This window comes from Pelatocladus sp. (assembly GCF_059505505.1).
The window spans coordinates 1-57301 of record NZ_JCACKS010000191.1; the positions used below are offsets into that span (position 1 = coordinate 1).

At 40.0% G+C, this 57301-nt stretch carries 49 protein-coding genes and 1 pseudogene; 35 read left to right on the plus strand and 15 right to left on the minus strand.

All coding sequences use genetic code 11. The annotated features are described in order from the left end of the window. Positions 1 to 55 precede the first annotated feature (55 nt). From AC5JMK_RS14255 to AC5JMK_RS14290, 8 genes and pseudogenes are all read left to right on the plus strand, one after another. Positions 56 to 1354, plus strand: a pseudogene (locus AC5JMK_RS14255) (IS1634 family transposase); the annotation flags it as partial. A gap of 549 nt (positions 1355 to 1903) precedes the next feature. Next, positions 1904 to 2062 (plus strand): hypothetical protein, encoded by a 159-nt coding sequence (locus AC5JMK_RS14260; RefSeq protein ID WP_495910405.1) that lies wholly within the window; start codon positions 1904 to 1906, stop codon positions 2060 to 2062. Between the two features lie 61 nt (positions 2063 to 2123). Continuing rightward, the gene (locus AC5JMK_RS14265) at positions 2124 to 2318 is read left to right on the plus strand and encodes a hypothetical protein (RefSeq protein WP_096677173.1); all 195 of its coding nucleotides are present in this window, start codon (positions 2124 to 2126) and stop codon (positions 2316 to 2318) included. 50 nt (positions 2319 to 2368) lie between these two features. After that, positions 2369 to 2785 carry a hypothetical protein gene (locus tag AC5JMK_RS14270; protein ID WP_096677174.1) on the plus strand — a complete coding sequence of 139 codons (417 nt, stop codon included), beginning with the start codon at positions 2369 to 2371 and terminating at the stop codon, positions 2783 to 2785. A gap of 9 nt (positions 2786 to 2794) precedes the next feature. Further along, complete coding sequence (locus tag AC5JMK_RS14275; protein WP_096677175.1) at positions 2795 to 3064, plus strand: hypothetical protein; 270 nt, start codon at positions 2795 to 2797, stop codon at positions 3062 to 3064. Between the two features lie 40 nt (positions 3065 to 3104). Continuing rightward, entirely contained in the window at positions 3105 to 3260 is a 156-nt protein-coding gene (locus AC5JMK_RS14280) for a hypothetical protein (RefSeq protein ID WP_495910406.1), read from the plus strand. A gap of 175 nt (positions 3261 to 3435) precedes the next feature. Further along, positions 3436 to 4641: an IS110 family transposase gene (locus AC5JMK_RS14285; protein ID WP_096677176.1), complete on the plus strand. Its 1206-nt coding sequence runs from the start codon at positions 3436 to 3438 to the stop codon at positions 4639 to 4641. 10 nt (positions 4642 to 4651) lie between these two features. Further along, positions 4652 to 6100: a serine/threonine-protein kinase gene (locus AC5JMK_RS14290; protein ID WP_096677177.1), complete on the plus strand. Its 1449-nt coding sequence runs from the start codon at positions 4652 to 4654 to the stop codon at positions 6098 to 6100. Here AC5JMK_RS14290 and AC5JMK_RS14295 read toward each other — a convergent pair. The 7 genes from AC5JMK_RS14295 to lgt form a co-directional block, all read right to left on the minus strand. Next, positions 6057 to 6890: a S1 family peptidase gene (locus AC5JMK_RS14295; RefSeq protein ID WP_096677178.1), complete on the minus strand. Its 834-nt coding sequence runs from the start codon at positions 6888 to 6890 to the stop codon at positions 6057 to 6059. The two genes, AC5JMK_RS14290 and AC5JMK_RS14295, sit on opposite strands and share 44 nt — an antisense overlap. Positions 6891 to 6896: 6 nt before the next feature. Continuing rightward, positions 6897 to 7040: a hypothetical protein gene (locus AC5JMK_RS14300; protein ID WP_495910407.1), complete on the minus strand. Its 144-nt coding sequence runs from the start codon at positions 7038 to 7040 to the stop codon at positions 6897 to 6899. 152 nt (positions 7041 to 7192) lie between these two features. Next, the gene (gene rlmN / locus AC5JMK_RS14305; RefSeq protein ID WP_096677179.1) at positions 7193 to 8257 is read right to left on the minus strand and encodes a dual-specificity RNA methyltransferase RlmN; all 1065 of its coding nucleotides are present in this window, start codon (positions 8255 to 8257) and stop codon (positions 7193 to 7195) included. Between the two features lie 412 nt (positions 8258 to 8669). Then, complete coding sequence (locus AC5JMK_RS14310; protein ID WP_096677180.1) at positions 8670 to 9023, minus strand: phenylpyruvate tautomerase MIF-related protein; 354 nt, start codon at positions 9021 to 9023, stop codon at positions 8670 to 8672. Between the two features lie 119 nt (positions 9024 to 9142). Further along, positions 9143 to 9622, minus strand: coding sequence for a flavin reductase family protein (locus AC5JMK_RS14315; protein WP_096677181.1), 480 nt, complete (start codon positions 9620 to 9622; stop codon positions 9143 to 9145). A gap of 200 nt (positions 9623 to 9822) precedes the next feature. Next, positions 9823 to 10614, minus strand: a complete 792-nt coding sequence (gene cobM / locus AC5JMK_RS14320; RefSeq protein ID WP_096677182.1) for a precorrin-4 C(11)-methyltransferase — start codon at positions 10612 to 10614, stop codon at positions 9823 to 9825. 236 nt (positions 10615 to 10850) lie between these two features. After that, positions 10851 to 11708: a prolipoprotein diacylglyceryl transferase gene (lgt, locus tag AC5JMK_RS14325; protein ID WP_096677183.1), complete on the minus strand. Its 858-nt coding sequence runs from the start codon at positions 11706 to 11708 to the stop codon at positions 10851 to 10853. A 391-nt stretch (positions 11709 to 12099) separates the two neighbouring features. Here lgt and coaD point away from each other — a divergent pair, with 391 nt between their 5' ends. After that, positions 12100 to 12615, plus strand: coding sequence for a pantetheine-phosphate adenylyltransferase (gene coaD / locus AC5JMK_RS14330; RefSeq protein WP_096677184.1), 516 nt, complete (start codon positions 12100 to 12102; stop codon positions 12613 to 12615). Between the two features lie 65 nt (positions 12616 to 12680). Continuing rightward, positions 12681 to 13250 (plus strand): hypothetical protein, encoded by a 570-nt coding sequence (locus tag AC5JMK_RS14335; protein ID WP_096679149.1) that lies wholly within the window; start codon positions 12681 to 12683, stop codon positions 13248 to 13250. Positions 13251 to 13684: 434 nt separating this feature from the next. Here the strand turns inward: AC5JMK_RS14335 and AC5JMK_RS14340 are convergent, their stop codons facing one another. From AC5JMK_RS14340 to AC5JMK_RS14350, 3 genes are all read right to left on the minus strand, one after another. After that, positions 13685 to 14497: a carbon-nitrogen hydrolase family protein gene (locus AC5JMK_RS14340; RefSeq protein ID WP_096677186.1), complete on the minus strand. Its 813-nt coding sequence runs from the start codon at positions 14495 to 14497 to the stop codon at positions 13685 to 13687. Between the two features lie 250 nt (positions 14498 to 14747). Continuing rightward, positions 14748 to 16634: an ATP-dependent zinc metalloprotease FtsH2 gene (gene ftsH2, locus AC5JMK_RS14345; RefSeq protein WP_096677187.1), complete on the minus strand. Its 1887-nt coding sequence runs from the start codon at positions 16632 to 16634 to the stop codon at positions 14748 to 14750. A gap of 376 nt (positions 16635 to 17010) precedes the next feature. After that, positions 17011 to 17508, minus strand: a complete 498-nt coding sequence (locus AC5JMK_RS14350; RefSeq protein WP_096679151.1) for a hypothetical protein — start codon at positions 17506 to 17508, stop codon at positions 17011 to 17013. Positions 17509 to 17960: 452 nt separating this feature from the next. Between AC5JMK_RS14350 and AC5JMK_RS14355 the strand changes: the two genes are divergently transcribed. Then, positions 17961 to 18776: a DUF1838 domain-containing protein gene (locus AC5JMK_RS14355; protein WP_096677188.1), complete on the plus strand. Its 816-nt coding sequence runs from the start codon at positions 17961 to 17963 to the stop codon at positions 18774 to 18776. A gap of 59 nt (positions 18777 to 18835) precedes the next feature. On the opposite strand, the gene AC5JMK_RS14360 is transcribed toward AC5JMK_RS14355, so the two are convergent. The 4 genes from AC5JMK_RS14360 to AC5JMK_RS14375 all read right to left on the minus strand — a co-directional run bounded on the left by AC5JMK_RS14360 (position 18836) and on the right by AC5JMK_RS14375 (position 24165). Further along, positions 18836 to 19252 (minus strand): hypothetical protein, encoded by a 417-nt coding sequence (locus tag AC5JMK_RS14360; protein WP_096677189.1) that lies wholly within the window; start codon positions 19250 to 19252, stop codon positions 18836 to 18838. A gap of 206 nt (positions 19253 to 19458) precedes the next feature. Then, complete coding sequence (locus AC5JMK_RS14365) at positions 19459 to 19728, minus strand: YciI family protein (RefSeq protein ID WP_096677190.1); 270 nt, start codon at positions 19726 to 19728, stop codon at positions 19459 to 19461. A gap of 81 nt (positions 19729 to 19809) precedes the next feature. Further along, positions 19810 to 22245 (minus strand): phenylalanine--tRNA ligase subunit beta, encoded by a 2436-nt coding sequence (gene pheT, locus AC5JMK_RS14370; RefSeq protein ID WP_495910408.1) that lies wholly within the window; start codon positions 22243 to 22245, stop codon positions 19810 to 19812. 528 nt (positions 22246 to 22773) lie between these two features. Beyond that, positions 22774 to 24165, minus strand: a complete 1392-nt coding sequence (locus AC5JMK_RS14375; RefSeq protein WP_096677192.1) for a response regulator — start codon at positions 24163 to 24165, stop codon at positions 22774 to 22776. Positions 24166 to 24766: 601 nt separating this feature from the next. Between AC5JMK_RS14375 and AC5JMK_RS14380 the strand changes: the two genes are divergently transcribed. The 22 genes from AC5JMK_RS14380 (at position 24767) to AC5JMK_RS14485 (ending at position 53933) form a co-directional block, all read left to right on the plus strand. Then, positions 24767 to 25441 carry a vWA domain-containing protein gene (locus AC5JMK_RS14380; RefSeq protein ID WP_096677193.1) on the plus strand — a complete coding sequence of 225 codons (675 nt, stop codon included), beginning with the start codon at positions 24767 to 24769 and terminating at the stop codon, positions 25439 to 25441. A 51-nt stretch (positions 25442 to 25492) separates the two neighbouring features. Further along, positions 25493 to 26275 carry a PP2C family serine/threonine-protein phosphatase gene (locus tag AC5JMK_RS14385; RefSeq protein ID WP_096677194.1) on the plus strand — a complete coding sequence of 261 codons (783 nt, stop codon included), beginning with the start codon at positions 25493 to 25495 and terminating at the stop codon, positions 26273 to 26275. Between the two features lie 63 nt (positions 26276 to 26338). Then, a complete protein-coding gene (locus AC5JMK_RS14390; protein WP_096677195.1) occupies positions 26339 to 28519 on the plus strand; it encodes a tetratricopeptide repeat protein in 2181 nt (726 codons plus the stop codon). Between the two features lie 485 nt (positions 28520 to 29004). Beyond that, complete coding sequence (gene rfbF, locus AC5JMK_RS14395; protein ID WP_096677196.1) at positions 29005 to 29778, plus strand: glucose-1-phosphate cytidylyltransferase; 774 nt, start codon at positions 29005 to 29007, stop codon at positions 29776 to 29778. A 70-nt stretch (positions 29779 to 29848) separates the two neighbouring features. Beyond that, the gene (gene lhgO / locus AC5JMK_RS14400; RefSeq protein WP_495910409.1) at positions 29849 to 31060 is read left to right on the plus strand and encodes an L-2-hydroxyglutarate oxidase; all 1212 of its coding nucleotides are present in this window, start codon (positions 29849 to 29851) and stop codon (positions 31058 to 31060) included. Positions 31061 to 31362: 302 nt separating this feature from the next. Next, positions 31363 to 32391 carry an NAD-dependent epimerase/dehydratase family protein gene (locus tag AC5JMK_RS14405; RefSeq protein ID WP_096677198.1) on the plus strand — a complete coding sequence of 343 codons (1029 nt, stop codon included), beginning with the start codon at positions 31363 to 31365 and terminating at the stop codon, positions 32389 to 32391. Between the two features lie 162 nt (positions 32392 to 32553). Continuing rightward, positions 32554 to 33528: a glycosyltransferase family 2 protein gene (locus AC5JMK_RS14410; RefSeq protein WP_096677199.1), complete on the plus strand. Its 975-nt coding sequence runs from the start codon at positions 32554 to 32556 to the stop codon at positions 33526 to 33528. Positions 33529 to 33789: 261 nt separating this feature from the next. Continuing rightward, complete coding sequence (locus AC5JMK_RS14415) at positions 33790 to 35073, plus strand: glycosyltransferase family 4 protein (RefSeq protein WP_495910410.1); 1284 nt, start codon at positions 33790 to 33792, stop codon at positions 35071 to 35073. Positions 35074 to 35131: 58 nt separating this feature from the next. Then, positions 35132 to 35683: a dTDP-4-dehydrorhamnose 3,5-epimerase gene (gene rfbC, locus AC5JMK_RS14420; RefSeq protein ID WP_096677202.1), complete on the plus strand. Its 552-nt coding sequence runs from the start codon at positions 35132 to 35134 to the stop codon at positions 35681 to 35683. A gap of 135 nt (positions 35684 to 35818) precedes the next feature. Continuing rightward, positions 35819 to 37132, plus strand: coding sequence for an NAD(P)H-dependent oxidoreductase (locus AC5JMK_RS14425; RefSeq protein WP_096677203.1), 1314 nt, complete (start codon positions 35819 to 35821; stop codon positions 37130 to 37132). 1092 nt (positions 37133 to 38224) lie between these two features. Beyond that, positions 38225 to 39325 (plus strand): glycosyltransferase, encoded by a 1101-nt coding sequence (locus AC5JMK_RS14430; RefSeq protein WP_096677204.1) that lies wholly within the window; start codon positions 38225 to 38227, stop codon positions 39323 to 39325. Positions 39326 to 39349: 24 nt separating this feature from the next. Then, positions 39350 to 41578: a GumC family protein gene (locus AC5JMK_RS14435; protein WP_096677205.1), complete on the plus strand. Its 2229-nt coding sequence runs from the start codon at positions 39350 to 39352 to the stop codon at positions 41576 to 41578. Between the two features lie 138 nt (positions 41579 to 41716). After that, positions 41717 to 41917: a hypothetical protein gene (locus AC5JMK_RS14440; protein ID WP_495910411.1), complete on the plus strand. Its 201-nt coding sequence runs from the start codon at positions 41717 to 41719 to the stop codon at positions 41915 to 41917. A 533-nt stretch (positions 41918 to 42450) separates the two neighbouring features. Continuing rightward, on the plus strand, positions 42451 to 43200 hold the full coding sequence (gene hepC, locus AC5JMK_RS14445; RefSeq protein ID WP_495910412.1) for a heterocyst development glycosyltransferase HepC: 750 nt from the start codon (positions 42451 to 42453) through the stop codon (positions 43198 to 43200). Positions 43201 to 43502: 302 nt separating this feature from the next. Then, positions 43503 to 45350, plus strand: a complete 1848-nt coding sequence (hepA, locus tag AC5JMK_RS14450) for a heterocyst formation ABC transporter subunit HepA (protein ID WP_096677207.1) — start codon at positions 43503 to 43505, stop codon at positions 45348 to 45350. A 141-nt stretch (positions 45351 to 45491) separates the two neighbouring features. Further along, a complete protein-coding gene (locus AC5JMK_RS14455) occupies positions 45492 to 46466 on the plus strand; it encodes a glycosyltransferase family 2 protein (RefSeq protein WP_096677208.1) in 975 nt (324 codons plus the stop codon). Between the two features lie 293 nt (positions 46467 to 46759). After that, complete coding sequence (locus AC5JMK_RS14460; protein ID WP_096677209.1) at positions 46760 to 47734, plus strand: glycosyltransferase family 2 protein; 975 nt, start codon at positions 46760 to 46762, stop codon at positions 47732 to 47734. 281 nt (positions 47735 to 48015) lie between these two features. Then, complete coding sequence (locus tag AC5JMK_RS14465) at positions 48016 to 48900, plus strand: glycosyltransferase family 2 protein (RefSeq protein WP_096677210.1); 885 nt, start codon at positions 48016 to 48018, stop codon at positions 48898 to 48900. A 41-nt stretch (positions 48901 to 48941) separates the two neighbouring features. After that, positions 48942 to 50096: a glycosyltransferase family 4 protein gene (locus AC5JMK_RS14470; RefSeq protein ID WP_096677211.1), complete on the plus strand. Its 1155-nt coding sequence runs from the start codon at positions 48942 to 48944 to the stop codon at positions 50094 to 50096. A 210-nt stretch (positions 50097 to 50306) separates the two neighbouring features. After that, positions 50307 to 51341 (plus strand): glycosyltransferase family 2 protein, encoded by a 1035-nt coding sequence (locus AC5JMK_RS14475; RefSeq protein ID WP_096677212.1) that lies wholly within the window; start codon positions 50307 to 50309, stop codon positions 51339 to 51341. After that, positions 51338 to 52306 carry a glycosyltransferase gene (locus AC5JMK_RS14480; RefSeq protein ID WP_096677213.1) on the plus strand — a complete coding sequence of 323 codons (969 nt, stop codon included), beginning with the start codon at positions 51338 to 51340 and terminating at the stop codon, positions 52304 to 52306. The genes AC5JMK_RS14475 and AC5JMK_RS14480 overlap by 4 nt, the downstream gene beginning before the upstream one ends. A 196-nt stretch (positions 52307 to 52502) precedes the next feature. Further along, positions 52503 to 53933 carry a glucose-6-phosphate isomerase gene (locus tag AC5JMK_RS14485; RefSeq protein WP_096677214.1) on the plus strand — a complete coding sequence of 477 codons (1431 nt, stop codon included), beginning with the start codon at positions 52503 to 52505 and terminating at the stop codon, positions 53931 to 53933. Positions 53934 to 54076: 143 nt separating this feature from the next. On the opposite strand, the gene AC5JMK_RS14490 is transcribed toward AC5JMK_RS14485, so the two are convergent. Beyond that, on the minus strand, positions 54077 to 55459 hold the full coding sequence (locus AC5JMK_RS14490) for a cytochrome P450 (RefSeq protein ID WP_495910413.1): 1383 nt from the start codon (positions 55457 to 55459) through the stop codon (positions 54077 to 54079). Positions 55460 to 55680: 221 nt separating this feature from the next. Here AC5JMK_RS14490 and AC5JMK_RS14495 point away from each other — a divergent pair, with 221 nt between their 5' ends. Further along, positions 55681 to 56016 (plus strand): type II toxin-antitoxin system RelE/ParE family toxin, encoded by a 336-nt coding sequence (locus AC5JMK_RS14495; RefSeq protein WP_096677216.1) that lies wholly within the window; start codon positions 55681 to 55683, stop codon positions 56014 to 56016. Beyond that, on the plus strand, positions 56009 to 57124 hold the full coding sequence (locus AC5JMK_RS14500; RefSeq protein ID WP_495910414.1) for a HigA family addiction module antitoxin: 1116 nt from the start codon (positions 56009 to 56011) through the stop codon (positions 57122 to 57124). The genes AC5JMK_RS14495 and AC5JMK_RS14500 overlap by 8 nt, the downstream gene beginning before the upstream one ends. Positions 57125 to 57301 lie beyond the last annotated feature (177 nt).

Below are 57301 nucleotides of genomic sequence, written 5' to 3' on the forward strand. Positions count from 1 at the left end.
TCTATACTAAACCGTTTAGTTTGCACTTCGTGACAGCTTCCCGATATTTACCCCTTTTAGTGTCAATCATCAACAAGGAGAATCGCCAGAAGAAAGTCTACTACGTCATGGGTATTCCAAAGACTTTCGCCCAGACTTGCTGCAATACCGTCAGATGTTGGCAACCCTCGACCCAATGGGAATGCCATTGGTCAGCGCTACCCTTGAAGGTAATGGAGCTGATGACCCATTGTATTTCCCCACTTGGCAAAAAATGGCGCAAGTCATTGGGCACAAAAAATTTGTCTTGATTGCTGATTGTAAAGCAGGCTCGATAGCAACCCGCGCTCAAATCGCAGCAAATGGGGGTATTTACTGTGTTCCTGTACCCATGAGTGGGCAACATCCCCAATATCTTAAGCAATGGGTACTTGATCCACCAGCAGAGACGGTGTCCATTCGTTTACCGCGACAAAATGAAGAAGAACCTGCTGTGGGAAAGGGCTTTGAAGTGGAGTTAGGCAAGTTTTGGTTAAATGAAGAAACCAACAAGTGGGTACTTTGGCATGAACGATACTTAGTAGTTTATTCCCAAAGCCTTGCAGCATCTACTATCCGTGGTCAACAGCAACGCATTCAGAGAGCGCTTTCTGCTCTGGATAAATTAGCAGCCAAACCAGGAGAGGATCGGGGGGAACTTACCCAGAAAGTCGAAAACATTCTCCAGCGCTATCGTGTCAACGATTTTTTCTCAACCACTATTATAGAAGAAATCATCAAAGAAACTCGCCATATCGGACGGGGACGACCCTCAAAAAACTCGACCACTGAGGAAGTTACGAAGATCTGTCTTCAACTTCATATCCAGCAGGTTGATACTGCCATTAAGCTTTCAGAAACCCTGGCTGGATGGCGATTGTATGTCACCAACGCCCTGACCACTCGACTGACCCTACCACAAACTGTCATGTATTACCGGGATGAATGGCTCTTGGAGCGTGGGTTTCACCGTTTTAAAAGAGGTTCTTTGCCCGCCTTACCTATTTACTTCCAAAATGAAGACCGAATCACTGGCTTGATGTTCGTGTTGAACATAGCTTTGCGCGTATTTACCTTGATGGAGTTTGTGGTACGGCTGGCTCTTGAGGAAACTCAACAATCTTTAGCTGGTTTTTATGATGGCAATCCAAAGCGAAAAACCAATCGCCCATCTACCGAACGAATACTTAAGGCTTTTTGCAATTTAACTCTTTATTTTCTTCCTGACTCTACCATCTTCATCACTCCCTTGTCCACGCTACAAACACAAATTCTTTCCTTAATGAACATGCCTGAGTCCCTTTATCAGGTAGATTCAGAGTACTGCAAGACATAATTACGTCTTACCCCGATAAAATCAGCCCTCCTTGACAATAAGACACGGAATTGAATGTCCCATTTCAACATCAACTTTAACTGTGTATTACACCGCAAGCTGAACTAGAAATCATGCTTCTCATCCATGTATTACACCGATGCACCGGGACTCTTACAGTCTTTGGGTCTGAATCTCGACTCTCCATGTATTATATGGAAAAATTTACCTTTGTTTATCCGTGTAATACATCGTTAAGCTGACAAATCCTGACCCAAGTATTACATGGTATCACCACTATCAGATCCACAATCACGTTGAAACCTTACACAGTAAGGCATTAATTCCTTTTACCTTTAAAAATGAGCGAACGTACAGTGCTAGGGGTTAATGGTCAGTTATTGGTTATCAGTCATTAGTCAACGGGCCGCATCGATGCCCGTCAGAATCTTGCGTCGTTTCGTGAGGAGGGATTGATCAAAGGACTGCTTGAATGTTTTCTATTCAAAACGTGCCAGCAGTGGCACGGGATAGACACTGTTGGCATTTTTTCAAAACCAAATCATAAATATGGAACACTACGCCAAAGCTTGTTGGCGTCGCTGGTATGCGGCGTTTCGCATTACCAGACGGCACAAAGCCAACTACATTATCTCTTGGCCAGAGTACTGGCAGCTCAAAAAACAGGACTTAGCTTTTTATCGAGGTAGCGGGAGGGGGAAAAATTAAGCGACCGCACATCAAGAGCAAATGCGATCGCAACTTTTAAGAATGCTAGTTGTAATTTACCATGACCCTCATTGCTTGCCAAACCCCAAGCGCCGGATGGGTCAACCTTGCCCACGTTAGGCAACTCAAATATAAGCGCGATCGACAAGGGAACCTAATTTTAGCTGTTGTATGGAGCAACGGCGATAAACAGGTTTTCACACGTGATAACGCTGCAACCATCATCCAGGCTTGGCGTCAGGCTATTCGGACATAGCGCTCTAGCTGCATCTAAAGCGTCACCTTTCTAAAACAGGAAACTTAACAATGAGAAAATCCAAATGGTTAGCTTTAGGCGTCGCTTTTGCTTTCGCCGGAGTTAATTTTACCAAACTAGAACCAGTCAAAGCAAATCCAGCATTACTTGCCCCCGCAGCGCCCCTATGTGCAACAGGAGTTGGAACCGTCGTCTGTGCTGTTGTGGGAGCAGTAACGATTGGAGGAATTGTTTATTACGTCGTCAACCAAGGAGGGAAAAAGAAAGTAATTGATCATCAGGGTAATACTCTGATGAATATTGAAGATTTTGTGGTGAAACGCGATGAAGACGACGGTAGAGAATATGTGGAGGTTAACACAATCGAAGAATGTAAATTGGTCAAACCAGCTATTGGTAGAGACGTTCAGAACTGGAAGCTAAAAAACGGCAAAGTCAGATGTATGCTTTTCGGTGTTGATAAATAAGGAGATTAAATGACTACAGATTTAAAGTTTTTCTACAGCAAGTTTTACCTAAATGGTAAACAGATCAAAACTTCAGAAATTGAAGGCTACACAAGCAATTGTGAACCATCACAACTGATAGGTGAAACCAAATTTAACGACTACACTATTGAGTCGATTGATCGTGTTTTGCCAAATGATGCCAATGCTGCTGAGTTTGATGAATGCTCCAAAATCATCAAGTATTCGCCCGATGAAATCTGGAGAATTCATCTCAAAGAGAAGCAGATAGCCGCATAGATTTGGGTGCGTTGGCGAAGCCTCCCGGAGGGAAGATCGCGTGGGTGCATTTACGCGATCGCACAAGCATAATTTAACAACAACTATCATAAACCGCTTGATGAGCCGGTTGACTCACCGGCGAAACGACGGGCCACCACCCGCTCGTCGCGGTCTGAGTCCAAATCAGTTCGCCAGCACTACAGCAGCAGTTTAGGGCTTTTAAGGTGAAACAAGCTTTGTATAGCTTTCTTACATTCTTAAGCTCGACTGCTGTAAGTAGATGCTAGTTCCATCCCTGTGGGCAAAGCCCTTGAGAGTGAAGCAGGCTAATTGCGCCTTCGGGTGATTCAAAGGCTACACAGGGATTTATCAACCAACGAACCACCCAGATGGAACAAAATAACTTGAGAGTACTGGGACTTGATGTTAGCAAGTCCTCAGTTTCGGCTTGCTTGTTAACAAGCAAACCTGATGATCCACGTCAATTTTATTATGAGTGTCCGTTTTATCGCTTTAGTGCCAATGCAAAAGGTATAAAAGCATTGCTAGCACTCAAGCCGGACATAGCTGTTATGGAACCAACTGGTGTAAATTATGCCAAGTTGTGGGGAACACACTTAGCCCGTGCTGGCGTTGAAGTGCGTTTGGTTGGTCACAAGGAGCTAAAAAATTATCGAGCTTATCAACTAGCATTGCCTGATAAAGATGATGATGCTGACGCCCTAGCCCTTGCCTGCTATTGCTTTGATTATTTAGGTGAGCCGCGAAGATTTGTACAAATCCGTGATCAGGTTGTTACCAGAATCCGAGAATTAATTCTACGCTTGGCACACCTTAACCGAGTTCAATCACCAATTATCAATCGCATTCGTCAAGATTTGACTTGGCAATTTCCAGAAGTTGCATCAACGCAATCACAACGCTCAAAAAGTGGACAAGTCCCCTTACTTTGGGGTTGGCTATCGGGTGAACGTACTTCGGTTCGCTACGACAATTTATACTCTCAAAGTGTGGGATTGGGGATTACTGAAACTGTTCGCTATCATGCAAAACGCTTGTGTGACCTTCAACGAGAGGAGCAAGCTATTGAGGATGAATTAAACCAATTGCTGACTGACTCTCGGTTTCAACCATATCGACAGGTTTTTCAAAAGTTTGGTTTTGGCTCACGCTTGTCTGCTGTTTTGCTCTCCCAGATTTACCCAATTGAAAATTACCTCGATGCTGACGGTCAACCAGAAGTTAAAATCTGCAAAGGCAGAGTTTCCAAAAAACCAACCAAGCGTCATTTATCAGAGCGTCGATTTCAAAAAGCTTTGGGCTACGCTCCCTCGTTAAATTCTTCTGGTGATAGCCACCGTATTAAAATTGTCGGTGGTTCCGACTTATGCCGTATAGCGCTTTGGCAATGGGTTTTCACTCGCATTGAGCCAAAACGTAATCGCCTCAAAAATGAAATTGGGGAACTACTTGGAGGTCAACTAGACTCTGAAAAAGCTGCTGGTCGTCCTGTAAAATTAGTGCGATCGCGGATTGCTGCAAAAGCTGCTAAATTGTTATTCAGGGAATTAATCAAAACCCTAATTATTAATTAGAGTGAATGTAATGTCGGGTCACAAGCTTCGTGGACGTTACCAAATTGTCCAACAATTGGGATCAGGAGGAGGATTTGGGGCTACTTACATCGCCTGTGACACTGATCGCCCAGGTAATCCTAAGTGTCTGGTTAAGCAGCTAAAACCAAGAACCAACGACCCAAATACTCTACAGATAGCACAACGCTTTTTTAAACAAGAAGCAGAAATTCAAGAAGAATTAGGCAATAATGATCAAATACCGCGTCTTTTAGCTTATTTTGAAGAAAATCAAGAATTTTATTTAGTACAAGAATTTATTGAAGGTCACGATCTCAGGCAAGAACTACCTCCCTTAGCTGATAGACTCAGTGAAGCCGAAACGATTAAGCTCGTGACGGAAATTTTAGAAGTTTTGGCCTTTGTTCATCGCCAAGGAGTTATCCACAGGGACATCAAACCTGCTAATATCATGCGAAGGTTTGACGGGAAAATAGTCCTGATTGATTTTGGTGCAGTTAAGAAAGTAAGAGGTTTGGAAGTTAATCAACAGGGACAAACTGTTACAGTTGCAATTGGTACTCTTGGTTACATGCCAAGTGAACAAGCAGCTGGCGAACCGCAATTTAGCAGTGACGTCTACGCCGTCGGAGTCATTGGTATCCAAGCTTTAACAGGTATATATCCCGATCCTTCCCAAGGAAGCAAACTCCCAAGAGATCCCCAAACCGGAGAAATTATCTGGCGGGACCAAGCCCACGTTAGTCCTGAGCTAGCTGATATTTTAGATAGAATGGTACGTTATCATTTTAGTGGACGTTATCAGTCAGCAGAGTCAGCATTAGAAGCACTGCGACAAATCTCAGACAAAAATATTGCATTTAAACAGAAAATTAGTTCTTTTGCATCCCCTTGGAAATGGTTATTTCCTTTAGGAATAGTTGCAGTACTTGTTAGTGTAGTTGTGGGAATTTGGCCTGGAATTTGGCCTGGAATTTGGTCTGGAAAGAAACAAGAAAAATTTCTACCTTATGAAAACAGCGAATATCAAATCAAAATCAAATATCCAGAAACTTGGCAGTTACAAATAAAAGACATTAATGCTGGAGGTGTTACTGAATTAGCAACAATCATCTCTCCTAAGCAAAATGACACAGATAGATTTCAAGAAAAAATAAATATAGAAATTGAGGAATTCTCAGGAACATTAGCTGAGTCTAAAGAATTATTTATTGATGAAATTAAAAATACTCTGCCAGATGCTCAAATCATTAATATGAGTTCAACTACTTTGGCGTTCAAACAAGCAAATCAGATAATTTACACAGGTAAAAATGGAGATATTGAGTTAAAAAATCTGCAAATTTGGACTTTAAAAGGCGATAAAGCATACATAATTACCTACACAGCAGCAATTGATGATTATGATGAATTTATCAATACTGCAAATGAAATGATTCATTCTTTTGAGATTGATTAGATAATTGACTAATCTTTCTTCTAAAAGAAAATTTTTCCGTCGGTACAGCCCAACTAAGGCGAACAATCTGTTCATGCAATTTTTGATCTGCTTGGGAACCATCACTATACACTGAAGGAACATCCCACAAAGGGTATGCGTGCATTCCATTCACACCCACCACTTCACCTTGATGATTGAGGAGTGGCCCTCCACTCATACCTTTTTGAATATCATTAGTGTAGCCAATTTGATAGCCACCTTCCAAAGCCTTCGGTAATTTTAGCGTTATCTTACCAGTTGTAAACGTAAAGCCTTTTTCTTTGCCTTCATCTGCATAGGGAAATCCAGCAGCAAACACTTCATCACCGATGGCAGGGTTAAAAGCAATAGATGCTACAGTATAATTTTTGTCTGAGCTACGAAACTGTAATATTGCTAAATCATTTGTGCCAAATTTGACGTTTTTTGGCAAATTCGCAGACCAGATCCGACCATCCGGCGTTTGAATCCGATACGGAGGATCATCGGCACGCAATACGTGAGCATTAGTTATAACTGTATAAACTGAATTTTGTTTTTTCAGAATAATTCCTGAACCTAAAAATTCTTTTGACATCACTTTCACAGTAATAACTTGAGCATGACGCCGTATTTGCTCTATTGACAAGCGTTTAGTATATGTATTATTTCTTACTTCGCAATTCATCTTGACACATTCAGCAGAATATTTGAGATATACTGCTGATGCACAAATTACTAATAACATGCCAGTAGCAAGTGTCACTGGCTTGAGTTTGTGCCATTTCATTTGCCACTACCCCTTTTGATGGGGGTTGGAAACTTTACCTTGTGCATAAGTTGGCTGATCAGCGATCGCACTTGTAGTGACTCTCGCTAGAGAGGTGATTTGAATCCCATTAATTTTGGTCAAACCTTGATTAAATAATCCCAGCTTCACAAATAAAATCTTGATGGTGAAATGTTGATCCTAACATTGGTGAGTATTATATCTACTTACCACCTGAAGTTACAACATTTCGGAATAATGGTCACATATATTCAGTAATAATCAAATGTTTTGATCAATCTTTTGTAAAGATAATAGCAACTCTACTGCTTATCCGCTCGTAATTGTCCGCAAGCAGCATCTGCTTCTAAACCACGAGAGTAGCGTACGCTGACGGCGATATGGTGTTGTTTGAGGACTTTGACAAAGGCTTGAATTTGATCACGGTTGGGGCGTTTGTAGTCAACTTCGGAAATGGGATTATAGGGAATTAAATTAACATGACTTTGGAATCCCCGTAATCTTTTTGCTAGTTCACTGGCGTGTTCTGGCAAATTGTTAACACCAGCAAGCAGAATATACTCAAAAGATACTCGCCGTCCTGTGATCTCGACATATTCCCGACATTCGGTGAGTAAATCTTCTATTTTGTAGGGATGGGCGCTGGGAATGAGTTTTTCCCGCAGTGTTTGATTAGATGCATGTAGACTCACCGCTAGGGTAACTTGCAATTTGTTTTGAGCAAACTGACGGATGCGATCGCGTATTCCTACAGTAGAAACTGTCATGTTACGCTGTCCAATCCCCACATCTTGATTTAGAGATTTGATTGCAGCTAGGACATTATCTGTATTTAGTAAGGGTTCGCCCATACCCATAAATACAATATGGCTCACCCGTTGCTGAAAATCTTCTTGGACTGTCAGCACTTGATCTATAATTTCATGATGCGCCAAATTGCGCTTGTAACCACCTTTACCAGTAGCGCAGAAATCACACGCCATTGGACAACCCACTTGAGTAGAAATACAAACTGTTAGACGCTTTTCTGTAGGAATACCGACAGTCTCAATAATAAATCCATCTGACAGTTTTAAAAGATACTTGACAGTACCATCAGGGGCAACTGAGCGGTAATGTATAGTAGAACGCCCAATCGGAATTTCCGCAACTTCTGCGCGCCATTGTTTAGGAAAAACAGAGATATCAGCAAGCGATCGCACTCCCTTGTTATAAATCCAATCATGCAGCTGCTTACCTCGATACCCTGGTTGTCCCTGCTGTTGCACCCAAGCAGTTAACTCCGTCACAGAAGCACCTAGCAACGGAGGAATTGTTATTTTTTGATTAGGTGAATCAACCTCAGATACAACAGGCGTAACAGACATAATTAATCACAATTTGATGCTGGCATATCTATGTTATCTCAAGGTAAAAGTAATAAGTTAAAAATCAAAAGAAAGAATTTACTCCTGCAATAATTAATATAGCAATCCTAATTGATTTGTGAGAATCACAGAGCTTAGATCCCCGACAAATTCTGCGAAGTCGGGGATCTTTAGGAATACTATAGCGGTTCTCATTTGAATCAAATACACCGCCATGAACAATGTAGAGACGTTACATGTAACGTCTGGGCGCAGCGTATTGCACACAACCGAGAAGCGCTATATATGCAACATCAAAACCGGGTGCTAGAGAATTTATTTTCAACACCCGGTTGGAGATAAGGTTATTTATTTCAAAGTTGAAATTACTTTCAAAACGAATTGTCTACACAAATTAATTAACGGCAAAATTTTAACCAAAAGTCGTACTATTCCAGCCCCACATATAGCCTTTGGCGTCGTTAAACTCGATATAAATCCTATTTTTTGGTATCCCTAATGCTTGATTAACTTCCTGACAAAAATCTTGACTCATTACCTGAGTTTGCTCAGGCTTCATTGTACCAACACTTTTAATTTCTACATAACAAACAGGATCTGTATTTCCAGCAAATGTCATCGGAATTTCTGCTTCAAAAGCTGTCATCACATAGGATTCTGGTTTACCAGTATGCTTGGCTAATTTCGCTGAAAGATTTTTTAGCATTGCTTCAATTTTAGCTTTTTCGGGTGCAGAAACAGAAGTTTGAACTTTGATCAAAGGCATAACACAAATTTTGGATTTTAGTTGATTGTTGATTATTTTTCTATAAACTATTAATTATTTTAGGGGCGAACAGCCGTACTGTAGGAGAAGCCGCTCCGCATCTACGCCCCTATTAACTACTAACCACCATACTGCCAACCTGTTGTTTCCAGTAGTAGCTGTTTACCTTCACGATGCACACCAGCAGCTATTACTTCACCTACAAATACAGTGTGATCACCTTTCATCACTGCATCAACAACTTGACATTCAATATATCCCAAAGAATCAGAAATAACCGGACAGCCTGTTTCGCTGAGATAAAATTCTACATCCTCAAATTTATTGCCAACACGACGCATCTGTTTGAAAAACTTTTGTGCTATGTCTTTTTGTCCTTCGTCCAAAAAACTAATTGTAAATACCCCACTGTTTTTAATCATCTGATGAGAAATAGAATTTTGGTTGACACAATTTACAACTAATGGGGGTTTAAATGAAGCCTGCATTAACCAGCTAGCTGTGAAACCATTGATTTCTTCCCCGTCTTTAACACCACAGATATAGAGTCCGTGGGGTATTTTCAACAGCATGGTTTTTTTTGCCTGTTCGTCAAGCATCGGTTAATCTACCTAATATTTTTTCTACACTGCTAAGTCTAACGAACAGAGGTAACTGTAGTGCATATATATTTTTATGAAGAGAATAGACCTCTTGCAAAAGGTATAATTGCTATGAATTGGGGTGCATCTTTTAGGGTAAGGGGGAAAAGATTTTTCAATTCCCTTTATCCTTACCCAAGTTTCTACCAAAAGTTTTGTTATTCTTGAGAGCGGAATAGATGAGTATGTTCAGGATGATATAGGCGCGATCGCCCAATACCTTGTTTGAGTGCAGGGCTAATCACATAGAGTGTGGTACGGGTTAAATTTTCTTGATGAGTACAATCAGCCATTTTGTCAAGAGAAACCACCAAAATTTTTTCATCAGGCCAGCCCAGACGATAGCAAATAGCCACAGAGGTATCAGGTGGGTAATGTTCTAATAATTTGGCTTGGGCTGCTTCGATATGACGCGAACTCAGGTAAAGACACAGACTAGCTTGATGTGCAGCTAGAGAAGTTAATTCTTCTTTTGCAGGAACCTCTGTGCGTCCACTAATTCGTGTCAAGATGATTGTTTGCACCAAACCAGGAACCGTGAGTTCTACTTTGAGTTTTGCAGCAGCAACCTGAAAAGCACTGATCCCAGGTACAACTTCAAAAGGGATTTCTGCTTCAGCCAAAAGCTGCATTTGTTCTTGGATAGCACTATAGAGACTGGGATCACCAGAATGAAGACGGACAACAGACTGATGCGATCGCACTCGTTCTATCATCAGTGGCAAAATCTCTTCTAAAGTCTTGTTTGCAGTTGGAATAATTTCTGCATCTTGGCGACAAAATTGCAAAATTTGTTGAGGTACTAAAGAATCAGCAAATAAAATTACATCAGCCGCCATTAAGATTTTTTGCGCTTTAATTGTTAAAAGTTCAGGATCTCCAGGTCCTGCTCCGACAATATACACACATGATTTTAATATTAAACAGTTATTTTTATCACTATTATTCATAGAATCATATAGAATAATTACGCACAACAAATCAGATAAATAATAAAAAAAAATTTTTTTTTGAGATTTTCTCAGTATCTTTCCGGATCGACTCTCCCTATCTAGTAGAGATGAATGGTAGATGCACCCTGGTTAAGCCCTAGAGAAAACTCTGGGGCATTTTTTATTTTTGGTCATTGGTCATTGGTTATTCTCCCTATCTTCCTTGTCCCCCTTGTCCCCAATCCCCAATCCCCTCACTCTTGGGAAGTTGAAACTACATCTGGTAATCGACGTTTAGCAATATATAGCCAAGCTAAACCACTCAATCCCAAAATAATGCCGATTAAACTTACCACTTGTGCGATTCGCAATGGTCCAAGCATTAAGCTATCAGTTCGCAAACCTTCAATCCAAAGGCGTCCCAAACTATAAGTCAACAAGTAAACCATAAACAAAGTACCCGTTTTTAAACGTGGTTTACCCCGCAGACCTCTAAAAAATAATGTCATCAACAAGGCAAATACCATTAAATCCCACAGTGATTCATACAGAAATGTGGGATGAAAATATTCAAAATTAGCTAAGTCTGGGGGACGACGTTCTGGAGGAATATAAAGCTTCCAGGGTAAATCGGTAGGCGCACCAAATGCTTCTGAATTAAAGAAATTTCCCCAACGTCCAATCGCCTGCCCTAAAATCAGCGAAGGAGCCACTAAGTCTGCCAATTGCCAAAAAGACATCCGTTTGAGTTTGGCAAAGATTAAAGCAGCTAACAGACCTCCCAGAATCGCCCCATGAATAGCAATACCCCCTTGCCAAATGGCGATAATTCGCTCTGGATGTTGAGCGTATTCTGGCCATTCAAACAAAACATAATACAGTCTTGCTGCTGGTATTGCTCCAATCACTAGCCAAATTGACAAATCGCTTAATAACTCTGGATTCACATTACGGCGTTTTGCCAAATACTGCGAAAGAGTCACGCCAATTAAGACTGCTGAAGCAATTAACAAACCATACCAACGGATAGTGATTGGCCCTAGTTTGACAAAAATCGGGCCAGGAGATGTAAATAGAAACGCCAAGGGCAAGGCGGAAATATCCAATGCCATGCGGAAGTACCTAAAAAACTTGGAATTTAAAGTGCTGAGTTTTAAATTGTTAGTAGTTAGTTCTTTAGTTAATGGTTGTTTGTTGATGGTTAGGACAAGCAACTACCAACAAACAACAGACAACTACTAACTACTAAAACTACAGCTTAGATTCTAAGTCTTATTAGCTCCATCAGAGAGGAAAAAACATTTTCCCAGTGTTTTGTTTATGGCTTGAGCGTCTTGAGCAAAAAAAGTTTGGCGATCGCTGTTGTGCTACCTCGACAAAAACAAAGCCAGCCGTATTTGTGGCGTATGAGTAAAATCTCTAGCAAAAATAAAAATTACCTCTGTTGCTCATAATCTGTGATTAGATATAATCACCTAAACAACTGTGAGGCATCGTTAAATTGTGATTGCCATTTATCCAGGAAGTTTCGACCCCATTACCTTGGGACACCTAGATATCATTCAGCGTGGTAGTCGGCTATTTACGAAGGTGATTGTTGCTGTATTGCGAAATCCTAATAAAACGCCACTGTTTAGCATACAAAAAAGGCTGGAACTGATTCGTTATTCTGTCAAGCATTTACCCAATGTGGAAGCTGATGCTTTTGATGGTTTGACAGTCAATTATGCTCACATGCGGGAAGCTGCTGTTTTACTGCGGGGGCTAAGAGCAATTTCGGACTTTGAAATTGAGTTACAAATGGCTCATATCAATAAAACTCTTTCCGTAGATATAGAAACTGTTTTTCTGGCGACATCAAATGAATATAGTTTTTTAAGTAGTAGTGTGGTAAAAGAGATTGCAAGATTTGGTGGCTCTGTTGATCATCTTGTTCCCCCGCACGTTGCCCTGGATATTTACCAATGCTACGCCCAAAACCATCCCGTATCGAACCAAGTCAAGACGGAAGCAATTTAGCCCGACCAGAATTCAGCGATGGAGTACCTGAAGAAGCTATGCGAACGGGAAGCATAGATATTCAAATGGAACTCAATCGTCTGGAAGAAATGATTCTCGCTAGCTTTCACATTCCACTGACGCGACGGACGTTAGTTGATGAAGAAAAGCTGCTTGACCAGCTTGATTTTATCCGAATGTGCTTGCCAACTGCTTTTTCTGAAGCAACAGATATGTTGCAACACAAAGAAGAAATCTTGTTGCAAGCAGAAGAGTACGGACAGCAAATAGTAGAAGCCGCACAAGCTAAAAGAGCGCAAATATTAGATGATAGCGACATTCTCAGACAAGCAGAACGGGAAGCCGCAGAACTACGGCAACAAGTGCAACAAGAATGTAATGCAATGTTACAAGACACTCTCGAAGAAATTGACCGTAAACGCCGCCAATGTCAGCAAGAATTGGAGGAAATGCGACGAACTGCGATCGCAGAGGCTGAAGCCATCGAACAGGGTGCAGATGACTATGCTGATAGCGTTCTAGAGAATATCGAAGAACAGCTTCACGATATGTTACAAATTGTTAACAAAGGCAGAGAACAATTGCAACCAAACTTACCACCAGCACGAAATCCCCAATTCCCGAAGAATGGGTAATGAATAAATAAGTAGTCGCACAAAATTAAATTCATTCGTGGAGACAGGCAATAGGCAATAGGCACTCTTAGAAACAAGATGTGTAATTAATTCTGTTTAAATACTTAATAACATTCTTCACAATGGGTATGTGCGTGTAAGGGTGTAGGGGTGTAGGAGGAACTGACAAGTATAGGTTTTTAATCAAGCAATGAGTGATGACTGTAAAACTAACGGAATAATCATCGTTTTATAACCCTTACACCCTTACACCCCTTGGACAAATAAGAGCAAAACTGGGCAACCTTATATATTTTGCCCACATTTAATATCTAGGAGTGGAGGTGGCAGCAAGGGGGTAAGTAGAGTGGAATACAATTCATTCTCTAATCAAACCCCCTTGCTGCAAAGGTTGCCCAGTTTTGCATACTGAAGAGTGAAACCCTAAAACTGTCTTAAAATATTCGATGTTCCAAACTAGGCATTTGACGGCGGACTTGTTCTAGCCGTGATGGTTTAATTTCGGCGATCGCAACTCCTGGTTTTTCTCCTGCATCAGCTAAAATCACTCCCCATGGGTCGATAATCATTGCATGACCGTGGGTTTGACGGCGGTTGTAGTTGAGTCCGGTTTGGGCTGGCGCGATAATATAACTGGTATTTTCAATAGCACGGGCTTGTAGTAGCACTTGCCAATGATCTTTGCCCGTAAAAGCAGTAAAAGCCGCAGGAACAAATATCACATCTACTCCCTTGGATGACATATGGCGATAAAGTTCAGGAAAACGAACGTCGTAACAAACAGAAACTCCAATATTACCTAGTAGTTCATCAGAATAGATAGAAGGTAGTTCTGTACCAGCCATGACTGTGCTGGATTCTCTGTAAGTATTGCCATCAGGAACATTGACATCAAATAGATGTACCTTTTGGTAACGCAATAATTCTTGGGCGTTGCGGTCAACAAGTAAAGCTGTGTTGTAAACTTTGCCTGTGCCTTCTACAGGAATGGGAAAGCCACCACCTAAAATGGTAATTTGATAGCGCTGGGCCATCGTTTTGAGAAATACTTCTGTTTGATGTGCGATCGCGTCGGCTTGAGCGAGTTTGTCCTTCTCTTCTCCCATATAGGGAAAATTTTCAGGTAAGCCCACCAATTCAGCACCCTGACGCACTGCTAAATCAATTAATTCCTCTGCTTGTGCCAAGTTTTTTTCTAGATCAGACACACTGGTCATTTGAATAGCAGCAGCTAAATAAGATTTCATAAGAAATTAATAGTTAATCGTTAACAATCAAAAATCAACAGTTGTTAGTGAACAGTTATCAGTGATCAGCGATGTATTCCTTGAGTTTATTGTCCCCCAGCAATTGGTGGTAGGCTAGGTATTGGTGGCGGGTTTAAATCCCCCACGATACGCCTGATAACTGATAACTAATAACTAAATAAATATCCCCATGTTCTTTATTTATAAACATGGGGAATAAAAAATTATAAACTTAAAAACCTAACGAAACCTAGAGAATAGGTGTAAATTGAGGTTTTTCGGGTACAACAGTGTACTCAGCCACAATCTGACGGAATTGTTCGCCGTCGATGGTTTCTTTCTCGATCAATAGATCAACTAAACGATCCATAAGAGTGCGATTGTCACGCATAATTCCCTTGGCGTTGTTATAACACTCTTCAACAATGGAGCGGACTTGAGCATCGATCCGACATGCGATCGCTTCCGAATATTCAGAACGAGTCATCCAGTCTCGACCCAAGAAAACTTCTCCTGTCTGGCTTTCTAAGGAAAGGGGGCCTAAATCAGACATTCCGAAACGTGTTACCATTTGCCGAGCCATGTTGCTCACTTGTTGCAGGTCATTTCCAGCACCAGTGGTAATTTCATCTCGCCCAAAAATCACATCTTCGGCAGCACGACCACCCAAAGCACCTGTAATTCTGGCTTTGATTTGAGAGCGAGTAATCAAACCCATTTCTTCAGAGGGAGTAAACCAGGTCAAACCCTGTGCTTGTCCCCGTGGAATCAAGGTAACTTTTTGTACTGGGTCATGATCTTTGAGGACAGTTCCCACCAAAGCATGGCCAATTTCATGGTAGGCAATTAAACGCTTGCTCTTACTATCTACCAGTGGTGTTCCTTCCATACCAGCAACAACCCGATCCACAGCATCATCAATTTCTGTGAGGGTGATACCTTCTTTACGACGTCTGGCAGTGAGAATCGCAGCTTCGTTGAGGAGATTGGCTAAATCGGCTCCAGTGAATCCAGGAGTACGACGAGCGATCGCATCTAAAGACACGCTGGGATCTAGTTTCTTGTTACGGGCGTGAACTTTCAAAATTTCCAAACGCCCTTTAATATCAGGTGCATCAACAGTTACTTGTCTGTCAAAACGTCCGGGACGTAACAACGCCGCGTCCAATACATCAGGACGGTTGGTAGCAGCAATAATAATGATCCCAGTGTTACCTTCAAAACCATCCATTTCGGTCAGTAGCTGGTTGAGGGTTTGTTCCCGTTCATCGTTACCACCGCCAATCCCAGCACCCCGTTGTCTACCTACCGCATCGATTTCGTCGATAAATATGATACATGGAGCGTTGTCTTTGGCTTTTTTGAACAGGTCACGGACACGAGACGCACCCACACCTACGAACATCTCGACAAATTCTGAACCAGAGATACTAAAGAAGGGAACCCCTGCTTCTCCAGCAATAGCTTTTGCCAATAAAGTCTTACCAGTTCCTGGAGGGCCTACGAGCAACACTCCCTTGGGGATACGAGCGCCAACAGCAGTAAACTTTTCTGGCTGTTTGAGGAAGGTGACAACTTCTTGGAGTTCTTCTTTTGCTTCTTCAATTCCTGCGACATCGTCAAATTTAACTCCAGTTTTGGCCTCCATTTGAAAACGAGCTTTAGATTTGCCAAAGCTCATTGCTTGACCAGGGCCACCAGGCAAGTTGCTGGAGCGACGGAACAAAAAGAACAATCCAGTAATCAACAATATTGGAAAAATAAGATTTCCTAAAAGTCCCCAGATAGCACCGTCATTACGCATCGGGTGGGCATCAAAACTCACTCCTTTATCTTTGAGCTTGGTAATTAGCTCAGGAGCGTTAATAGGCAGATCAACTCGTACTCGTTGAACACGGTTATCGAGATCTGGATCTACAGCTTCCACAATTGCTGTTCTGCCGCCTTCATAAAAATCTACATTAGTAACGCGATTGGCGTCTAAATATTCTAGAAAGCGACCGTAGGTCATACGTGTACTGGCTGTGTTTCTACCCATATCCGCAGGAGCGCCAGCAAATGCACCCTGCCAAAAGAAAAAGCCAATTACCAAAGCTGGCAATGTCCAGAGAACTAGGACTCTCCAGGAGAATTTCATCTTGTTTTGCCTCTAGATGCCGATATACAACTAATTAGCGATGTGATTCCCACAAGCTCGCTATGAAACGGATATTTATAAATCCATTTTGTTTTATCAGTTATCAGTTACTCAGTTACTCAGTTACTCAGTTATCAGCGCTGTCTCTGATTGGATTGTGTATACCTAGCCAACAAATTGGATAACTGTTCACTGTTTACTGTTCACTGAAACTTTAACGCGATGGCACAGCCATGACGCTAAAAAGAATCTTAATTAAATTTAACTTAATTTTAATACAAACCATTAAAAAAGAAAGTCTTGGCTTCTCCCTGGGCTAAAGCTACAGGGATTCTAAACTGTTGCTACACAGGGGGCTAACTTAGCTACTTGAAATTTATTTTGCTTCTGTGACTTTCAAAGTATAAGGAAAATACTCATCTCTGTTGTACGAACCAACCCAAATCTTATAAGTTCCAGGTAGCCATTCGCCAACTATACCAGGATTTTTACCATCAAAATCGTCATTGCACCAAGTACCACCGGGGCCATTGATAATCAAGGTTGTGTCCTCCGGACTATCTATTTGCAGCTTTAAGTAATCGAATTTTTTTCCTAACTCAAGCTGATGATCTGGTTTTTGATCAACAAATCCCGTACATGCTCCTGTAGACGTTTCTTTTTTGGTGACAACCTGATTTCCTGGTAATGAACCCCCACTCATCCCACGAACCTCAAAAGGATCTGGAAAAAATTTGGGGCTAATACTGACATCACCAAATATGGGTGGTGGTGTTTCGTCAGCAAATGCTACAGTTTTTACTACCGATGCGATCGCAATGCTGGCAATAATAAACGAAACTTTTATTCCCAAATTTCTTAATTTTCTTGGCATTTTCATTAGATGATTTTCTAAAAATTTCTCAGTGTTATTAGTGACACTAATTTTACATACCAAGTTCCTAAAATGAGGGAAATTGCTCAGGTATCGAAAATATAGACGACGAATAGAATCTTGATGCTCTGGTTTGTCATATTCCCTTACTCAGCTATGACGATAGGTGCAAAACTCCTATCTTTTATGTAGGAGATGTCGCACCAATGGCAATTAAATGTGCCGTTTTCATGGTAAAATTACCAACAGTGGAGAGGTAATCAACCATTTTAAAAACCCGATTACTACCTAACATGTAGACGCTGTACCTTGACAACTGAATCTAGAGGGTTCTACTTCATAGTTCTAGTATCGCTTGGAAGTAAGTAAAAGATTCACATTTGGGATGCTCCCCGAAAATGAGCGATAGCGAAATTTTTGCACTCAGGAGAGTGTCAATAAGGAGCCACAAAATGGTCGCCGAAATTCAAGAATTAGAAGCATCGCACTGGGTGAAAACTCGTTCGTCCCTTGATATTGCCGAATCAAGCTTTTTAAGCTGGACAGGTAAGATATACGCTTTTGTTCCCGGTGAAAAACGCACACTCTTATTTAAAATGGTCGGTATGAGTGTGAGCCGATGCATTCCTACAGAAGTAGGTTGCTGGGATTTTACCTCAAGAGAATTGACTTATTACCTCAACCCTGAAACAGAAGAGATTTTGCATAAATGGGATAATCCTTGGACGGGGGAAACAGTCCCAGTTATGCACGTCGCTAATAATCCAGTACAAGGTCATTTTAAAGGCAAGTTTCCAGCGCAGATAGATGGTGAAAGTACAACTTTTGTATTTGATATATTTCCTACTTATCCTAACCCCTTAATAGAAGATGCTAAATTAGCTCAATATACACCTCAGACTACTTATCAAGCAGCAGAGTTATTTAAAATAACCGTTTCCACCACAGATTTATTTAATTCGGAATTAACTTCAGTTTCTCAATTGAGATTAAGTTGGGATCGGATTGGTCAATGGCTACCCTGGATGAAAATGGGCGATCGCTCTGGTTATCTGATCTATAGTGCTTATGGTAGCAAAGTGCAAGGCTTCGATGCATTACCCCAACTGCTCAAAGATGAAATAAATACTCGCGTCCCTTTATACAAAAATGCTCCGAAATCCTTTTTGGATGTCGAAGACATGACTTCTTGGCTATACTTCCAACAACATTTTGCCGCTTATTTAGCTGGTGAAAGATTTCCTCTACCAGCCACAGAAGAAGACTGACAAAAATTTACCAATTTGATATTGGCGCACGGTTGTGCGCCTGTGCAATAATCTCTAAATTACTGCCTTTTCCCATTGGTGAGAACATTAATGGCTCCACCTGCGGCTGCACCATCAACTGCATCACCAAGAACATGTCTAGTATTACCACGAAGAATTGTACCAGTTACTGCACCTGCGGCTGCACCAACTCCTACATCTTGAACCACGTTACGCTTTTGACGGTTTTGGTACTGACGTCGTGTACCATGAACAGCGTTGACAGCCGCACCAGCCGCCGCACCCTTCACAGCATTGTTAACTACAGAACCACGTCCTCTGACAGCGCCAGTTACTACACCAGCACCAGCTCCAATACCGAGGTCTTGTAGTATGTATTCATCAGCAGAAGCAGGTTTAGCAGGGACAAAGCTAGCACCAACTAAACTTGTGGCTAGTAAGCCGGGTAAAAATGCGCGTTTAAAAATCTTGTTCATCTACTTTCCTTCTCAACTAAACATCAGTGATTAAAAATAGTCAAAGTTGAGATAGTTGTGTTTGACCATACTTTTAGTCTAGGCAATTGCAAGTTTTTTTGCATGAAAAATCTTTCTTGATTACCGTACAAAAAAGTGAGGTAATGAAAGATATCAAAATATTATTGCATCTTTTATACTTGCACCTTCTGCCATTTGCCTGAGATTTAGAATGCTTGAATCCACTCTTTGATAGAGTATTCAGTCCAAATTCCGTTTTGCCAGTAGGGGTCATTTTCTACTAATTGGCGTACAGCATCTTCGTTCTCGGCTTCGTAAATACCAAAAACTTTTGTTAAATCTTTGGTGGGACCAATAGTAATTAGGACACCAGATTCTTTTTGTTTTGCTAATCTATCTAAATGGGCTTGACGGTAAGGAGCGCGTTTTTCGAGGACATTTTCACAGTAAATCCCCCACATGATGTATTTTGTCATATTTTGTTTATTTCTAAATATTGTTAGTAGCTAGTGCTTAGTAGATAGTAGGGGCGTAGACGCGGCCCTACAAATCAATTATTAACTTCTCAAAGCAACACCAAATTTTTCAACCAATGTATCACGGACTTTTTGATGCACAGGTTCAACTTCTGCATCAGTGAGGGTGCGATCGCTTGCTCGATAAATTAAGCGGAATGCCAAACTCCGTTGTCCTTGCGGTACGTGTTCACCACGATATTCATCAAACACTTGTACAGATTCGAGTAAATCTTTACCTGCTTTGGTAATTGCTTTTTCAATTTCAGCAACTGTCACCTTTACAGGTGCAAAGAAGGCAATATCTCTGTCTGTCGCTGGATAGGTAGAGTAAGGTTTGAATGTGGGTACGGCTATTTCATCTTGATCTAATGCATCCAATAGCACATCTAAATCTAATTGAAATACGTAAACTGCTTCTGGCAAACTTCTTTCGTGTCGCAGTTGGGGATGTAACTGCCCAAAGATACCAAGTCTGTTACCTCTAGTCCATAAAGAGGCGGTTCTACCTGGATGTAAACGCTCGTCACGGCAATCTGGTTGATATTCTACCTCCAAACTCAGGCGCTGAAATACACTATCTAAGCTGCCTTTGGCTTCATACCAAGTCAGATCTTGTTCGCGTCCACTGCTGATCCACTTACTAGATCTGCGATCGCCTCCCAAAATCCCCGCTATAGCGTCTGCTTCTTGCAATCCGGTTTCTTCTTGCCAGAAAATGCGTCCAATTTCAAAACCGTTGAGCGCCCCATTACCTTGTTCTAAGTTATACACAAAAGCATCTATTAACCCAGATATTAAGTCTGTGCGTAGGGCTGAATACTCTACAAATAAAGGATTTGCCAGCGCTATTTGTCTATCTTCTCCTGACTTGACTAAGGAGTAATGCATTAGTTCTGTCAAACCTTCTGCTCGCAAACATGCACGTAATTGACGCAGTATTTCCACATCAAAAGGCAGATAGCCAGCTTCTGACTTTTCTGGCAGGGTGTCACAGAAACGATTGTAGCCATAGAGGCGGGCAATTTCTTCAACTAAATCAATTTCCCGTTCTAAGTCACGGTAACGGTAGGGCGGTACTGTAACTGTCCATTTGCGCTCACCAGCAGAAGTCAGTTGACATCCTAATGCAGTTAGGGTACGCTCTACATCTTCAGCTTGTAGTTCTGTGGGTTGTTCACCGGAATCAACAGGCCCCAACACCTGATTCACTCGATCTAATCGTAGTTCGATAGAACGTGTCCAAGTCGATGGATCGGGGCGGGTGTCGGAAATTTCTTGAGTCGCAAGATTTCCTTGAGCAAGTTCGGTAATCAAAGTCAGGGCGCGACGTGTGGCTATTTCCAACCCAGCGCTATTTATACCTCGTTCGTATCGAGCTGAAGATTCACTTCTTAAACCCACACTTCGAGAAGAACGGCGAATCGCTACGGAATCAAATAGGGCTGCTTCTAATACCAGGTTTTGTGTACCTGCATGGACTTCGCTGTCTTCGCCACCCATCACACCAGCCAAAGCAACAGGTTTATCGTTGGCGGTAATCAGCAAATTTTGGGTGGTGAGAGTACGAGTTTGTCCGTCTAGAGTTTTGAGGGTTTCTCCAGCATTAGCAAAGCGAACACCAATGGCTAGCTTTTCGCTTACGGCGATGGAAACAAGGCGATCGCGATCAAATGCGTGTAGTGGCTGTCCCCATTCTAACAATACATAGTTGGTAATATCCACTAGATTATTAATTGGTCTGACTCCCGCAGAGCGTAAACGCTGTTGTAACCAATCAGGAGAGGCAGCAATTTTTACCTCTTCAATCACTGTACCAATATAGGCGAGGCAAGCTTGCGTATCAGCTACTTTAATAGCCAAATTTCCTGCACCTTGGGAAACTGAAACTTCACTAGGCTCACGAATAGTTATTTTTGCACCTGTCAGAACTGCAACTTCCCGCGCTATACCTACCATACTTAAAGCATCAGCACGGTTAGCAGTCGCAGTCACATCTAAAATTACATCATCTAAACCCAACAAAGGACGCACATCGCTACCCAATTGCAGATTCTTTTGGGTAAAAATATGAATTCCGTCTACATCACTTGGCAAACCTAGTTCCTTTAAAGAACAAATCATACCACTTGATGGGACACCACGCAGTTTTGCAGGTTTAATTTTTAAATCGATATTTGGTAGATAAGTACCTACTGTTGCAATTGGTACATAAATATCTGCCCGGACATTAGGAGCGCCGCAGACAATATTGAGAGTTTCTCCTGTACCAATATCAACTTGACAAACACTTAATTTATCAGCATTGGGATGGAGTTGGCGCTCAAGCACTCTCCCAATCACAACACCATTTGCCCAAGTGCGGCGATCTTCAATATCTTCTACTTCAAACCCTGCCATTGTCAAAGTTTGAGCTAATTCTTCCGGGTTAAGTTTTACCTCGACTAGTTCCCGCAGCCATTTAAGAGAAATACGCATGGAATGTGTGCTTGTGCGAAATCAGATCTGAAATTCAGAATGTAAAGACTATTTTAGAATTAATCGACGAAGTTCCTCATCCATTAGAGTAATCAATTTTGTTTGACAAGGCTGGTTTTGCTTCCGAGATAAGTAATGCTACTATACAACTATAAAATCATCTTCTACAAATCTAGAATTTACGCAAAACTATACGCCGTAGCAATACTGCTTGATTAAAGATTTTTCGCTACCATTTTGGGCATGTAGAGACGTTGGACTGCAACATCTTTATTCATTATTTTATTTTTAATTGTATGAAATAAAATTAAATTAATTTTAAGTATGCGAATTTAAACTCTATATTTTTTGACTTCTGAATAAAATTATTAAGTAAGTTGGCGGGAATAAACCTAATCATGTTACGAAAAGTAAACAAGCCTAAAACCCTTACTAATGACCAATGACATAGACGCGCCTTCTTCGGCTTCAAGGTAGAGTATAACAAATGACGACTTCAACGAGTTAGCTTTATTTGTGCCGATTTACTTACGTTAAATGCATAAATACCATTTTGAGTAAATCTGCACGAGTAAATGGCTTTGTTAAATATCCCGATGCTCCGACAAATTTGGCTCTGACTTTATCTACAATTCCCTTACTTCCTGTAACCATCACAATCGGAGTCTCTTTAAACATCGAATTATTACGAATGATTCGACATAATTCATAACCATCAATTCCTTCCATATTAAGATCCAATAAAATCAAGTCTGGTTTATGTCTAATTACTGCCATGACTGCTTTTAGTGGATCACTGATGGTAACTACCGAAAAGTTTTCTTCTTCTAAAAAACGGCTAATTTCTCTAAGAAATGTTGGACTATCATCTATAGAAACAATTTTATATTTTTTGCGGATACTGGTAGGAGCAGGATTAGCTTGTTGCAGATTTGGGTTAATGTTAATTGGATTTGTGAATTCTTGTAGTTTTTTTCTTCTTGCTTGAGTAACCTGTGATATTTCTCCAGAAGTGGTTTGAGCTTCTGTACTACTATTTTCTACCGAAGATATGTCTACTAATTCTTGATTATTTAATAAATTTATCTGATTATTTTCTACTACTTGTTCAAAGGTTTTAGGTAGTTTATCAAAGGGCGGATCTGGTTCATGTAATAAAATTGCACCATTTAAGATGTATGGATACAGCGTTTTCAGCACATGGATTTCATCTTGGTTCATAATCACTGACAGATGACGTAGGCTAAAACCTTTCATCCATTCACTAAGATTCTGCTGGATTTCTGGTAAATCTGTTTGTGAACTTAAGGTTTTAACACGCAAGTATGGACGCTGGTACGGTGATGAAATATGCGGTGCGAAAGACTTCCAATCTTGCAATCTGCCTTGACAACGTTCTAGCAGTTTTCCAACATCAAGTCTACAAATAATTGGCATCCGCTCTGGATTTTCTTTTAATTCATAATTACCTTGTTTGATTAATATAAATGATTCGATTACTTCTTTTGCTAATTCTTGAAGTAATACGGCTGCTTGAGTAGGGTTGAGATGTTTTTGACTTACTAGCCAGCAAATAGCCTGATATTCATAAGGTCGTTGATCACTAATAGATTCTTCGGAAATGGAACTATCGACTTCTGTTGACTGAGCATAATAATCTGGTTCAAATAGTAGACGTAATTGAATACGAATTTCACTGTTAAGGGTGGGGATTCGATGACTGAGGCGACGCAAGTGACGTTCTAGTCTATCGAAGGGTTCAATGGAATGGGTAGCAAATATAATTTTGCCTTGATCAAGAAAAATAGACCAGGTAACTGAGTTACTCAGCGCTTGTAAATGAGTACTATCAGAACAGTTGGATAATTGTCTTAACAAACTTAGGGGACGTAGATTTGTAAATGTGCCGTAATTATTCATTTCCTTGGAGAATTTACGGAAAAATAGCAGTTTTTTTGGGCATTCGCATTCTTTGGCAAGTTTTGCATTTTTTTATTTCTAATTTCTTTGCAAAAATATTTTTCGACTTGTCATGTATATCTTACAAGCTATAAAAGCTACTCTCAGGAGAGTTGTTAATTTTTGTATAGGTATTGCAACAAATTTTTGAAGTTTTTGCTTTGAGTTCTGCTGTCTTTTGATAGAGTTTCCATCAACAATGATGAGAATGCTAATAATGTTTAATTACTTTTACCCAAAAAATGAATCTTCTACATGAAATCTTTAAAATATCCCACCAGCTTCAGTTACGCAGTTATTGTATTCTATAAAATATACGTATAAGTTATTTTAAATAAGCTTCTACAGTCAATGCAAAGCCTTAGTAACTTCTCTTTTACAGCACTAACTCTTAAGGAATACTTTTGACAACTTTTATGTAATTTGGGTATTGCTAATTGTTTAATAACTAGTAAACTATCTAAAATCCAAAAGCGTCTAGGTAGTCTTGCAAACCTAGAAACTATATACTTTTGAGAGCAAGGAAAATAGTAGTTTGAAGTTTAATATAACACAAACAGTTATGACCGATACGTTAAGACTTGATGAAGTAGTTGAATTTGCTGAGAACCCAGAACCACGTTGTCCTTGCGTATTACTACTTGATACGTCTGGCTCAATGCAAGGAATGGCAATCAATGCATTAAATGAAGGATTACTGAGCTTTAGGGATGAATTAATTAAAAGTTCCTTGGCTTCCAGAAGAGTAGAGGTAGCAATAGTTACTTTTGATAGTCACATCAACATCGTACAAGACTTCGTGACTGCCGATCAGTTTAATCCACCGATACTAACAGCACAGGGACTAACGAATATGGGTGCTGGTATCCATAAAGCTTTAGACTTAATTCAAGAACGCAAAGCTCAGTATCGTACCAATGGTATTGCTTACTATCGTCCTTGGGTATTCATGATTACTGATGGAGAACCACAAGGTGAAGCAGATAATTTGGTCGATCAGGCCGCAAAACGACTGCAAGCAGATGAAGTTAACAAACGTGTTGCTTTTTTTACGGTAGGTGTGGAAAATGCTAATATGGCACGTTTAAGTCAAATAGCTGTACGTACCCCCCTAAAGCTAACAGGATTAAACTTTGTCGAGCTGTTTGTCTGGTTATCTGCCAGTATGTCAGCGGTTTCTCATTCTCAAGTGGATGAGCAGGTGGCACTACCTCCGATTGGTTGGGGTTCTGTTTGATGTAAGATTGCATATTTTGTACTTACACAGCTGTTGGAATATTTAGAGTGTATGAAAACTTCAACAAGGACACCTCAATGGCGGGTAGTAGCTGCATCAGTATGTGGCACAAGCCATTTTAAAAATAAGCAGCTGTGTCAGGACGCTCACCACTTTGTAATCTTGCCTGAGAATGTCTTGGTGGTGTCAGCAGCTGATGGTGCAGGTTCAGCGATTTTAGGGAAAGTTGGAGCAATGGTTGCAGCAGAAACAGCAGTAGCTACTATCTGTGCTCATCAGCAAGTTTCTCGGCGTACTTTAGTAGATGATGCTTTTGTGCGATCGCTCCTAACTGACGCCATGCTAACCGCCAGAAAAGCAGTAGAAGCAGAAGCTGTTGCTTGTAATAAACAACCCCAAGATTTAGCAAGCACCTTAATCGTTCTAGTTGCCACACCCGAAAATGTAGCAGTAGCTCAGATCGGCGATGGTGTAGCAGTAGCAAAGGATACTCTGGGCAACTTGATTGCCTTAACTATGCCTGATAATGGGGAATACATGAACGAAACCACTTTTTTGGTTTCTCCCACTGCAATGGAAAAAGTACAAGTGAAACTATGGCGTCAGCCAGTCGTCAACATTGGTGTTCTCACTGATGGATTGCAGTTGCTGGCGATGAATATGGCTGTAAGCGCACCTCACAAACCTTTCTTTTTTCCTTTATTCGATTTTGTCGCGAGTGCCGAGGACAAAATCATAGCCAAAGAGCAACTCGTAAAGTTTTTACGCTCAGACAGGATTACCCAACGTACAGACGATGACTTAACGCTGGTGATAGCAGCATTAACTGATTAACTAAAATTAGCAATAGTATTGCTATTTAAAATTACATACACCTTCCCTAACATTAAATATATCATGCAGGTACTACGTTGTCTTCCCAACCAACAAATTTCTCACCTTAACCTCTCTGTCAGTTTAGGACGTGGCGGTGAAGCTTGTATTTACACAGTGCCAACAGATGCGAGTGCAGTCGCCAAGGTTTATCACAAACCATCTGAGGTACAGGCACGAAAACTGGAAGTGATGCTCACTCACCCCCCAGAGAACCCAACGGCTAGTTTAGGACACATTTCCATTGCTTGGCCAACAGAACTTTTGCGAGCAGCAGATGGCAGCGATCGCATCGTTGGCTTTTTAATGCCTCGGATTCGGGGAATGCGTCCGATTATCGACTTTTACAACCCCAGAACCCGGCGACAACATTGTCCTTTATTTAGCTATCAATATCTGCTCCGCACTGCTCGCAACTTAGCAGCAGCCTTTGCAGCTTTACACGCCAGTGGCTATTGTGTAGGTGATGTGAATGAGTCCAATATTCTTGTGAGCGACACAGCCTTAGTTACAGTCGTAGACACAGACTCATTCCAAGTACGCGATCCTGACAATGATTTTGTTTATCGTTGTCCGGTTGGGAAACCAGAATTTACCCCACCAGAACTACAGAATAAAACCTTTGCCAAGTGCGATCGCGCTGTACCCCATGACTTATTCGGTTTAGCAGTCCTCATCTTCCAACTGTTGATGGAAGGTACTCATCCGTTTTCTGGTATCTTCCAAGGTGCAGGTGAACCACCACCCTACGAAGCACGCATCGCAGCGGGTCATTTTACATATAGTCAAAACCGCAGCGTACCTTATGTTCCTACACCAATAGCTCCTCCTTGGAAAATTCTCCACCCCAGCTTGCAGGAACTATTTTTACGTTGTTTTGAAGATGGTCATAGCAACCCTCTGTTGCGTCCTAGCGCTCAAAGTTGGGTATTGGCTTTGGCAGAAGCTGAAGATGCTTTGATAGGCTGTAGCACTAATGCACAACACCGTTACAGCAGCCACCTAGAAATTTGTCCCTGGTGCGAACGTAGTCTTCGATTAGGAGGGCGCGATCCCTTCCCATCTCCACAGGTAATAGCTACAAGAGAACACCTCAAACCTCGTATTTCCACGAGAAGGCGTTCTACCCAAACTCGCCGTTTTCCACAACCCGCAACTGTTTCCTTCCACCAAAATAGCTATTACACTCCCATAGCCCCACGTCAGGTTAGTATTTATAGACGCTCTAATAGGTCTGGATTGTATTCTGTGATTTTTGCCTTGCTTGGTATTGGTACGTTTTTCTATCTGGACTTAACTAAGAATCTAACCAGTAGCTATCTACGCAAAGATTCTTTAGCTCAACAGAGTTTAATTGAATCTCGTGACCATAATCTGAATCTGAGTTTTGCAGATTATTACAAACAAGGTCATGCTGCTTACAAAGTCAAAAATTATGAGCAAGCAATTGAGAACTTTACCTTTGCAATTAAGCGACAACCTGAAAACCCTAAAGCCTATGTAAATCGGGGCAATTCTCACTATAATCTCAAAGATTACGACGCCGCGATCACTGATTATAATCAAGCAATAAAAATCAACCCAAAAGAAGTAAAAGCATATGTCAATCGTGGCAATGTCTATTACATGCAAGCTGAATATAGCACTGACCAAGATAAAAACTATAATTTAGCTCTTGCTGATTTGAATACTGCCCTGCGTTTAAACCCCAACGAAGTAGAAGCTTATATCAGAAGGGGTATTGTTCGCGCTCAAATGGCTAAATATAGCGGAGACTCTCAGGTAGATTATCAACAAGCGATCGCTGATTTTCATGAAGCAATCAATCTTAGTCCATCCAGATCAGAAGCTCACTATCAATTGGGCCTTGTCCGCTATCAAATAGCCCAATATAGTAGCAATTTTGAACAAGAATATACCAAAGCAATTGGTGACTTTAGCAGAGCATTAAATATCAATCCACGATTGTCAAAAGTTTATCTGAAGCGAGGAATTGTTTACCATGAACTTGCTCAATATGGTGGTAACGAATCTCGCACCAATCAGAGTAAATCAGTAAAAGATTTGCAAATGGCTGCTAAAATTTCTCTTGAGCAAGATGATCAAGAAAGTTATCAACAAGCATTAAGCAGTATTTGCATAGTTGTGGAAAATAAATGTGACACTATGTTCCAAAATGCCAGCTTTTCACAACAATCTCGTTAAGAACAACTTAAAAATAACTATCAAATAGCTGCTGATTTGATTTGGAGAGAGCAAAAACTTTTCGACGCAAACGGCAGCTATGATCTAAGTTGTGAAAAAATAATTATTGAAACACGTAGACACTAAGACACCAAAAAATTTCCATTTGCCAGATTTGCACTTTGAAAGGGCTGCTTATAAACAGTTATTATTTTGGCTATATAACCTCTTCAAATAGATATTTATTTGCACTGCTTTATGCTATATATTTTCTGTTTTGATTCTTATTTTATTCAAAAACTTTATTACTCTGATTGCTGCTAGCTTTTCAATTTTTTTACACATATAAGCAGTTAATTTACCTGGTCTTCACACTGTTATAGAAAAATACGGTTAGATTGTATACTGAGAAAAATAACAATAAACAGTGTTTTGTCATAGTGTCAAACATTTGAATCTGCGTATCTATATAAATTTATCTACCTAAAACTTTTAGAGGCTATTGCATGAAAGCAGTGATTTTGGCTGGAGGACTAGGTACACGCATTAGCGAAGAAACCAGTGTCAAACCGAAGCCCATGGTGGAGATTGGTGGTAAACCAATATTGTGGCACATAATGAAAATTTATTCTGCCCATGGAATTAATGATTTTATTATCTGTTGTGGTTATAAAGGATATGTAATTAAAGAATACTTTGCTAATTATTTTTTACACATGTCAGATGTGACGTTTGACATGCGTTTTAATCAAATGAATGTACATTTAGGTAATGCTGAACCTTGGCGTGTCACTCTGGTCAATACAGGTGACAACACCATGACTGGTGGTAGATTAAAGCGAGTCAGAGAACATATCGGGAATGAAAGTTTTTGCTTCACCTATGGTGATGGTGTAAGTAACGTAAATGTCACCGAACTCATTAAATTCCACAAGGAACAAAAAACATTAGGAACACTCACTGCTGTGCAACCACCCGGACGCTTTGGTGCAATTATCTTGGGAGGTGAACAAACCAAAATCAGTAGTTTTCATGAAAAACCTGAAGGAGATGGCGCTTGGATTAATGGCGGCTTTTTTATTTTAGAACCAGAAGTCATCAACTTTATTGCTGATGATTCTACTGTCTGGGAAAAAGAACCATTAGAAAAGCTGGCTGGGATGGAACAGTTGTCTGCTTTTAAACATGACGGTTTTTGGCAACCAATGGATACTCTCAGAGATAAAAATTATTTAGAAGATTTATGGAAAAAGGATAAAGCGCCTTGGAAAGTATGGTAGGGATTCTCAAAACTATATTTATGAGAAACCAATTCATAATTACTTACTGGTGACAGAGGCAATAAAACCGATGTACGATTTTGCAATTATAGGTGGAGGTATTGTTGGTCTTTCCACCGCTATGGCCTTAGGTAAAACCTATCCCAATGCGAAGATTTTAGTTCTGGAAAAGGAAAGTCAATGGGCTTTTCATCAAACTGGCAATAATAGTGGTGTGATTCACTCTGGTATCTACTATAAGCCAGGGAGTTTCAAAGCAAAATTCTGCCGTGATGGTTGCCAGTCAATGGTAGAATTCTGTCAAGAGCATGGGATTGATTATGAAGTTTGTGGTAAGGTAATAGTTGCTACCGATGAAAGCGAATTACCAGGCTTAGAAAATCTGTATAAGCGTGGTTTAGACAATGATATCAAAGTCAAGAGAATTACTCCAGAGGAAGTCAAAGAATTTGAACCTCACGTTACCAGTGTAGGTGGAATTTATGTATATTCAACAGGTATTGCTAATTACAAGCAAGTTTGTCTCAAGTATGCGGAGATAATTACTCAACAAGGAGGAGAATTACAACTCAACACAAAAGTTGAAAAAATAGTTCCCAGTGGTAATCGTCAGGTATTAGAGACAAATAACGGGAGTTTTGAAACTCGTTATGTAGTTAACTGTGCTGGTTTACATAGCGATCGCATTGCTAAATTAGGTAAAGTAGATCCCCAAGCAAAAATTGTACCTTTCCGGGGAGAATACTACGAGCTAGTTCCAGAAAAACGCTCTCTCGTCAAAGGTTTGATCTATCCAGTTCCCAATCCTGACTTTCCCTTCTTAGGCGTTCATTTCACCCGGATGATTGATGGTAGTGTCCACGCTGGACCGAACGCAGTTTTGAGTCTGAAACGGGAAGGTTATAAAAAGACTGACTTTGACTTACGTGATTTTGCTGAAGTAATGACCTATCCTGGCTTTTGGAAGCTAGCAGCTAAACACGCAGACGAAGGAATCAAAGAAATAATTCGTTCCTTTAGTAAAGCAGCCTTTACCAAAAGTTTGCAAAAACTAATTCCAGAAGTGCAATCAGAAGATTTAATTCCTACCCATGCAGGAGTTCGCGCTCAAGCATTGATGAAGGACGGTAAATTGGTAGATGACTTTTTGATTATTCATGGTCAAAATACAGTTCATGTATGCAATGCACCTTCTCCAGCAGCCACTTCCTCTATTGAAATTGGTAAAGCCATAGTTGCTCAAATTCCCCAACCACAGCATCTGCAAACCACAGTCGCCTAACTACAAAATGGATTGTTGGTGTGAGGGTGGAATCAGAGTTAAGGGTGTTGTCCGAGTTACTTGAAATGTCAAGTGAGTTTTGAGGGTTTGTAGTCAGCACTAAGCGTGTTGAGAAATTCGGGTGTACTACTTCGTAAAACTCGTATAGTAGTCCTGACTACAAACTTTATTGACAAACAAGTACTCAAGCAGCTATCAACGAACATATTCCCTACTTCCAAAGAAGCGGTAATAGTGTAATTTGCTCAATTTATGTGTAAACGAAATCAAAATTAATCTATCAACACAAAGGACTTTTAGAAATGAAGATTCTCGTCACAGGAACAGAAGGTTATCTTGGCTCATTATTACCTCCTTTGTTGATTCAAAGAGGTCATGAAGTTATTGGTGTAGATACTGGATTTTATAAAGTAGGTTGGTTATACAACGGTACTGAATTTACAGCTAAAACCCTTAACAAAGATATTCGTCACATTACCTCCGAAGACTTGCAAGGTGTTGAAGCAATAGTCCATATGGCGGAACTGTCTAATGACCCAACTGGACAACTTGCACCTAATATTACATATGATATTAACCACAAAGGTTCAGTCCGTCTTGCGAAACTAGCAAAAGAAGCAGATGTACGTCGATTTGTCTACATGTCTTCTTGTAGTGTTTATGGCGTCGCAACTGAAGGAGACGTCACCGAAGAATCTGCTGTTAATCCTCAGACAGCTTATGCAGAATGTAAAACATTAGTAGAGCGAGATGTCAAACCACTTGCTGATGATGACTTCTCTCCTACCTTTATGCGAAATGCTACTGCTTTTGGTGCTTCTCCGAGAATGCGCTTTGATATTGTTTTAAATAACTTGTCAGGTTTAGCATGGACTACTAAAGAAATCAAAATGACAAGCGATGGTACACCTTGGCGTCCGCTAGTTCATGCGCTAGATATTTGTAAGGCTATTGTCTGCACCCTTGAAGCTCCTCGCGATATTATACACAATCAAATTTTTAATGTCGGCGACACCGCCAATAATTATCGAGTTAGAGAAATTGCTGAAATTATTGCGGATGCTTTTCCTGGATGTCAATTAAGTTTTGGTCAACAAGGATCAGACAACCGTAGTTATCGAGTCTCTTTTGAGAAAATTAATACCATCTTACCCGGCTTTAAGTGTGATTGGAATGCACAACTAGGTGCTAAACAATTATTTGATTTGTTTACCAAAATTGACATGAGTGAGGAAGTCTTCTTATCTAGAGGTTTTACTCGCTTGAAGCAACTAGAATATTTGATTCGTACACAGCAAATTGACAAAGATTTCTTCTGGGCTAAATATTAACTAGATAATTTGATTGGCAAGATACATTTCTTGCAGATTCAGAATTAATTAGCTTTGATGAATCTGCAATTTTGCCAATCATTTTTTTGTATAAATTTCAGACTCGGTGTGTCTCTCAAGAATCGCATGGTAAAGGCTATACCTCATCGATAACAAACAAATATGGATACACTACTGACAATAGCAATTCCTACTTATAACCGTGGACACTTACTTGATCAGCAACTGGCTTGGTTAGCTAAAGCAATTGATGGTTTTGAGTCTGAATGTGAAATAATCGTTTCTGATAACTGTTCAACAGATAATACACAAGAAGTTATTCAGAAATGGTTTCCGAGTTTTCAAAACACTAAATTTCATGCCAATAGAAATAGTGAAAATCTTGGCGTGATGAGGAACATTGCTTATTGTATAGAAACAGCGCAAAGTAAATATATCTGGACAATAGGGGATGACGATCCTATACAGGAAAGAACACTTGCTTACGTAGTCAAAAACATTAAAGAGCATCCAGAGTTATCATTATTAATTCTTAATTTTTCTTGCCGTCATGAACCTACTGGCAATTTAATCTATCAACGTTGCTATCAAATTGAGAATGAACAAGTATGTTCTGATGGTAAGGCTGTGTTTCAACGCTGTATCCAAGAAAATCACTCTGGAGTTGGCTTTATGACTGCACAAGTCTATAGAAAAGATTTGGTACAGCACGCTGTGAAAAAATGGTCAACAGGTGTGAAAAATATGGAGGCACAAGTCTTTTGGACTGCGTATTGCGCTGCTCATGGAAGTGTAAAAATCACCAAAGAAACCTATGTTGAAAGTTCTTTCGGTAGTAGTCACTGGATGCGTGAACCAAAAACACTTCTAAAAATGCAATATATTGATTTACCTTTCCTTTATGTGAAATTAATGGAGGCAGGATACTCTAATTTGTTTTGTCGGAAATTGGTTTTAAAGCATTTTTTAAAAAATAACTGGAGAGTTTTTTTAGGAGCATTGAGAAGATGGCCTGTTCTAGCAATGACTACGATTCTTCCCTATTTAAGCTTAGTCAGTATCTCTGCTGTGGAAGTCGTTATACCTGCTAGAGAAAAAGAAGTGGCAGTCATTAATAATAATGATAATGAATTATGAATAAATTGCTGACTATTAACAATTCGTACATATCTTGTTGAGCTATAGATTAGTAATAAGCTTTGCAAGCCCACGCTATCTAAGGTTTTAAAATTGTACGAATTCGCAAAATTAATTGTTGAATCTGGTGTTTTCAACTAAAAATGCCAGATTTATCAGAACGTGTTTGATTGACTTAAGAAAAAAATAACTTTTAAGTTTGAAGAAATAAAAATCATGACAAAACTTCTATAATCTAGTTAGTCCTCTGAGTTTTATTTTATGAAAATCCTACAGATTAATTTGAGTGATCATGCCATAACAGGAGGAGCTGGAATTTCCATGTACCGACTCCACAGTGGTATGATAAAAAATGGTTTTGAATCAAAGATATTATGCTTGTTTAAACAGCTAGGAACTTCAGAAACTATTAAGTTAGAACGTTCTCTGCCAACAAGAATTATTGAAACTATTTTGATGAAACTTGAATTTGAACTTGGATTAAATGAAGTTTCTAGAGTATTTACTACTCTCGATATGAAAAAAGATTTTGCTTATTGCGAAGCAGATGTAATTACATTACATTGCATTCATGATAAGTTTATCAGCTATCTCTCATTTCCTGATATAACTAAAGAAAAGCCCATCGTTTATTACATGCATGATATGTGGGCATTCACTGGACATTGTCACTACAGCTATGAGTGCGATCGCTGGAAAATTGGCTGCGGTCAATGTCCAGATCTTGAAGTTCCAGGTTACATAAAAAGAGATAACACCCGTTTGGAATGGAAGCTGAAAGATTGGGTTTACAAGCATTCAAATTTCCACATTGCGGTTCCTAGTAAATGGATGTACAGTCTTGCTCAGGAAAGTATGCTTAACCGCTTTCCTCTTCATCATATTCCCTATGGGCTTGATACTGAAGTTTATCATCCGATCAATTCAGAACATTGTCGTTCTGTATTAGGAATTCCCAACAAGAAAAAAGTTTTAATGTTCAACGCACTTAGTGTCAAAGACAATCGCAAGGGTGGTGATTTACTTTTAAAGGCTCTAGAAAAGCTACCAGAATCTTTAAAGTCTGAAATTTTGCTTTTGACAATTGGTGGGGGTGACGGATTCTCTCAAAATATTGGCATACAAACTATTAACATGGGTTTTATCTCTAGCGAAAGTTTTAAAGCTATTCTTTATTCTGTGGCTGATTTGTTTGTTTGTCCAACTCGCGCTGACAATTCGCCTTTAGTTTTGTATGAAAGCATGGCTTGTGGTACTCCAATGGTCAGCTTCAATGTTGGTGGTGTTCCTGATTTAGTTCGCCCTGGGATCACAGGACTTCTTGCAGAAGCTGAGAATGTGGAAGAACTTACCAATTGCATTGTACAGTTGTTGGAAGATAACAATCTCCGAAGTTCTATGAGTCAACAATGTCGCCAAATAGCAGTCGAGGAATATTCTTTAGATTTATATGTCAAAAAATTCATAAATTTATATAATCAGGTGCTGGAAACAGATATGATTATTTCTGAAAAACAAACTTGTATGTCAGTAAATACCAACTAATTTTCTGACGGAAAATTTTTTATTTCTCGTCCTAAATATTGATTTAAGGAGGTTAATCATGATTTTCACCAAAACAGAACTGAAAGACGCATACATTATTGATTTAGAAGAAAAGCATGATCATCGTGGTTTTTTTGCTCGTACTTTCTGTGCTCAAGAATTTGAAGCACATGGTTTAAAGCCAACTGTTGCTCAATGCAATCTTTCTTTCAATCATAAAAAGGGAACCTTGCGGGGAATGCATTATCAAGTTCCCCCAGCCGCAGAAACAAAGTTAATTCGTTGTATTCAAGGCGCTATCTATGATGTCATTATTGATATGCGTCCCGAATCTCCCACATTTTTACAACATTTTGGTGTAGAACTAAGCGCCGAAAATCATCGAGCTTTATATGTACCAGAAATGTTTGCTCATGGGTATCAAGCACTCACCGATAGAGCAGAAGTCACATATCAAGTTGGTGAGTTCTACACTCCAGGTTATGAAAGAGGTCTACGCTATAACGATCCTTTCTTTAACATCAAATGGCCTTTAGAAGTGACAGAAATTTCTGAAAAAGATTTGAATTGGCCTTTAATGTCAATGATGACTGTTGGTGGTTCTAAATAACAAAAATTATATTTGGTGTGGATTCAAAGTAGGAGAAAAATCATTTTTTACCTATCGATCACCGACACACACAGATAGATACAGATAGATTTCGCGTATGTATTTAAAAGATAACAAAGTAGGAGTTGTAGGTAAATGATTATTGTTGATAGCGCTTTAGCTGCTCGTGCGGAAGCAGGCAACCCCGTAAAAGTCGGTATGATTGGTGCAGGCTTTATGGGTCGCGGAATTGCTAATCAAATTGCTAACTCTGTTCCTGGTATGGAGTTAGTAGCGATTTCTAACCGCAATGTTGATGCAGCAAAACGAGCTTATTCAGAAGCGGGGATTGAAAATTTTCAAGTCGCGAAGACTGTGACTGAATTAGAAGCTGCGATCGCCAGTGGGGGTTATGCTGTCACCGAAGATGCGATGTTACTTTGCCGTGCAGAAGGGATTGATGCCTTAATAGAAGTTACTGGTGCTGTGGAATTTGGCGCTCATGTGATCACCGAAGCGATCGCCCATCGCAAGCACGTGATTATGATGAATGCTGAACTTGATGGCACCATCGGTTCTATTTTGAAAGTGTACGCTGACAAAGCTGGTGTGATTCTTTCCGCCTGCGATGGTGATCAGCCAGGGGTACAAATGAACCTCTACCGCTTTGTGAAAAGTATTGGTTTAACTCCTCTATTGTGTGGTAATATTAAAGGTTTACAAGATCCATATCGTAATCCCACCACCCAAGAAGCATTTGCCAAGCGCTGGGGACAAAAAGCGCATATGGTCACTAGCTTCGCCGACGGTACAAAAATTTCTTTCGAGCAGGCGATCGTTGCCAATGGTACAGGTATGAAGATTGCCAAGCGGGGAATGCTGGGATATGACTTTAATGGTCACGTTGATGAAATGACCAAAATGTATGACGTTGACCAACTTAAAGAACTCGGCGGTATTGTAGATTATGTAGTTGGTGCTAAACCAGGACCAGGAGTATTTGTCTTTGGTACTCACGATGATCCCAAGCAACAACATTACCTCAATTTGTACAAGTTAGGTGAAGGGCCACTGTATAGCTTTTATACTCCTTACCACCTCTGCCATTTTGAAGTGCCATTATCAGTGGCTCGCGCAGTTCTATTCCAAGATTGTGTGTTGACTCCCTTGGATGCTCCCATTGTTGATGTTGTCACCACTGCCAAAATTGACTTGAAAGCAGGAGAAACTTTGGATGGCATTGGCTACTACATGACCTACGGACAGTGTGAAAACTCTAACATAGTCCAAGAGCAAAATCTCTTGCCAATGGGTTTAGCTGAAGGGTGTCGTCTGAAACGAGATATTTCTAAGGATCAAGTTCTTACCTACGATGATGTGGAACTACCAGATGGTAGACTTTGCGATCAACTCAGAGCTGAACAAAACGCTTATTTCGCTTCTTCTAAAACCTTGACAGCTGTTGGGTAATTATGTCAAGTACCATATAGGTATAGCACCGCTATTTTTTAGTGAAGGGAGAAAGCGATAGATATTTATCCTTTCTCCCTTCGCCTTTAACCTTTTCAAAAAATTAATTTACTATAGGCTGAATAAAGGTATGAGTAACTAGTTTTTTTATATACTCGCTGTCTTAATTAAAAAAGTGGTATATTGAATATTTATTGGATTCTTCGCAACAAGTATAAATTTAGACATTGTTGATATGAAAAATCACTAACTGATAACTGACTGTTGTACTCAAAATGCGAGGTGAGCTAAACTTGCCTAATTTTACCCATAAGAATGAATATGTTTTAATTTTCTCCTGTGGTTCGGTTCAAGAGAAAAGACTGATCTCATTTGCCGCTTTGCGATCGCATAACTATATGGGCGTTTCAAAATTTTACCACTTATCGAGTACTTGATGAGATTTCTTAAATTTACAGTTTAATGAAATATCTGCGAAAATAATAAAAATTTATAATGAACGCATGTATCCTTAGTGAATACGCTATTCAGGATAGTGTAAATTGGGGTATCTCGTAATTACTTGCTTCCAAAAATTAAATTTTTCGTAAACGAGATCATATATTACTAAACTTTTGCTCTATTTTCAAGGAAAATTTTGATATGAGCGCGTTAAAAACGCTAAAAACGCTAATTAATAAATCACTGATGCCAAATATTAACAAATTACCACTCAGGTTAGTTGACAAATCAGCAATAAACTTATTGAAAAATTTATCGAATTGCTCAATAAGTAACAATACAGGTAAAAACCATCATATATCTTTATTTTGTAGACAAGTAGGATGGGTCTATTGTTTGGATTCAGAGATTAAGTCATACAAACCCTTAACAAACCAATAGCTTATTGTTTGTGCAGTCTGCAACACTTCATCATAAATTTACAAAAATCGGAATTCACAGAGAAGTTTTTGAAAAATTAAAAAATATTTCAGGATTTTCCTGTTTACAGATTGTATTAAAGACGTGTCTATAAACAACAAAGCGTGAGTATGGTGTTAATAATTAATTTTTTGATTACTGCCGTTATATAGAGTCAATTTACAAAGAATTATGAAAGTAGCTTTAGTACATGATTACTTAACCCAGCGAGGCGGCGCCGAAAGAGTCTTTGAATTGCTTTGTAAACGCTACCCTCAAGCAGATATATATACCTCTTTGTATGACCCCCAGCAAACAATCGACTTGGGTGAACGGATTGTCAACACAACTTTTTTGCAAAATATTCCTGGTGCTGCAAAATATTTTCGCCTGATGGCCCCTTTTTATTTTCCAGCCTTTCGTGCTTTAGACTTACAGGAATATGATTTGATTATTAGCAGTAGCACAAGTTTTGCTAAAGCAGTACGGAAAAATCCTTCAGCCAAGCATATTTGCTTTTGTCATAACATTACTCGGTTTTTATGGGATACAGAAACATATTTACGAGAGTACGGAGATTATAGATATTTTGCTCCTCTAATCGAGCAAGTGTTTCAAGTGATGAGAAAGGTAGATCTTGCATATGCACAAGAACCAGACCTTTACATAGCAAATTCCAGCGTTGTAGCTCGTCGTATTCAAACTACTTACGGTAAAAAAGCTATTGTTATTAATTATCCTATTGATACTAGTAAGTTTGTTTTCACAAAATCTAAAGAAGATTATTATCTAGCTTCGGCTCGGATGATTAGCTACAAACGTCTTGATATAATAGTGGAAGCTTTTAATTGGCTGGGATGGCGATTATTAATATCAGGGAATGGTCCAGAGCGAGAACGATTACAATCAAAAGCTCTTAGCAATGTAGAGTTTCTCGGACACGTCACAGATAGCCAACGTACGCAATTATTCGCTAAAGCTAAATCTATCATAGTAGCCGCTCTAGAAGACTATGGATTAGTTCCAGTAGAGGCTAATGCTAGTGGAACACCAGTAATTGCCTATGGGGCAGGTGGAGTATTGGATACTCAAATACCCGGAAAAACTGGAGTGTTTTTTAAAAGGCAAACACCTGAATCTCTTCAAGCAGCTCTACTAGAAGCCAAAGCAATTCATTGGGATTACGAAGATATCCGTAATCATGCAGTGGCAAACTTTTCAGAGGAAGCTTTCTTTAGTAAAGTTGAGCAAGTTGTTGATCAAGCTTGTAATTTAAACAGTTCACTAGTTTGACTTGTTAGCTGAGGAATAGTAAACGTGATTCAATCCAGTCTGAGTCCCCATGTAAATCCAGTTAATGAAACAGAACCGGGTTATGGGCAAATTTTCGCGGTTCTCATCCGCAGACTTCCTTGGTTTTTAGTAGTATTTGTCACCTGTATTGCTGGTGCAGCTTTAATCACGAAAAGAACACCACCAACATACAAAAGCTCAATGCAGCTGTTAGTAGAACCTAACTACAAACAAAATACACAAGAAGCAACAACAGGAGGCAATTTTACTGATTCCAACGTTGTTGTTGATACTGCTACTCAGCTTAATATTATGCAGAGTTCGGCGCTTATTCAAAAAGCAGTTGATAAACTCAAGGCTGAGTACCCAGATATAACAACCGATCAGATTCAGAGAGCTTTGGTATTAAATCAATTAAGAACAAAAGAAGACAATCTTGCTACCAATATATTTCAAGCTGATTATACCGATACAGATCCAAATAAAACAGAAAGAGTTCTAAATGCAATCAGACAAGTATATTTGGAATATAACAGACAGCAACAAGCCGAGCGTTTAAGAAAAGGTCTAAGAGTTGTACAGCAACAGTTAAGAGACACTCTAGAAGAAGTAAATAAAGCAGAAGCAAACTTGCAGCGCTTCCGCAGAAATCAAAATTTAATTGACCCAGAAGCACAGGCAAAATCTCTAGAAGACAATTTAAATGCTATTCTTCAAGATCGACGTACAACTCGCGCTCAATATGAAGAGGCTAGAGCTCGTTACGCATCTTTGCAACAACAGTTGCAGAGTACTCCACAGAATGCTCTTGTAGAAGCGCGTCTGAGTCAGTCTACCCGTTACCAAGGACTACTCAACGAAATTCAAAAAACACAATTGGCTTTAGCGCAGGAACGTTTACGTTTCACCGATCAAGCTCCCAGTGTGATTAAGCTAGTAGAACAACTCCAAAAACAGAAGGAGCTATTGCAACAAGAAGCAGGAAACACTTTGGGAGGACAACAGAGTAATGTCAACTCCCCAGGAGGTGGTCTCCTCAACCAAGGACAGCAGAGTCAAATTGACCTTACCCTTGCTAGTCAGTTAGTAGAAACTCAAACAAATTTACTAGCTTTGGCAGCTCGTGACCAAAGTTTAGCTAACAAGGAACAACAAGTACGCGATGAACTCAAAAGCTTCCCTGCTAAGTTAGCTGAGTATAGTCGCTTACAACCACAAATCCAACTTGGTCGTGAAAGATTGCAAGAACTGCTAAAAGCACAACAACAGTTACAGCAAGAGCTTGATAAAGGAGGATTTAACTGGGAGGTAGTGGAGCCGCCTCGTAAGGGTATTTTTATGGGTCCCGACCTCAAACAAAATCTGATGCTGGGTGCAGTTGTTGGGCTGATGTTAGGAGGTGTTGCTGCTTTTATTCGTGACGCATCTGATGATTCTGTTCATACGACTGCTGAATTAGAAAGGCAGACTTCTTTACCTGTATTGGGAAGCACTCCCAAATTACCACCTGCCAAAACTAGAGAATCAGTCTTCAAATTACCATTTGGAAAGCCAGAGGTGCTTGCACCTTGGACAATTCAAGTTTTGCAATCTCCTCCACGTTGGGAATCGCTGGATCTGATTTATAAGAATATTGAACTTTTAAATTCAGTTTCTACCTTCAAATCTTTAATGGTCACTTCAGCATTACCTGATGAAGGTAAGTCAGGTTTGGCTTTAGGTTTAGCAATGAGTGCTGCTCGTTTACACAAACGAGTGTTACTCATTGATGCTAACTTACGCTCTCCCAACTTGCACAAACAACTCAATCTTCCCAACGAACAAGGACTTTCTACTTTATTGGTGAGTGAGTCTACTTTACCCAATCAAATTAGTATTCCTTCGGCAGGTTCATCCTACATAGATATTTTGACGGCAGGACCCGCACCAGCTGATCCAGCTAATTTGTTGAGTTCCCCTCGCATGGAAGAACTGATGGCTGCTTTTGAAGAGAGTTATGATTTGGTAATAGTAGATGCTCCTCCAGTTCTTGGCTTAGTTGATGCCCTACTCACAGCTTCAGCTTGTCGAAGTGTGATCATGGTAGCTAGCATTGGTAGAGTGACAAGGACTCAACTGGCACAAGCTACAGCTATGCTCAGTAGATTAAATCTAATTGGTGTTGTGGCAAATGGAGTATCAGATTCTGGTAGTACTTATGTACCTTATGCGAAACAACACTCACTAGCATTGCAAAGAGCAATGGAAGAATAAAGTCAATTAGAGAAACAAAGATAAAAGTTAGCGCTACTCCGATGAAAGTAGCGCTAACTTTTTGTATAAAATAATACAATCAACTTGGCTTGTAAAAATCTATCCATATCTGTCTACAAATAGGCAAAGAGAATGCAGATGGAACGAATCGCGGTTTATGTTCTGCCTATATCAAACTTCAAAAGACTTACCGATTGCTCAGTTTGGCATGATGTTCGCAGTTACAGACATATACCTAACCTAAATATGGCTAAATATTATCAAGCAGTTACCAACCCCATACCCTTAAAACCTTTTTCCCAAAGCCAAAAGTTTAAACGAGCCTTTGATCCAAGCTAAAAAAATTCTACATTCTTTGGCTGAAATTATATTTGCTCGTAATAATTAAATTTCTGTGAATTTCCCAATATATGTAAACCAAAAATCATTTCTAGGTATTACAGCAGAGGAAATTCATAGTAACTTAATATTTTTTTGTAAAAAACGCAAGCTCCTTAAAGAGTGAATAAAGAATTTATTTGAACGACCGCTATTTTTACTGATTCTTATATCCTAGATATTGAAGCACATTAACTCAAAAAATCAAAGTACAAAATGAGAAAAACATCAAAATAAAAATCTAACTAGTTTTTAGATATATCTAACAAAAGAACAAATATCTCTAAAGTTATTATAAATATCACTCTCTTCAGTCAGGAATTTAATAAACAAGATGTGTAGATACTTATACGATAATTTATCAATTTATCTTGTTTACTAAAATCACACTCAAGTTTGGCTCTAAAACAACAAAGTAAAGAAGATCAGATTCTTTGGCGTAAAAGCTTTTGATATCAGATTAGGAATCTACCATACTTATAAGTATAAAACATATGATTACTTCAATAATCTCAACACTAGACAACTGCTACACTACAACTCAACAACACAAAGGCGATCACCACCCATACTGCACACTTGTATGGCGGCGAGATCAGTTGTTAGTCAAGCCTCTAGGAAAAGTAAAGCAACCCTATCTGCCTGTATTAGATAATGAGCAATCATTAGCAGAGTGCTTGAAACGTTCTTCAGTAAAGTTAGTTCGTATCGATCCAAAACTAGGTGAAGCGAAGCTAAATTTTTGGGCGAATGCCTGTGAACAAGCATCAAAGCCTATATACTTACGCGTAAACTCTAGCAAAAAGTACCATACATCAGAAAGTACTTTCTCGAAAGTCTTAAGAGGACTGATAGATTGGATTGTAGCCTTATTGTTGTTGTTAGTTACAAGTCCAGTCGCATTTGTATTAGCATTGTCAATGCATTTATCTTCCTCTGAACCTGTTTTACACAGAGAGTGGCATGTTGGCGAACGAGGCAAGTTATTTCGGGGATTTAAATTTCGTACCACGTCAGTGAGTAGAAAAACAGGATTGCACAATCTGCCATTGCTACTAAATGTAGTGCGAGGTGAAATGAGCTTATCAGGACCCCGTTGCTGGACATTGACAGAAGCACTAGAATTAAGCGCTAAAGAACAACAACAGCTAAATCAACTACCTGGAGTTGTGGGTTCATGGCAGATAGAAGAAGCAGAGTCTAATCAGTTGATTCTGGATTCGGCAAATAGCTTCGAGATGTAATATTTACATATTTGCTGGTCTATGTAGAGTAGGATGATTACATCCTACTCATTCATTACTACATATAAAACAGGGGTCAACGACCCAAAATTAAGTCGCTGATGTTCTCCAGCCCAAGGTTTTATGAAAACTATCATATAACCGATAATTCCGAGCATGATACAACAAAGCGGATAAATCCTGGGACTCAATTGCGTTTTCTAAAATCTAAAATTGTTTGACCCTGTTTTTTATTTATGACTTGCTTGATACTTGCTTTATGCTATCTTGCTAACACTCCAGAAGTTGTATAAAAAATAACTATGCCCCGAAAAATATCTCTACTTACCCGTAGATTACTGCAAGCTACTAGTTTTTGGAAAAACAACAGCTTCATTTTAAGAGAGTTTAAGCACTTTCGACGGCTGGTAATTGCTGCTTTGGTATTCTCGTTTTTAGCGGCAACTTTTGAGGGTTTCGGTTTAGGTTTTTTACTTGCTTTTTTACAAAGTTTAACAAGCCCAGATGCCGAGCCTGTAAGAACAGGGATTCAATGGTTTGATGTCTCGATTTTAGGGGTTAACACCTCTGCTACTGAACGATTATATAGAATATCCGCTCTCATTATCTTCACTACTTTCATACGTATATCTCTTAGCTATACTGCTCAGGTTTTCAACCAGTTTTGTGAAGTCCATTTGGCGGATAATTTATGTAAACGCATTTTTGAACAATTACAAGCTCAAAGCTTAGTTTATTTTGCCAAAAAGCGATCAGGTGAATTAATTGATGTTCTCACAACTGAAATTTTAAGGGTCAGGCAAATTTTTGGAGGTTTAGCTTTCCTGACCACTAGAACTTTAACTTTACTTATTTATTCTATATCACTATTTGTCTTATCATGGCAGCTAACAATAGTTTCATTTTTATTATTTAGTCTTGTAGCTGTTGGTATTTCCACACTAAATAAACGAATTAGAGAAATTAGTTTTGGTATTTCTATCGCTAACGGTAAATTCACTTCAACAGCTTTAGAGTTTATTAATGGTGTCCGCACAGTCCAAGCATCTTCGACTCAAGACTTTGAGCGGAAAAGATTTTATCAATCTAGTGAAAGTGTCGTCCAAGCATGGAAAAAGAACTTTTTAATTTCTAATATTCCTAAACCTGCTGCGGAAGCTTCATCGACAATGATCATGATTGGCATGATTATTTTTGTCACTACTAGTGAATTCATGCAGATCGGTGAATTATTGACTTTCTTCTTTGTGCTGTTTCGGATTATTCCAATTATTCAGGATCTCAATGGCACAACAGCATTTATCAGTAGTCAAGGAGGAGCAATAGATAATATTCAAAATTTACTGAAACCTGATGATAAAGTTTACTTTCAAAATGGCAAAATTGAGTTTCGAGAATTACAAAGAGCAATTGATATAGTATCTGTAGATTTTGGCTACGATCGCGAAAGTTTAGTATTGCATAACGTCACCCTTTCTATAGAAAAAGGCAAAATGACAGCACTGGTTGGATCTACAGGTGCTGGAAAATCAACTCTAGCTGATTTGATCCCTCGCTTTCACGATCCCACAGAAGGAAAGATTTTGGTAGACGGAGTTGATGTTCGAGAATTTGAGATTGATTCTTGGCGGCGAAAAATGGCTGTAGTCAGTCAAGATACATTTATTTTTAACACCTCTATTCGTAACAATATTGCCTACGGTACACCAGGGGTAACTCAAGCAGAAATTCGAGAAGCTGCACGTTTAGCCAATGCACTTGAATTTATAGAAGAAATGCCCGAAGGTTTTGATACAGTATTAGGCGATCGCGGTGTACGATTATCTGGAGGACAAAGACAGAGAATTGCCATTGCCAGAGCTTTATTACGCAATCCTCAAATTCTGATCTTAGATGAAGCCACAAGTGCTTTAGATTCCGTCACCGAGAAGTTGATTCAGGAATCTCTGGAAAAACTTTCTGTTGGTAGAACAGTGATTGCGATCGCTCACCGTCTTTCAACAATTGCCAAAGCAGATAAAGTCGTTGTGCTAGAACACGGTCGTGTTGTAGAACAAGGCAATTATCAAGATTTGCTAGAACAACGTGGCAAACTCTGGAAATATCATCAGGCGCAATACGAATCTAATCAGGGAACTTCTACTAGTTAGTTTTGATCTGCCTCATTATACATGAGGCTTAAAATCGAAACTAAGTGTTGATTGTTTAAAATCAGCCGCAATCCTACTAAAAAGGTTGCGGACAATTTAACTAACTTATAAACCTTTAACTCTCAAATTTATACAACTAAAATGTTAGTCTCCGTAATTATTTCTAACTATAACTATGCTCGCTACCTACCTGCGGCAATAGAGTCGGTTTTGGCACAGACTTATAAAAACTTTGAAATCATTGTTGTCGATGACGGTTCCCAAGACAACAGTCGTGATGTAATTAACCAATACGAAGAGCGATCGCCAGATCGAGTCAAAGGTATTTTTCAAGCCAACCAAGGACAAGGTGCTGCATTTAACACTGGATTTGCTGCTGCCACTGGTGATATCATAGCCTTTTTGGATGCTGACGATGTTTGGAAGCCCAATAAATTACAACGCATTGTTGAGGTATTCCAGGACTCAAATACAGTCGGTGTCATGCATCTATTAGAAAGTATTGATGCCGAAGATAAATTATTAGACAAAAATTACACACGTGGGCGAGTTCCCAATATAGAATTAGCAAAATTGATCCTAGATACAGGAAACTCTTGGTGCTATCCTCCCACTTCTGCCTTAGCTTACCGTCGCATTGCCTTAACAAAAGTCATGCCAATTGACACAAAAACTTGGCGATTATGGGCTGATGGCTGTTTGATCTATTGCACTGCCTTTTTAGGTAATATTAAATACCTTAAAGAAGTATTGGGCAGTTATCGCTTACATGGTAAAAATTATCACGCCAGTAAGCTAACTCAGACATTCACCAATGAAGACCACGCAAGTTGGCAAGCTGCAATGGAAACAACTAATCAAGGAGTCAATGCCTTTTTAGAGCGTATAAATTATCCTGCTAGAGTCAATTTGATGCGGAACCTTGACTACCGACGTACTATTTATTACTGGCAAGGCAAATGGAACGTTGTAGAAATGCTACTAATTATAGGTATCATTTTACGCTATCCTTTTTACAATTTCCAAGAACGGGTATACTTTCTGTTTAGATTCATAGTCAAGAGTATAGACTTTTTAGTTCGTCCGAAGTCACCGTTAGAAAAAGCTTCAATTTAGGATTATGTAAGATACATTTTGATATTCCAGGTGTAACTACTACTCCACCACACAAAATATACTTAGTTTGTAGTAAGTGGCTTTAGCCCTTAAATTAGCTATTTAGAAAAGGCTAAGGGTTTTAGGCTTGTTTACTTTTCGTAACATGGTTAGGTTTATTCCCGCCAACTTACTTAGCTATTTACTGAATAAAGAGGTGAGGACGGCTTCTCGCTTATTCTTATTAGATAGTGCATTATCTTTATTACGAAAAACCACAACTACTAGTTAATTTATATACATCATTCCAAATCATGAATATAAATTCTCAATCAGAAACACCTTTAGTCAGCATTATTACACCTACTTACAATCGTCCAGACTACTTAAAACAAGCTTTGATGAGTGCTACTCGTCAAAGCTACCAAAATATAGAAATTATTGTTTCTGACAATTGCAGTCCGGAAAACCCCCAAGCGATTGTGGAATCTTTTAATGACCCACGTATTCGTTTCTCACGCAATCAAACCAACTTAGGTATGCTCCCTAACACCATCAAAGCTTTTCAAATGGCACGGGGAAAGTACGTTGCGGCTTTGCTTGATGATGATTTATGGGAAGAAAACTTTTTAGAAAAGCTTGTTCCCCCATTAGAAGCAAATCCGAATTTAGTACTCGCTTTTTGTGATCATTCCGTCATTAATGCCGATGGCACAATTGATGATTACCTAACAGAATACTGTTCTCAATTATTTAAACGGGCAAATTTACCCGAAGGTATTTATCAACCTTTTTACAAAATTGGGCTGGTGGATCAAGCCATAGCCTCTGCAATGGCTGCCGTAATTCGTAATGATGCCATAGATTGGGATAGTATTCCTTCAGAAGTTGGTGGTTCATGGGATGTTTATTTAACTTATTTGTGTTGTCGTACAGGAATGGGAGCCTATTATTGTCCTCAAAAATTAACTAGATATCGTAGGCATGACCAAACGGAAACAGTGCAAAGCGGTAGGCTTAATTACCAAGCAAAAATCCGTAAATCTGAGGCAGATATATTTTGCTTAGAGAGATTTATGGAAGATGAAAATCTCCAAGACTTTAAAATCTATTTTCAACAGCAATGGGTAAAAGTCAGCACAAGTTTAGGAATTGGCTTAATGCGAGCTGAACAAACTAAACAAGCACGTCCTTATCTTTGGCGTTCTTTACGTCAACAGTTTAATTTACGGACTATAGCAGCCTTAATGGTGAGTTTTACTCCTCCAAAAATAGCCGCTAAGTTTTAAAAGACAGAAATATTTAAAGTTATATCCCCACGGGCTTTTCGCCCACGAGGGAATGAAATATCATAGACGCGCAAGTGGCTATCTTCGGTAGGCGCGTTAGCGACTTCTGGTAAGTAGCCACTCCGTGTCTACCGTAAGGTACACAGATCAACACAGATGGGTTATGGGTTTACTACTAAGTTTATCCCCAAACGCGAGTGCGTCTGCGTAAAGAGAATCCCAATCCCTAATCTCCGATCCCCGTTAAGAGTTCCCTATTCTCAAGTCAGAGGTAAAAATAAATGCGAATTTCCGCTTGTATCACAACTAGAAATCGTACAGAATCATTAGATATTTGCCTAAAGGCACTTTGGAATTCTCAAGTAAAACCCCACACGGTAGTTGTTTCTGATGATTCCAGTGATCCACAAGTACAGCAGGCAAATTGCCAAGTTGTCCAGAAATATCCAAGTACAACTTACATTCAAGGGCCTCGTCGTGGTGTTTGTGCCAACCGTAACAATGCAGTAAATGCAATTCCAGAATCTGAAACTGATTTTGTAGCTTTTGTTGATGATGATATTTGTGTACAGCCAGACTTTTTTAGTGTGGCAATAGAAAGATATTCACAAATGCCTATTCAGGACAGAAATCAGACTATCCTCACAGGCACTAGCAAAAACGAATACGCTCACTTTGTACCAGCTAGACTCACATTCCAAGGACATTTTTCACCTTCTGATGATACTCCTCAAACTGTAGTTATTCACGCTACTGTCTTCCCAAGACAATTTTTGACCCAAGAACAATGGGATGAAAATATTTTTTTTGGTTATGAAGATGCTGAACTTGCTCTCAGGGCAATTAAGCGTAGTTACAAGATTTTATATTGCCCAGAATTAAAAGCTGATATTAACCCAGTAAACAGCGTGTTGGCAACTGGCACATCTGATCTTGATATTGGTGGCTTGAATTATTATGACTTAAATATTGAAGCGGCTCGCCTTTACATTGGTATCAAACGCTATAAGGACTTGTTCCCTAATCCTTTAAAATTGATCGCTTTTCTGCTCATATACTTTTTACAAATGTCAAGATACTTACTTAGAAACAAAGCTATCCAAGCTTGGCCGGAAATTATTCGACGTTCTCGTATCCAAAGGTTATTACTGCCATCTGGAATTTGAGAATTAAGCAGAAAATTGATTTTAGAGGATAGTTAGTGAACGTGAAACTTTGCATTGTTACCCACAATGTTGTCAAAGGAAATGGTCAGGGTAGAGTAAACTATGAAGTTGCTTGGGAAGCAATTCGTCGGGGTTATGATGTTATCTTGTTAGCCAGCCAAGTGGCTTCAGAGTTACAGCAGCATAGCCAAGTGAGATGGATTTATATTCCAGTCAAAGGCTGGCCGACAGAAATTCTTCGCAACATGATTTTCTCCTGGCGGAGCAGTAATTGGCTGCGTCAACACCGATCTGAGTTTGATGTGGTCAAAGCCAATGGTGCAATTACAACAGCACCAACTAATGTGAATGCAGTGCATTTTGTTCATAGTTCTTGGTTGAAATTCTCTGCTATTGGGGCTATGCCTAAGTCAGTGAAGAATGTACTAAATCCACGGGGAGTTTTATATGATTTTTACCAATGGCTGTATACATCTATGAATGCTCGTTGGGAAAAATCAGCTTTTGAGCAAGCACAGGTAGTTGTAGCTGTTTCTGATAAAGTAGGAAAAGATTTATTGGAAATTGGTGTACCACCAGAACGGTTGCAAGTAATTTTTAATGGCGTTGATCTACAAGAATTTTCGCCCGGAGTCAGCGATCGCTCACTATGGAAACTTCCCCAAGATGTACCCCTGGCGCTGTTTGCGGGAGATATTAGAATTCCGCGCAAAAATTTGGATACGGTTTTACATGCCTTAATAAAAGTGCCGGATTTACATTTGGCAGTTGCGGGAATTACTGAAGGTAGCCCCTATTTACAACTAGCTGCATCCTTGGGGTTAAATGAGCGAGTACATTTTCTGGGACTTTGCCATGATGTCCCACAGTTAATGAAAGCCGTAGACTTTTTGGTATTTCCTTCTCGCTATGATCCTTTTGGGCTAGTGGTGATTGAGGCTATGGCTTGTGGTTTACCTGTAATTACTGCTGTGACTACTGGTGCAGCAGAGTTAGTGAAGCCAGAAGCGGGGATTGTGCTGTCAGATCCTAATGATACCGAAGCTTTAGCGCAGGCATTGTCATCTTTAGCGAGCGATCGCACCCTACGTAGTCAAATGGGTCAGGCTGCTCGATCTCTTGCTGAACAACATAGTTGGCAATTGATGGCGAAGAATTATGTAGATGTATTTGAAGAGTTAGTTAAATCATCTTAAAGATAAAAAGAAGTAGTGGAAAATAGCACTACTCAACAGGTGTCTTAACTTGATTTATTCCTAACAAAAAGATATCTATATTTAATAAACCACAAAAAGTACAAAACTCAGGAATTAATAGGTGATTTTTAAGTGCTAAGAGGGTAAGTAAGTGATTTTCACCCTCTTTAGTTTTAACTTCCACATTCCTACTTTATATAATATTTCTCTATGCCAGAATTACCATCAGTTGCTATCTGTATTCCTACCTATAACCAAGCCCAGTATTTACTAGAGTCTGTAGGTACAGCCTGCGCTCAAACTTATCCGAATGTAGAAGTTTGGGTTGCTGATAACGCCAGTAATGACAATACACCAGAGGTGATGGCACAACTATGTCAGCAATTTCCCCAAATTCGCTACCACCGCCATCCAGAAAATTTGGGCATGACTCCCAATTGTAATTGGGTTTTGGGTCATCCGAAGACTGATTATGTCATCCGTCTTGATTCCGATGATGCGATCGCACCTCGTTATGTTGAGACTTTAATCGCTCTCATGCAAAAATATCCTGAAGCTGGTTGGGGTCACGTTGCTACTCAGGAAATTGATGAGCGCGGACAAAAACACAGTATCCGTAGAGTAGTTAGAAAGCATGAGTTTCAAAGTGCAGATGAAGCACTACAAGCCTCTGTTTCCGGTCTACGGACGGCTTCTAGCATTTTTATATTTAAAAGTCAAGCTTTGCGAGAAGTTGGGTTTTATGGCGACGGTAGCCTCAAGTACAGCGAAGACTATGATTTAGCTGTGAGAATGTCTGATGCTGGTTATGGCAATGTCTACTCAGACCAAATATTGGCTGAGTACCGCGTCTGGACTGACACCAACAAAATACGTCCCAAGCGCAAAGGCGATCAACTGCGAGCTTATATTTGGATTTATAACAAAAGCTTGATCCCTGCTTTTCAAAAAAGAGGTTGGGAGACAAAACTAATTGACAGATTTCGGCAAAAGATGGCTTTGATTCATGCTGCTGCTTGTTTTTCTGCGATTTTCACCCCAGCAGAGCGAGCAGAACTGATTACTTTATTAAAAGAATTAGGTGATTCACCAGCATTACGGTTGCGTCTTTTAGCTTGCTCCTTTGGTCTTGCTCCCATATTTGATTGGCAACTCCATATGACATTAAAGTTAAAAGGTGTAGTTAAAGGCTGGTTAAGTCGGCTCAAGAGTACTTCTAAGATTAGTGCAGGTGTTAGCTCGTGATCACAATCAGCGTCATGATTCCTACCTATCGTCGTCCCCAGGATTTGGCACGCTGTTTCAAAGCAATAGAGCAACAAACTCGTAAACCTGAGCAAGTTGTGGTAGCAGTGCGTGACACAGATAATGATACTTGGGCATTTCTCAAAGATTATCATCCCGAAGGCTTTAATTTGGAAGCAGCAATGGTTACAGTCCCTGGTGTAGTTGCGGCAATGAACGTAGCTTTAGATACAACCACTGGAGATATCATCGCCATTACTGATGATGATGCTGCACCACACGCAGATTGGTTGGCACAGATGGAAACCCACTTTTTATCTGACAACCGCATTGGCGGTGTTGGTGGGCGGGATTTGGTATATGTGGGTAATAAACTCATCTACCAAGGCGTCTCAGAAGTGGTAGGGAAATTACAGTGGTATGGACGTGTAATTGGCAACCACCATACTGGTAAGGGTACAGCGCGAGAAGTAGACGTACTCAAAGGCGTGAATATGTCGTATCGTCGTAGTGCGATCGCAGGGTTGCGCTTTGATGAACGTATGCTTGGTACTGGCGCACAGGTACACTTTGAACTGGCATTTAGCTTGACAGTGCGGAGTCGAGGTTGGAAACTCATCTACGATCCCCTGATCAATGTTGATCATTATCCAGCCCAGCGCTTTGATGAAGATCAGCGCAATAACTTTAATCACCTTGCCTGGAAAAACGCTGTACACAATGAAACTTTGGCTCTCCTAGAATACTTACCACCTCTGAGGTTAGTAGTGTTCATGCTTTGGGCTACACTTATTGGTACACGCACAGCTTTTGGTTTGCTCCAATTATTGCGATTTTTGCCAAAAGAAAAAACCTTAGCATGGCAGAAATGGTTAGCATCTATGCAAGGACGCACCCAGGCTTGGCAGACTTGGTTGTCCCGCCAAAGCTTCATCTCATCAGAGAAAGCCCATCAAGCTTCTTGAAGTCAGTTTCGATGAAAAAATTTCACCGCCAAGCATGAAAAAGGGACAAGGGAAACAACTAATCAGTTAACAGTGACCAGTGACCAGTGACCAATTTAATTTGATAACTGATAACAGATAACTGATTCATGCCCAATCCCCAATCCCCGATACCCGATCCCTATTTTCAAGTTACTAATCTAAAATCCACAATCGAATGACTTACAGGCAGGCTAATTTGACTAGTTACGCAACAACAAGCTCAGAGCAACAACAACCACCACTTTTGGGTTGGTTAGCAATTGTGGGGCTAGTGCTGGTTGTAGTAGTATCTATTTTCGCAGGTGGTGCAGCAGCTCGCCCAATTTATATTGTAGGTACTTTAGGTGTAGGGATTTTTCTGTATCTGCGGTATCCTCTTCTTTACATCGGCTTGACTTGGTGGATGTGGTTTCTTACACCCTTTATTAGTCGCCTCATAGATTACCGTAGTGGTTTTGATGCCAGCCGCTTTTTATTAATATCACAGTATTTAGTAACTCTACTCACCTTACATACCGCCTTAAAAAATCTTCCCCAATCTGCTCGCAAAGGTGGTATACCCTTTATACTAGCCTTTTTGGGTGTATTTTATGGCTTCTTGATCGGCTTTGTGAAAACTACACCCTTCACCGCAGCCAGGGGTATGTTAGATTGGTTAACCCCAATTAGTTTTGCTTTCTATATATTTATCAATTGGCGAGAATATCCTCAGTTTCGTCAAATCATTATCCGTACCTTTGTTTGGGGGGTTTTGGTTACGGGGATTTATGGTGTAATCCAATTCATGATCGCTCCAGAGTGGGATAGATTCTGGCTAGAAAGTATAAGACTCACTAGCTTTGGAGATCCTGAACCTTTTAAACTGCGTATTTGGAGTACGATGGCATCACCTGGCCCTTTTGCCAGCATGATGATGACAGGGTTGCTGTTGTTATTCACTACTAGTGAATTTGTCCGTATTCCAGCCGCAGCAGCTGGTTACTTAGCATTTCTGCTGACGATGGTGCGGACTCTGTGGGGATGCTGGGTAATCGGAACGTTAACTTTGCTATCTTCCCTCAAACCACAAATCCAAATGCGACTGATGGTAACTGTTTTGGTCATGGCCATCTGTGTTGTACCATTGACCACAATGGAGCCATTCGCAGAAGTAATTGCCACCCGCTTGGAAACTTTTAGCAATCTCGAAGACGATAACAGCGCTCAGGTTAGGCAAGGAATTTATCGAGATGGCTTGAGTAAGGCGATGGGTAATATTTTAGGCAACGGGATCGGCAATACTTTCGTTGTGAATGAAAAGGGCGTTTTAGAACCGATTGTGATCGATAGCGGTATTTTAGATATGTTTTTCACACTCGGTTGGTTTGGCGCTATTTTTTACCTGGGTGGATTGATTCTGTTGTTGTTTCAAATATTTCAATTCTCAGAGCCTCGCTTCGATCCTTTTATGGCTGCGGCGCGTGCGATCGGTCTTGCCAATTTTGCTACTCTACCCCTTGGTAGCGGTATGCTAGGAATTTCCGGTATGATTCTCTGGGGATTTATGGGCATTGTCTTGGCAGGACATAAGTATTATGTCGGTCAGCGAAATCCTGGAAGAAATTAACTGTTATTTGACACTCCCCTAGCCTAAAGGCTATGGGATTCTTGCTTCACAGGGTAGAAAATGAATTTACCCACCCTTCGGGAAGCAAGCTACGGCAAGCATCGTAAATATTTGAGATACTCCCAACCTCAAACTATCAAAATTTACCTAGAAATAGCTTCTGGTGTGCGAGACTCAACTTGACGCCGATTGTTGACAACCATTTGAATAGGGCGATCTGGGCCTGTTACCAAACCCCGACGCTTTGGTTTAACATCAGAATTATATACTAGTGCCAATTCTAAACGTGAAAGGATTGTTGCTAGTACTAGTCTCATTTCAAATTGAGCAAAAGCATCACCAATACAGCGTTTTGCACCACCGCCAAATGGTAAAAATTCATACGGTGAAAATTGTTTTTCTATAAACCGTTCTGGTTTGAATTGCTTAGGAACAGGGTATAAATCTTCACGTTGATGGGTGAGATAAATAGACCCCAACACCCGTGTACCTGGTTCTAGATCATATCCACATAGAGTTAGAGATTGCTTTACTACCCGTGGAAAGGTAAGCATTCCTACTGGGTAAATACGTAAGCTTTCGCTACATACAGCATTCAAGTAAGGCAATTTTAAAATAGTACTAGAGCTAGTATTAGAGTCAGAGCGATCGCCAATAGTATCAAGTTCTTGCAATAGCTTTTCGCGTACTTCTGGCAATTTGTGAATCCAGTATAATACCCAAGTCAAAGCTGTGGCAGTAGTTTCATGACCTGCTGTTAACAAAGTCATTAATTCATCACTTAACTCTGCATCAGTCATGGGTTGACCTGCCTCATCCCGTGCTGCAATCAATAAACTCAGAACATCGGTACGCGATGAGTCAGCTTGTTCTCGGCGTGCTTGAATTTCTGCGTGTAGAAGTTGGTAAACTCGCGATCGCCGACGTAGGAAAGTTCCCCAAGGAGTCAATGGGCCTAAATCTTTTTGCAAGACCGGAAAATAAAGCATCAAGGCTCGTAAAGGCGAACTCCCGCCGCGATTGAGCATTAAAGTCAAAAGTTTCTCTAGTTCTTGGGCGTGAGGACTATCATACAGCCCAAACACTGCTTGCATGATCACCCGCATAGTGATAACTTGCATAGCAGAATGGACATCAAATTTTTGAGCGATTTGCCACTGGCTAATAATTTCCTCTGTAACGTTACTAATTACCTGAGCGTACGATCGCATTCTCTCACCGTGAAAAGGAGGCATCAACAACTGACGTTGACGCCGATGCACTTCACCACTAACAGTAATCACAGAATTCTTACCGACAAAAGATTCAAATAACGGATCGCCTGGAGCGGCAAATTCTTTAGTATCGCTAGTCAACATCTGCTGTAGCCCTTGAGGATTGCTTATCATAACTACAGGTTCTGTTAACTGTAATGTAAAGATATCCCCATAACGTTCAGCACAGTTTTCCATATAGGTGAGGGGACTGTTGATCCACTGAAATATCTGTACTAGGGATGGGGTTTTTGGGCCGTTTGGTAGTTTCATAAGCCTTTTCTGCTGTGTGTCTGCTCTCTAGCATTGCTATCAAGTGTAGTAAATCCCGATATGAAAAGGCTGATATTTTGAGCCTGAAGCTTTATTAGTACAGATGTTCTAAATTTTGGCAATTTTACGTAATTTTTGGGAAATTAATGTCATTTTTAGTTTCAACGCCTAAAATTATTATTAACCTTAAGGGTTAACAATATTAATAGAAGCTTGCTACAATGGATATTGTTTTTAGTAATCGAAAATTTGAAAAAGAGTGCAATAACCAAAGGCTTCTAGAGAAAAATCATGGTACAGATAGAGCAAAACGCATCCGAAGACGACTAGATAATTTACGTGATGCCAACGTACTTGAAGATATGCGAAATCTTCCTGGAAGATGTCACGAATTGCTTCAAGACCGCGCAGGTCAGTTATCGCTAGATTTGGATCATCCATATCGGCTAATATTTGAGCCAGCAGATGAACCAATTCCTACCAAACCAGATGGTGGCATCGACTGGAATAAAGTAACTGTCGTTAGAATACTGGGCGTGGAGGATACTCATGAGTAATACAATCCAAAATCAATACACGCCAGATTACGTTTCTCCTCCTGGAGAGACTCTTCAAGAAATCCTTGAAGAGCGGGGTATGTCCCAAGCAGAACTGGCGGAACGTACAGGGAGACCTAAAAAAACAATTAACGAAATCATTAATGCCAAAGCTGCTATCACTCCTGAAACAGCATTGCAGTTAGAGCGTGTATTTAATATCCCAGCTAGTTTTTGGAACAACCGAGAACGACGATACCGAGAATTTTTAGCGCAACAGGAAGAAAAAGAGCGCTTAGAAAAGCAAGTTGCATGGCTTAAAGGAATTCCTGTTACAGCTATGATTAAGTCTGGCTGGATTCGGCGCTATCAGGACAAAGTTGAACAATTGCGGGAAGTGCTAAATTTTTTCGCCGTCGCCTCCCCTGAACAATGGGAGGGAATATGGTGTAGTACTCATGTGGATTTTCGGAAATCGCAGGCTTTTCAAAGTGAGCCTGGAGCAATGGCTGCTTGGCTGCGTCAAGGAGAAATTGAAGCAGCTGAGATTCCTTGCGCTACCTATGATGCAAATAAGTTTAGAGAGACACTGTTACAAGTCCGTGCTTTAACGGTTAAACCACCAGAAGTTTTTCAACCAGAAGTTGTGCGACTGTGCGCCCAGACAGGAGTAGCTGTGGTTTTTATACCCCAACTTCCCAAGGCAAGAGTCAGTGGAGCAACACGCTGGTTAAATCCTCATAAAGCACTGATTCAACTCAGCCTGCGGCATAAAACTGATGACCATCTGTGGTTTGCTTTCTTTCACGAATCAGGTCATATTCTGCTGCATGGTAAGCGCGATGTGTTCCTTGAAGGCAAAGGTGTTGCTGCTGTTGAGGATTTAGCGAAGGAGAAAGAAGCAAACAAATTTGCTGCCGACATACTTATCCCTTCTATTGAGTTCAAGCGATTTTTAGCATCAGATCAACAACCCACTAAAGTGGGCATTGAGCAGTTTGCTGCTGAAATTGGCATTGCACCGGGGATTGTAGTTGGCAGACTTCAGCATGATGGAATTTTACCGCCTACTCACTGCAATTACCTCAAGCGCCGATTTGAATGGGTTTCGGATGATACAGAAAGCTAGTTACTTGACAATTAACATCTGCCTAAAGATGGGTTATTTGTCGAATTCTTTTTTCAAATTGGTATAGTAGTCGCGACACTCAAACTACTCACGAGGATAATTATTCCCCGTTCCCCGTTCCCTTTTAACCCACATTCCGCACTTCAAAATGTAGCGCAAGAGATTACATGGTGATTC

Bases quoted from the DNA above. Each gene is read 5' to 3' on its own strand.
- AC5JMK_RS14260 (WP_495910405.1), top strand. From the start codon at position 1,904: ATGGAACACTACGCCAAAGCTTGTTGGCGTCGCTGGTATGCGGCGTTT.
- AC5JMK_RS14265 (WP_096677173.1), top strand. From the start codon at position 2,124: ATGACCCTCATTGCTTGCCAAACCCCAAGCGCCGGATGGGTCAACCTT.
- AC5JMK_RS14270 (WP_096677174.1), top strand. From the start codon at position 2,369: ATGAGAAAATCCAAATGGTTAGCTTTAGGCGTCGCTTTTGCTTTCGCC.
- AC5JMK_RS14275 (WP_096677175.1), top strand. From the start codon at position 2,795: ATGACTACAGATTTAAAGTTTTTCTACAGCAAGTTTTACCTAAATGGT.
- AC5JMK_RS14285 (WP_096677176.1), top strand. From the start codon at position 3,436: ATGGAACAAAATAACTTGAGAGTACTGGGACTTGATGTTAGCAAGTCC.
- AC5JMK_RS14290 (WP_096677177.1), top strand. From the start codon at position 4,652: ATGTCGGGTCACAAGCTTCGTGGACGTTACCAAATTGTCCAACAATTG.
- AC5JMK_RS14295 (WP_096677178.1), bottom strand. From the start codon at position 6,890: ATGAAATGGCACAAACTCAAGCCAGTGACACTTGCTACTGGCATGTTA.
- rlmN (WP_096677179.1), bottom strand. From the start codon at position 8,257: ATGTCTGTTACGCCTGTTGTATCTGAGGTTGATTCACCTAATCAAAAA.
- AC5JMK_RS14310 (WP_096677180.1), bottom strand. From the start codon at position 9,023: ATGCCTTTGATCAAAGTTCAAACTTCTGTTTCTGCACCCGAAAAAGCT.
- AC5JMK_RS14315 (WP_096677181.1), bottom strand. From the start codon at position 9,622: ATGCTTGACGAACAGGCAAAAAAAACCATGCTGTTGAAAATACCCCAC.
- cobM (WP_096677182.1), bottom strand. From the start codon at position 10,614: ATGAATAATAGTGATAAAAATAACTGTTTAATATTAAAATCATGTGTG.
- lgt (WP_096677183.1), bottom strand. From the start codon at position 11,708: ATGGCATTGGATATTTCCGCCTTGCCCTTGGCGTTTCTATTTACATCT.
- AC5JMK_RS14335 (WP_096679149.1), top strand. From the start codon at position 12,681: ATGGAACTCAATCGTCTGGAAGAAATGATTCTCGCTAGCTTTCACATT.
- AC5JMK_RS14340 (WP_096677186.1), bottom strand. From the start codon at position 14,497: ATGAAATCTTATTTAGCTGCTGCTATTCAAATGACCAGTGTGTCTGAT.
- ftsH2 (WP_096677187.1), bottom strand. From the start codon at position 16,634: ATGAAATTCTCCTGGAGAGTCCTAGTTCTCTGGACATTGCCAGCTTTG.
- AC5JMK_RS14350 (WP_096679151.1), bottom strand. From the start codon at position 17,508: ATGCCAAGAAAATTAAGAAATTTGGGAATAAAAGTTTCGTTTATTATT.
- AC5JMK_RS14355 (WP_096677188.1), top strand. From the start codon at position 17,961: ATGGTCGCCGAAATTCAAGAATTAGAAGCATCGCACTGGGTGAAAACT.
- AC5JMK_RS14360 (WP_096677189.1), bottom strand. From the start codon at position 19,252: ATGAACAAGATTTTTAAACGCGCATTTTTACCCGGCTTACTAGCCACA.
- AC5JMK_RS14365 (WP_096677190.1), bottom strand. From the start codon at position 19,728: ATGACAAAATACATCATGTGGGGGATTTACTGTGAAAATGTCCTCGAA.
- pheT (WP_495910408.1), bottom strand. From the start codon at position 22,245: ATGCGTATTTCTCTTAAATGGCTGCGGGAACTAGTCGAGGTAAAACTT.
- AC5JMK_RS14375 (WP_096677192.1), bottom strand. From the start codon at position 24,165: ATGAATAATTACGGCACATTTACAAATCTACGTCCCCTAAGTTTGTTA.
- AC5JMK_RS14380 (WP_096677193.1), top strand. From the start codon at position 24,767: ATGACCGATACGTTAAGACTTGATGAAGTAGTTGAATTTGCTGAGAAC.
- AC5JMK_RS14385 (WP_096677194.1), top strand. From the start codon at position 25,493: ATGAAAACTTCAACAAGGACACCTCAATGGCGGGTAGTAGCTGCATCA.
- AC5JMK_RS14390 (WP_096677195.1), top strand. From the start codon at position 26,339: ATGCAGGTACTACGTTGTCTTCCCAACCAACAAATTTCTCACCTTAAC.
- rfbF (WP_096677196.1), top strand. From the start codon at position 29,005: ATGAAAGCAGTGATTTTGGCTGGAGGACTAGGTACACGCATTAGCGAA.
- lhgO (WP_495910409.1), top strand. From the start codon at position 29,849: ATGTACGATTTTGCAATTATAGGTGGAGGTATTGTTGGTCTTTCCACC.
- AC5JMK_RS14405 (WP_096677198.1), top strand. From the start codon at position 31,363: ATGAAGATTCTCGTCACAGGAACAGAAGGTTATCTTGGCTCATTATTA.
- AC5JMK_RS14410 (WP_096677199.1), top strand. From the start codon at position 32,554: ATGGATACACTACTGACAATAGCAATTCCTACTTATAACCGTGGACAC.
- AC5JMK_RS14415 (WP_495910410.1), top strand. From the start codon at position 33,790: ATGAAAATCCTACAGATTAATTTGAGTGATCATGCCATAACAGGAGGA.
- rfbC (WP_096677202.1), top strand. From the start codon at position 35,132: ATGATTTTCACCAAAACAGAACTGAAAGACGCATACATTATTGATTTA.
- AC5JMK_RS14425 (WP_096677203.1), top strand. From the start codon at position 35,819: ATGATTATTGTTGATAGCGCTTTAGCTGCTCGTGCGGAAGCAGGCAAC.
- AC5JMK_RS14430 (WP_096677204.1), top strand. From the start codon at position 38,225: ATGAAAGTAGCTTTAGTACATGATTACTTAACCCAGCGAGGCGGCGCC.
- AC5JMK_RS14440 (WP_495910411.1), top strand. From the start codon at position 41,717: ATGGAACGAATCGCGGTTTATGTTCTGCCTATATCAAACTTCAAAAGA.
- hepC (WP_495910412.1), top strand. From the start codon at position 42,451: ATGATTACTTCAATAATCTCAACACTAGACAACTGCTACACTACAACT.
- hepA (WP_096677207.1), top strand. From the start codon at position 43,503: ATGCCCCGAAAAATATCTCTACTTACCCGTAGATTACTGCAAGCTACT.
- AC5JMK_RS14455 (WP_096677208.1), top strand. From the start codon at position 45,492: ATGTTAGTCTCCGTAATTATTTCTAACTATAACTATGCTCGCTACCTA.
- AC5JMK_RS14460 (WP_096677209.1), top strand. From the start codon at position 46,760: ATGAATATAAATTCTCAATCAGAAACACCTTTAGTCAGCATTATTACA.
- AC5JMK_RS14465 (WP_096677210.1), top strand. From the start codon at position 48,016: ATGCGAATTTCCGCTTGTATCACAACTAGAAATCGTACAGAATCATTA.
- AC5JMK_RS14475 (WP_096677212.1), top strand. From the start codon at position 50,307: ATGCCAGAATTACCATCAGTTGCTATCTGTATTCCTACCTATAACCAA.
- AC5JMK_RS14485 (WP_096677214.1), top strand. From the start codon at position 52,503: ATGACTTACAGGCAGGCTAATTTGACTAGTTACGCAACAACAAGCTCA.
- AC5JMK_RS14490 (WP_495910413.1), bottom strand. From the start codon at position 55,459: ATGAAACTACCAAACGGCCCAAAAACCCCATCCCTAGTACAGATATTT.
- AC5JMK_RS14495 (WP_096677216.1), top strand. From the start codon at position 55,681: ATGGATATTGTTTTTAGTAATCGAAAATTTGAAAAAGAGTGCAATAAC.
- AC5JMK_RS14500 (WP_495910414.1), top strand. From the start codon at position 56,009: ATGAGTAATACAATCCAAAATCAATACACGCCAGATTACGTTTCTCCT.